The sequence below is a fragment of the Anabaenopsis sp. NIES-4685 genome, assembly GCF_059725405.1.
Genome location: NZ_AP043602.1, coordinates 57,672 through 115,342, shown reverse-complemented (window position 1 = coordinate 115,342; position 57,671 = coordinate 57,672). Strand labels below are relative to the sequence as shown.

Sequence of the window (57,671 nt, the reverse complement as noted above, 5' to 3'; positions counted from 1 at the left end):
AATCAGAATGGTTCCTTCTACAATGAGGAACAGTGCGATCGCAATGGTAAACATGACGTTGAAAAATCCGTCTACCAAAGGCGCTTGTTCAGATGCTTGTACTGGCAATAAATTGTGATTATGTCCGAGCCAAATACTGATGGCTGTGACTAATACTCCAGCAACTAGAGTCCATAGTGAAACAGGAACTTTTTGCATATATGCTACCTGCTCTTGCAGCTGTAATTAAAGGTGTGATTTTCTGGAAACTTAGATGTAGGAGATTGTGATTCTAGACAATAATTTCTTTGCCCAGTTGATCGCATCCTGCGCTTTTGATGTATCACCCTAGCCAAAGAAGATCATGTATTTTTTTATCTTGATCATATTCTTGGCTACTGATTTTTACATTTCCACAGGTCAGCGTTTTTTGTTTTCACTTATTAACTTTCTATCTTACTCTCATCAAAAGTGGGGGAATTTTCCAGATAATTTCATATCCTTCCCCCACAAAGTTAACACTATCTTGAAAGTCCTCTGATGCCAGATGTCTCTACTTACATAAAAACTTAGGTACTCTCAGATCATGCCCTTAGTCTTAATATTGTATAGACTAATTGAATAGCAAGTATGAAGTTGATCAATTACAATTTAAGATTTACAATTATGTTTACTGTGAACTCTTTTGTGCTTACAGTAAGTCTTGATTATTCCCCTCTATTTACCTTGCTTCGTGCTTGATTTCCAGAGTACCCTTGATTACCGACATAACTTGGCTGCAAATCCTGAAACTTTACTTGTCTAATACAGCATGGGTGTAGCAATTCTTGGGACATATGCGCGCACAAGCTTCACAACCAACACAGTTTTCGGGGTGGGCTACAACCATGACTTTGCGCTCAATTTCATCATCATCTTCATCTTCTACAAATTCGCCATCTTCGTTGAGAGCTTTCAAGCTCAATACATTGTGACCACATATCTTAAAGCATCTGCCACAACCTATACATTTTCCTTGGTCAATTTCCTGGGCAAATTTAGGTGTCCAGGTATTACCTCCAAATGTCAATCCTGTTACTGTTGCCATGAATAAACCTTTAGGAATCTCTCTCTACTTTAATCACCATCCTAACCTAATCTTAGGGTATTTTTTTAGTTTAAATGACTATTTATTCTTGAATTAAATTTTGATGACTTTTTACATATTCTTTGAGAGATTTATTTAAATTAACTGTTAAATGCGACTTATTGTCAATAAATGTTTGTGGCTATAATACTCAGTTATTGATTTTATATAAAATGTATTTTATAGTGGGTAGATGCTGCTATTTAGGGAAATATATAATATTGCACTATCAAACATTGTCTTGTCATATATAAATAATTACCGTTGATATATGCTGCAAATTCAATTCTTGATAAAAATAATGAGATTTTTTTCTTTTATAGGGAGAAAACATAGATGCTTGATAGTATTTAGAGTTACAAGCTATGTGTTAATGGGTGACATGAAGAAAAAATTACTTTGTTATATATCAAATAAAAATGGCGAAATGATTATGGTTATAGCTAGTCTTTACAGATAGAAAATATTTACCGGTTTATTAACTCATGGGAAAACTGTATATTTAGGAACAGCACATTTGTATACTTTAAATATTAAAATTATTAATAAAGTAACTCCCATTTGGCAATCAAATCTATGTTTATCCAAAAATTTTGGGTTAAGTGATAATTCAACGGATAGCAACTTCCAGATAGTTTTACGTGAACTATTAAGAAATATACACCGGCTCATTATGAACAAAATTGTCTGATTATTTATGAAATTTATAGTTAATAAAGAAGTAATCAAAGGGTATTTTAAAGAGTCTGAAATACCTGTGTAATGAAAATATGGATGTGGGGAATTATTACAGGAAATAGAGATATTTTTGGCTGGAAATATGGTTTCGTTTCCAGTGAGAAATACTGAATAAATATCCAGCAGAGACTTGAGCAAAACATCTCGACGATTAGAGTGGGAAGACAGCACTATAGCCGTATGCCTTATACAATTCCTAACAACAATTGCCTGGGATGTGACAACTGCCGCCCCCAATGTCCTACGGGTGCAATTAAAATAGAGAAGGATGAATATTGGATTGATCCTACTCTTTGTAATAACTGTGAAGGTTATTATCCTGATCCGCAATGTGTCATGGCTTGTCCAACTAATTCACCCATACCTTGGCAAGCAAAAAAAGGCAGATGTAAGGTGGAACCAAGAGATGCACCTAGCCCGGATTTATTTGCCAACGGTCAAAATAATCCATTTGCTTCGGCTATTGTGATTTGGGAGGCTTGTAATGTCTTGGCACAAAGGACATCCTTAAATTGGCTGGATGAAGACGGTTATGTGTCTTATGGACGAAAAGTGAAACAAGGACGGGGTGCGATCGCATTTCATCTCCAAGATCCATTTACCGGGAGCGATATAACTGAATTAGGAGCAATTGCAGCACTTGATATTAGATCGGCTTGCATTCACCTGATCTTTGCTGCCTATGCTACATCCTTAGAGCAACCTTGGCAAGAAGAATTTGCGATCGATGAACGCCAAATTGAGAAATATTTAGGCTTAGAGAAGCGAAAAGACTTGAACAAAAATGCCAAGCTAGCTTTAATCAAGAATATCGTACAGCAAGCTTGTTCATTGATGATTTCTATTGATTGGCCTCAACAAGGAAGCATCCCCGGCTTTTCAGTCAAACAGAGCCGTTTATGGCATTTAATCAATGTTCAACATCATTTTCAAGAAGATAAATTGGGGTGTAAATATTTAATTGGACTAACTTTTAAAGTAAAAGCCGGGATATGGGCGCAGTATTTCTTAAACAAACAAGCCTGTAAGGAGCGAACTGCATTTTATCAATATGGCAGTTTGCCTAAAACATTATTAACTACCGTGATGAGTATTTGGCAGCAGCACGAAGGCGCAGTAAGACTAATGCTGTGGTTGCTGTTTAAAACTAAAATGGGTAGAGAACAAAGGATCACCATTCCCACATTATTACGTATTGCTTACGGTGAAGAAAAAGTTACCATGGCCTCTAGACAACGGGAGGAACGCAAACGCTTATTAAGAACATTTGAAAGTGATTTAGAAATTCTCAACCATCATGGGATTAAAGCGATTTTTGATCCAGTAACTTACCCCTTAGAAATTCAACCTTTGTGGGCGAAGTTAATGGATGTTCCCGAAGATCCAGAGGAAGCCTTAGAATTTTGGATGAATGATGCTGCTGGAAACACCCGCCTCACTGATTCAGCACCCCGTGGTAAGTGGAATCTGCTGATGAATGCGCGGATTTTAGCTTTTGAACTACCCCCAGAATGGAAACAGAAAATTTCTGAATCACAAAAAAAGCCTCGGACAACTGTCAAAAGCAGACGCAAGACTAAAACCACCACAGATTTACTCGGTGCGGATATTTTACAGGCCGCGGAAAAATTTGCAACTTTCCCAAAGGGAGTTAGCAAAGTTAACAGGTAAAAGCCAAAGTTGGATTCGTGATCTAGAAAATGGTCGTTTGAAAGCTAAGGTAGAAGACCAAGTGATATTACGCAAGGTGCTAAATATTACTTAGAGGATGTTTGATAAGTTTTCCACAGGTAATTTTTATCTTAGGGAACAGGGAACAGGGAACAGGGAACAGGGAATGGGGAATGGGGAATGGGGAATGGGGAATGGGGAACCGAAACAATCAAATCCAGTCCCCTTTCCCTTATAAAGGGAAAGGGGAGGGTGGGGTCAAACAATATTTAATACACTAATCATGACTTGACAAACATCCTCTTAGAAATCAGTCCTTGAAAATAACCGAAAAACTACAAAAGTATTGATTTACATCAATTCTACCCACCCATAAAAAAGAATCCCACCCAGGGATCAGCCAGGATGGGTAAAAATCCTCAATGCAGTGAATATTTACTTGCTTTCAGTAAAATCAGCATCAATCACATCCTCACCGCCACTAGGGGGGGTGGAACCACCATCTTGAGGTGCAGCACCAGCAGCATCACCACCTGCTTGCTGATAGATGTTGCTACCTACCGCAAACAATGCTTGTTGTAGTTCTGGTGTCAGCTTCTTAATTTGCTCGTCATTTTCCTTAGCAACAGCTTCACGGAGGTCTTTAACTAAACCTTCGACTTTGGTTTTGTCAGCTTGGGGAACTTTATCACCTAGTTCTTGCAACTGCTTTTCAGCTTGGTACGCCAAAGAATCAGCTTGGTTCTTCCGTTCAATGGTCTCACGACGTTCCTTGTCAGCAGCAGCGTTTTGTTCTGCTTCTCTCACCATGCGGTCAACATCGGATTTATCTAAAGTAGAAGCGCCAGTAATGCTGATAGACTGTTCCTTACCAGTACCTTTGTCCTTAGCGGTTACATTGAGGATACCGTTAGCATCAATATCAAAGGTAACTTCAATTTGTGGTACGCCTCGTGGTGCGGGAGGAATACCATCAAGTCTGAAGGTTCCTAAGCTCTTGTTATCATTTGAAAACTCCCGTTCACCTTGAAGAACGTGAATTTCTACATTGGTTTGTCCATCTACTGCAGTAGAGAAGACTTCGGATTTCTTGGTGGGGATTGTGGTGTTCCGGGGAATAATTTTAGTCATGACACCGCCCAAGGTTTCTACACCCAAAGACAGTGGGGAGACATCTAATAGCAATATACCTGTAACATCGCCCGCTAGCACACCGGCTTGAATAGCAGCACCAACTGCTACCACCTCATCAGGGTTAACGCTTTGGTTGGGTTCCTTACCTAATACTTGCTTTACTATCTGCTGTACAGCTGGAATGCGGGTAGAACCACCAACTAGTACAACTTCATTAATATCGCTTCTGCTTAATTTAGCATCCCGAATTGCGTTTTCTACAGGGATGCGGCAACGGTCGATTAGGTCTGAGCAGAGTTCTTCAAATTTAGCACGGGTGAGGGTTGTATCCAGGTGCTTGGTCCAGTCTGGGTAGCAGTGATAAATGGTAAATTTATTTCCGCTTGAGAAACGCTAGAAAGCTCAATTTTGGCTTTTTCTGCGGCTTCGGTCAAACGTTGTAAAGCTTGTTTATCTTGACGTAGGTCAATTCCTTCTTCTCTTTTGAATTGTTCGGCTAAGAAGTCAACGATTTTCTTATCGAAATCATCGCCACCCAGGTGAGTATCGCCGGAGGTAGCCAAAACTTCAAATACTCCATCACCTACTTCTAGAATGGATACGTCGAAGGTACCACCACCAAGGTCAAATACCAAAATGGTTTCGTTGCTCTTTTTATCAAAACCATAAGCTAGAGAAGCTGCTGTAGGTTCGTTAATAATTCGGAGAACTTCAATACCTGCTATTTTACCAGCGTCTTTTGTGGCTTGTCGCTGGGAGTCGTTAAAGTATGCGGGAACAGTGATTACAGCTTGAGTGACGGTTTCACCTAGGTATTTGCTAGCGTCTTCAACGAGTTTGCGAAGTACTTTGGCGGAAATTTCTTCTGGGGCAAAGGGTTTACCAGCTATGGGACAATCTAGCTTAACATTACCGTTGCTGCTGAGGACTTTATAAGAAACTTCTGTAGACTCGTTACCAACTTCGTCATAGCGTCTTCCAATGAAGCGTTTGACTGAGTAAAAGGTATTATCAGGGTTCATTACCCCCTGACGCTTGGCGATTTGACCAACTAAGTTATCGCCATTTTTGGCAAATGCTACTACTGAGGGTGTTGTGCGAAAACCTTCTGCGTTAGCAATAACTGTGGGTTTACCACCTTCCATTACTGCGACGCATGAGTTTGTTGTACCTAAGTCAATTCCAACTACTTTTGCCATTGTAACTTTTGGCTCCGTATAACTACAAATGAATGGGAATATAAGGGACTAAGTTTTGAACCAACGGGTTAAAAAATAGTCATTTCATGATTAACAACCTTTAATTAGGCTTTCCTGGGGTGAAAAACCCAAGTTATCCTGATATATATACTGGCAAGTTCAGTTATGACCAGTCAGTGCAGGACGGTTTTCCGAACCTGGAACTAGACGGTTAATTTTAAAGGATGTATTTAGTGCGTTCATTGAGAGATTTGCTTTCACTCTGTCTAATGTATGAGAATTAATACTTTCAGCAATTAGGGTGAACCGTAATCTCAAAGTCGTGTTTGCCGTCTTTAGGTGTTATAAACTCTAGATGGATTGAAAATCAATGCTCAAATAACACCGCCATATACTCAAGAACACTGTTAAATTAAAGTTCTGCTCTGAGTCTCTATCTGGTAATACGTAAGTGTTAATATACTCACTTGGTGGATGATATTTACCAATCAGCGGTAAAATACTAGTCTAAATTAGTTGACAAAGCCAATCTCAGCACTACATCTGGAGTGAAAACCAAAGGTACTTAAAGAACCTTAAATGTCTCATTTTCAAAACTTAAAATTATATGGTTACACTATCTCCTAGTTTAAAAGCTAAACTCTCTGAACCCTTGAAAATCGGTTCTTTCGAGGTGAAGAGTCGAGTTCTACAGTCGCCTTTATCGGGGGTGACAGATATGGTATTTCGTCGTCTGGTGCGTCGCTACGCGCCAGATTCAATGTTGTATACAGAAATGGTCAATGCTACGGGTTTACACTATGTGAAAGAGTTACCCAAAATTATGGAGGTAGACCCGCGGGAACGACCCATCAGTATTCAGTTATTTGACTGTCGCCCTGATTTTTTAGCAGAAGCAGCTATTAAAGCAGTTGCGGAAGGTGCGGATACTGTGGATATTAATATGGGTTGCCCAGTCAATAAAATTACTAAAAATGGCGGTGGTTCATCTTTATTGCGTCAACCGGAAGTAGCGGAGGCTATTGTGCGGGAAGTGGTGAAGGCTATAGATGTACCAGTGACTGTTAAAACCCGCATTGGCTGGAATGACAAAGAAATTACCATTCTTGACTTTGCCAAGCGTATGGAAGATGCTGGGGCGCAAATGATTACAGTACATGGACGTACCCGCGCTCAAGGTTACAATGGTAATGCCCGTTGGGAATGGATAGCCCGTGTTAAGGAGGTGCTTTCTATTCCGGTCATTGGTAATGGGGATATTTTTTCTGTGGAAGCGGCGGTAAGATGTTTGGAGCAAACTGGCGCTGATGGTGTGATGTGTTCTCGTGGGACTTTGGGTTATCCTTTTTTGGTGGGAGAAATTGATCATTTCTTGAAAACCGGGGAAATACTACCACACCCAAGCCCAATTCAGCGCTTGGAATGTGCCAGAGATCATTTACAGGCGTTATGGGAATATAAAGGCGATCGCGGTGTACGTCAAGCCCGAAAGCACATGACTTGGTATGCTAAAGGTTTTGTCGGTGCGCCTGAGTTGCGGGGACAGTTAAGTGTAATTGAAACGGTGCAGCAAGGTTTGGATTTAATTGACCAGGGAATTGAGCAGTTACATCATAGTTTTGAACCGATGGAGGAATCAACTAATTTTCAAGTTGCTTAATCCAATAAGTAAAACTCTTGTGTTGCGGGCATCTTGCCCGCTCTTGGTGTACGATAATCAGTATCTAACAGCAGAGAATATAATCAGATTTTTGAATTTTAGAACCTTTCATACTCTTTAACATTAATTCATCGCGGTACTGCCAAACTTTAAAGATTTTTTCTCTACCATCGAAAAAAGTTTCTACATCTATTTCATAAAAATCATTTACCTTTTTCAGTTTTAAACCCATCAGATTTAAGAGTTGGCTAAGTATCTTTATCGGTGAAATAATGCCCTTTCCCTTGATGAAATCAATCCCTAGTAATCTTTTTATGTGTTTACTATGCTGTAAGACGATATGTTTGAGCAACAGTAAATCAGCATCATGTTCTGTAAATTTTCTTTCTGGTTCTAAAAATTCTGGCATTCCTAACCCCTTCATAGCTTCAACTTTACAGGTATAAGTCTTTAAATCTGGCAGAAAAACTTTACCATCACCCCAGAATAGTTGTTGATGCCATTCTTGCTGATCTCTAACATGAAAATACTCGCTGTCATGGGTAAGATAATAGTGGAGGAGTAATTGGTAATAATACCCTTTATCGTCCCGCAACTTTAACAAAGGAGTAACTGGAATGCCATATTTTTGTCTCAGGGTATATTTTTCAATTTGGTGACGTTCTAATTCTGAAAGAGAAGGTTTATTTAATAGTTGTTCATACTCTAGATAATTAATGTCTCGGGCTGTGGTTACAGCGGTAGCAGCTAATAATTGATGCCGCTGCTTAATTTCTCTAATTTCGCATTTGATATCTTTAGCTTTTTGACGCTTTTGTGCCCAATCTCTTTGCACTTTAACGATTTCTAAAACTAGTCTTTTGCGGGTTTCTATGTCCTGGGAATCTGTGGACAAAAATGCCAGGCGTAAATCTCTGACAATGTTATTATGTACAGCATTACTTCGTAACCAAACTTGATGTCCATCTGCTATTAAACCATCTTGCATTGATTGGCGATATAGACGAATGGAAGCATTGACCCTAGCGGATAACTTTGACCAAGTACGCAAATGCATTGGGTCATACACTAATGGCAAATCTATATTGATTTTATGTAACGGACTGAGTAAGGCTAAGTTTTCTTGTTGATTTTCTTGATACCAATCAGATAGTAGTCGATAATTTGTACTACCACTACCAATTAAGCCTATGCCTCGCTTGGCACACCAAACGATTCGTGGTACATTATCTCGTACTCTTGCTAATGCTTGTCGTGCTTCTGCGTCAGGAATTACCCCTTGAAAAATACCATAAACTCGGTCGAAGTGTTGAACATCAATACTGATTCCTGTACCAAGGCTGGGAGTAACGAAAATGGCATCATATTCAGGAATTTTTTGATTGATATTACCTACAAAGTCAACTGCTGCATGGCCAGGTGTGCTGGTTGTGCGACTACTGATTACTAGGGATTTAGGGAATTGCTGTCTTAATTTTTCTAATCTTTCTTTCAGGTAGCCTTCAATGGTTTCACAACTATAACGCCCAGAGCGACTATCAGTTGTAACGTAACATTTACGCCCTGCTATTAAATCCAATTCTAGTTGGTGAATTAGTGGTGTGGGGTTAGGAGAGTCATAAAAAGTTACATCCCAGCCGCCCTGGGGTTTCCATTTATTCACTAGTACCCAAGGGGTTAATTTAATTCCTGATAGTCCTTGCAAATATTCTAATGATACATCTGATAAGTCAGCATCTTGGGCAATGACTAACCCTTCTGTGGTCAAGACTGTAGAAATTAGCTGTTGGAATAATTTTAAAATCTTTACTCGTCTATGTTTACAAGTATTACTGTTGAGGAGATGCCACAAAGACTGTTCTACTTCATCTAAAATTAATATTGCTCCTCCCCATTCTTGGGGGTTGAGTTTCCAAATTGAATCAACACATAAACCGCAAGATTTGGTTTTTTTCAAGGACTGGCTGACCAGGGGTAAATTTTGATCTGATACCATAACAAAGTCGCTATGATTATAGCCCCATTCAATACCAATTTTTTCACATAAAAAGCGACCTAGTTGAATTCTGTGAGTAATTAATAATATGGGTCGATTTGAAGTTTTAGCTTGATTAACAATGGCTTGTAGTGCTGTGGTTTTTCCTGTTCCTTTGGCTGATTTTAGTCCCACTAATCCAGATGTGGGATAAGATACTTTTTCTAAGTAAGGACAGTTGAGTGTGACTGTAGCTGGAATGGTTAGATGAGTATGGGGTTTCTTTTGGGCTAAATAAATTTCTAAATCAGTGCTTTGGCGATATACTTTCTCGAAAGCACTTGCACCTTTAGCAACAATTAGATCATCAACACCTTTTTCTTTTCCTGGTAGTTCGATAACTTTGACAGGACATTTTTGCTCTTGGAGTAAACAACCCAGTTGGGAGATGGCGTTATTGATAGCAGCAAGTTTTCTCGGTTGAGTTTCAAAATCAAAACAAATATAAAAGCAGCGCTTTGTCATCGCAAATGCTGCTAAGTCGGGAATCAGCTGACGAGTCGTGACTTTACCAAAGATATCTTTGACAACCCGATAACCGCTGGTAATTCCCGGAATGGCGATCGCCGGGTATCCTTGTGTTAATAATGCTGCTGCTTTTTTCGCACCTTCGCAGATGATTACAGGTAAGTTTTGTGTCCTGACCCATTGCCAAAACCCTTGAGCTGCCCCATCAGCATCAACATTGACACTGCTAGGTATGGCTATATTATACCGTTGAGAGACTTCCTGCCAAATTTTTAATGTTACCCGCAGACAAAATACCCGTGTTGGTGTGCTGGGTGGATGTTCGTACTTGATGGATTTGCCATTGTGATTCATTCGGGGTTGGTTGGGTTTAAAACATCCCCATTCCATTGGTTCCCAATTATTCAGAGGATCTACACCAGAACACCACCAACCGCCAGCAGTAATGTGATTATAGCGATGTAACCAATTACTCTTAACTCTACCAGTGTTTGTGCGGGGAATATCCTCAGAAATTAGCAGATAATCATAAGGTGATGCGTCCTGGAGAGATTTAAAATTTAGTTTTACTATATGTAAATCTATACTACTGTTCTTGACTAATTCCTCAAGGTGTTGGGTGTCTAAATATTGCAGATGCATGGGAAGAACCTTGAACGGAATACGATGGATTTAAAACTTACCATGTATTTGCCGGTTTTTTATGGGAGAAATCACGTTGTTTATATGGTACTTTTTTACTTCGTTTTAAGGAATACATCGGTTAGTTATCAAGTTCCTGATTCTGTGAGACTATGTTGCTGAAGTAATAAGCTTGTATTGTAAGATTTGCTGGTGATTAATTTTAATTTTTCAGTAAATTTCCGTTTTTTTAAAACCCTCAGGGTAGGTTTAGCGATTGCCTTTGGCACTAGGCTATGGCTACGCCACGGAAGCTATTACGCAATCGCTTTAAGTTTTTTTGGCTCTACCGTACTTGTTATGCTAATTTAACAACTGGTTCGAGGGAACAGGGAACAGGGAACACACCGAACAGAGATTAAGAAGGAATATTCAGGCATTTTCTTCAATAACCAACATTATTTCCCTTATACGGTAAGCTTTTTCGGATTTTATCAAAACAATTTAGCATATTAGGTACTGAAGAACCGTTTTGTTATTCCATAGTAGTAACTTTGTATTCCCCGGCCTTTTCCTGCTGGTCTGGTATGGGTGTAGTTTCTGGAACTACTGATGGCACTGCGGCAGGAGTTGATTCATCTGTTGGCGTTACCTCTGGCTGTTCTGCTGCTGGAGGCTCAGATTTTGGGTTTTCTGGTTCTTCAAGGGGCGCTGGGACTATCTCTGGTTGTGTTTCTGATGCAGGTGGCTCAATAATCTCTGGTAGTGTCGGGGGTAAGCTGGGTGAGGGTTCGACAAGTTCCTGAGATTTTGGTGTTTCTTGTGGTTCTGCTTTTTCTGGTTCTACAGGTTCTTGTGATTCGGTTGTAGGTGTTTCTGGAAGTTGAGTTTGAGGAATGGGCTGTGGTGAGGGTATTTTGTCAATACCAGGAGTAGGTATAGGTTCAGTGACTGGTGTCTTAGCAGTGTAATTGGGGTCTACAATGCTCCGCGCCTCATCTGCTGACAATTCTCCTGTGACAATTCTCGAAAGTGTGTCTTTACCCTTGGGCTGGTAATTAATAAGTCTGGCTGTGGTATTAAAGGCATTTTTGAGGGGATTTCCTTGATTATCTAGAAATTCTAGTTTTACCCAGTTTTTACCAGGTTTGAAGCCTTTGAGGTAAATAGGTTGCCAGCGATCCAAAATGAAGCTTTCATTGTTAATTGTGCAACGGATGCGCCAATCCCTGATGGTATTGTTAGGTTTGTCCTCGGCCACAAGGTGCAGAGGAGCGTTAGTTAAGTAAAAGTCCAGTAAAATCGGTTCTGCTCCGTAAGTGCCTTGAGGACGGCTGTAGGTGAGGACGGGCAGAGTAGGATCTGGATTATTGTTGTCAGTTTTGGTGAAAATATGAAATGTGGTCTGGGCATAAGCACCTTCATTTTTAAAGCTTTCGTGCCAAGGCCGAGAAGCAAAGACGCGCAGGGTATGTGTACCTGGAGAGAGGTCTGCTAAAATTAGGGGTTGATTCGGGTCGTAAATGGGTATGTAAGGTTGATTATCCACAATTACATGTAGATGGGGACCTAGTTCTAATTGGGAATCTTTAAATATGGGTATGTCCTGGGTCTGAAAGCTGACTGTGAGTGTATTGTCTTGAATAACTTCGTCAGGTTGAGGAGTCAGTATTTTGACTTGGGGTCGATAATTTTCTAAGCTCGGGCGTAGTTCTTGGATAACCTGTGGTGGCGACACCTCGGAAAATTGTCGAGAAATCTGAGCCATTTTCTGGGGTGTATTTATTTGGCTCACAGGTACTTCTTGGCTACGGACTTTTTCAGTACAGCTAGTTATACTGAATACCAATACTAATGTAATCAGCCACTTAAAAATAGTAAATCTCAGGGAGGATATTTGATAGAAAACCTGTGTTGGCAATGATTTCATGCATTTTATCCTAGTGATGGTCGTCAGTAAGTGACTATGTTATTTTGGCTTAAATTGTGCATCGGATACCATAGCCCAAAAGATGAGATTTTTACGGCACCAACTCATGTTTTCCGGAAACCTTCTCAGATAACTGGAAAATGATTAGTATTTTCTATTTTTACTGTAGCAATTGAAACATAAAACAATATAATATCAACTTGTAGTAGCACATGAATTGAGTTAAACCATAAATTTTACTAATTGTTACTCTTTGTAAATAAAATGGAAAATCCCTTGACTTTTCGCGCAAAACTATGAAGATACAAAGCTGATAAGACAATTGTTTGAGGGAGTTTGAATTATTGTTAAAATGTGTTTAACAATGCACCAGTAATGACTCTATAATTCAACAGAAACAAACTTCCACATAGAGTCTTCATCACTGCTCCAGGAATGTCTGTAGTTTGCGACTAGGTTAACTTTGTGGTAATTATGATTCCTCATTCCTTATCAAGAGAGGAGGTCGAATGACGATTAGTCCTCCGGAGCGAGAGGAAAAAAAGGCAAGAGTCATAGTCGATAAAGATCCGGTTCCTACCTCATTTGAAAAATGGGCAAAGCCAGGACACTTCGACAGATCCTTAGCCAAAGGACCCAAAACCACCACATGGATTTGGAACCTTCACGCCCTCGCCCATGACTTTGATACACATACAAGCGATCTAGAAGACATTTCCCGCAAGATATTCGCAGCCCACTTCGGCCATCTAGCCGTAGTAGCGATTTGGTTAAGCGGGATGTTATTCCACGGCGCTAAATTCTCGAATTACGAAGCTTGGTTAAGCGATCCATTAAATGTGAGTCCTAGCGCTCAAGTCGTTTGGCCAATTGTGGGACAAGACATTTTAAATGGTGATGTGGGCGGCGGATTCCGCGGTATTCAAATCACCTCAGGCTTGTTCCAAGTATGGCGCGGCTGGGGTATTACCAGCTCATTCCAGCTTTATGTAACAGCTATTGGCGGTTTGGTACTAGCAGGCTTGTTCTTATTTGCTGGTTGGTTCCATTACCACAAGCGTGCTCCCAAACTGGAATGGTTCCAGAATGTAGAGTCAATGCTGAATCATCACTTGGCAGTATTGCTAGGTTGTGGTTCTTTGGGATGGACTGGACACTTAATACATGTGTCAGCACCAGTAAACAAACTCTTGGATGCAGGTGTCGCTGCTAAAGATATACCCTTGCCCCATGAGTTTATTCTGAACAAAGACCTGTTGATAGATTTGTATCCCAGCTTTGCTAATGGGTTAACACCATTCTTCACCTTGAACTGGGGTGAGTATGCTGACTTCCTGACGTTCAAGGGCGGTCTAAACCCTGTGACAGGCGGCTTGTGGATGACAGATATTGCCCATCACCATTTGGCGATCGCAGTTCTGTTTATTATTGCTGGTCATATGTACCGTACCAACTGGGGTATAGGACACAGCATCAAAGAAATCCTGGAAAACCATAAAGGTCCATTCACAGGTGAAGGCCATAAAGGTCTGTACGAAAATCTGACCACATCTTGGCACGCTCAGTTAGCAACTAACCTTGCTTTCTTGGGTTCACTGACCATCATCATTGCTCACCATATGTACGCAATGCCCCCGTATCCGTACTTGGCAACGGACTACGCTACGCAGTTGTGTATATTTACCCACCATATGTGGATAGGTGGCTTCCTGATCGTCGGTGGTGCCGCTCACGCTGCTATTTTCATGGTGCGTGATTACGATCCCGTTGTGAACCAAAACAACGTGTTAGATCGGGTGATTCGTCACCGGGATGCTATTATCTCTCACCTGAACTGGGTGTGTATTTTCCTAGGCTTCCACAGCTTTGGACTGTACATCCACAACGATACAATGCGTGCCTTGGGTCGTCCTCAAGACATGTTCTCCGACTCGGCAATTCAGTTACAGCCAGTATTTGCTCAGTGGGTGCAAAACCTGCACACATTGGCCCTGGTGGTACTGCTCCTAATGCCTTAGAACCAGTTAGCTATGCCTTTGGCGGCGGTATTCTGGCTGTAGGCGGTAAAGTGGCAATGATGCCCATTGCTTTGGGTACAGCGGACTTTTTAGTTCACCACATCCACGCCTTCACCATTCACGTCACTGTCCTGATTCTGCTCAAAGGTGTACTGTTTGCCCGTAGTTCTCGTCTGATTCCAGATAAGGCTAACTTGGGCTTCCGCTTCCCTTGCGACGGTCCAGGTCGTGGCGGTACCTGTCAAGTATCTGGTTGGGACCACGTGTTCCTCGGATTATTCTGGATGTATAACTCCCTATCGATTGTGATCTTCCACTTCAGCTGGAAAATGCAATCAGATGTCTGGGGTACAGTAGATGCAGCAGGTAATGTGTCTCACATTACTGGTGGTAACTTTGCCCAAAGTGCCATCACCATTAATGGCTGGCTACGTGATTTCTTGTGGGCACAAGCAACACAAGTAATCAACTCCTACGGCAGTGCTTTATCTGCCTATGGTCTACTATTCCTAGGCGCTCACTTTGTCTGGGCATCAGCTTAATGTTCCTGTTCAGTGGTCGCGGCTACTGGCAAGAACTAATTGAGTCCATTGTTTGGGCACATAATAAACTGAAAGTAGCACCAGCAATTCAGCCTCGCGCCCTGAGCATCATTCAGGGTCGGGCTGTGGGTGTAGCTCACTACCTCTTAGGAGGAATTGTGACAACCTGGGCATTCTTCCACGCACACATCCTTTCAGTAGGGTAGTAATTCACTTAATGAGTGCTGGGGGCTGAGTGCTGGGGGCTGAGGAGTTAATTCAAGCTCAAAACCTAGTACTCAAAACTCAGAACTCTAAAAGCTGACACCTGATGGCTAAAGGTCAGAGGATTTATCAAACCTATGGCAACGAAATTTCCAAAATTTAGCCAGGATCTCGCACAGGACCCGACTACGCGTCGGATATGGTATGCGATCGCCACTGGAAACGACTTTGAAAGCCACGATGGCATGACGGAAGAAAATCTTTACCAAAAGATTTTCGCCACTCACTTCGGTCACTTGGCAATCATCTTTCTATGGGCTTCCAGCCTCCTGTTCCACGTAGCCTGGCAAGGTAACTTTGAACAGTGGATTAAAGATCCCCTTCATGTCCGTCCCATCGCCCATGCGATTTGGGACCCCCACTTTGGTGAACCTGCCATTGAAGCATTTACCCAAGGTGGCGCTAGCAATCCAGTAAACATCGCTTACTCTGGTGTTTACCACTGGTGGTATACCATCGGTATGCGGACGAACAGCGAACTGTACACCGGTTCCGTGTTCCTCCTGTTGTTGGCAGCATTATTCTTATTTGCTGGTTGGTTGCACTTACAACCCAAGTTCCGTCCTAGCCTGTCTTGGTTCAAGAGTGCTGAACCCCGTTTGAACCACCACCTAGCTGGTTTATTCGGCGTTAGCTCCTTGGCTTGGGCTGGTCACTTGATTCACGTTGCTATCCCCGAATCTCGCGGAGAGCACGTAGGTTGGGATAACTTCTTAACCACCATGCCCCACCCAGCAGGTTTAACACCTTTCTTCACAGGTAACTGGGGTGTTTACGCTCAGAACCCTGACACTGCCAGCCATATTTTTGGTACATCTCAAGGTTCCGGTACAGCGATTCTGACTTTCTTGGGTGGCTTCCATCCTCAAACAGAATCCTTGTGGCTGACCGACATGGCTCACCACCACTTGGCGATCGCAGTTATCTTCATTGTTGCCGGTCATATGTACCGCACTAACTTTGGAATTGGTCACAGCATCAAAGAAATGCTCAATTCCAAATCCGGTTTAATCCCCGGTAGCAAGAGTGAAGGTCAATTCAACCTGCCTCACCAAGGTCTGTACGACACCATTAACAACTCACTGCACTTCCAGCTGTCCTTAGCTTTGGCAGCACTAGGAACCATCACTTCCTTGGTAGCGCAGCATATGTACTCCCTGCCTCCTTACGCTTTCATTGCTAAGGACTACACAACACAGGCAGCGCTGTACACCCACCACCAGTATATTGCTGGCTTCTTGATGGTTGGTGCTTTTGCCCACGCCGCCATCTTCTGGGTACGTGACTACGACCCCGAACAAAACAAGGGCAACGTACTCGACCGGATTTTACAGCACAAAGAAGCGATTATCTCTCACCTCAGCTGGGTATCGCTATTCTTAGGCTTCCACACCCTCGGTCTGTATGTACACAACGACGTAGTAGTTGCTTTCGGTACTCCTGAAAAGCAAATCTTGATTGAGCCTGTGTTCGCCCAGTTCATTCAAGCTGCTCACGGTAAAGTACTGTATGGTTTAGATACTCTGTTATCTAACCCCGACAGCATCGCCTACACAGCTTATCCTAACAACGGCAACGTTTGGTTAGGCGGCTGGTTGGATGCCATCAACTCCGGCACTAACTCCCTATTCCTAACAATTGGCCCTGGCGACTTCTTGGTACACCACGCTTTCGCTTTGGCTATTCACACCACCACCCTAGTACTTGTTAAAGGTGCTTTGGATGCTCGTGGTTCTAAGCTGATGCCCGATAAAAAGGACTTCGGCTATGCCTTCCCTTGCGACGGTCCAGGCCGTGGCGGTACTTGCGACATCTCCGCTTGGGACTCCTTCTACCTAGCTATGTTCTGGATGTTAAATACCATTGGTTGGGTAACCTTCTACTGGCACTGGAAACATCTAGGTATTTGGCAAGGTAACGTTGCTCAGTTCAACGAAAACTCCACTTACTTAATGGGCTGGTTCCGTGACTACCTCTGGGCTAACTCCGCTCAGTTGATTAACGGATACAACCCCTACGGCGTGAATAACCTGTCTGTTTGGGCTTGGATGTTCCTGTTTGGTCACCTAGTTTGGGCAACCGGTTTCATGTTCCTCATCTCTTGGAGAGGTTACTGGCAAGAGTTGATTGAAACCCTTGTTTGGGCCACGAGCGTACTCCTCTAGCTAACTTGGTTCGCTGGAAAGATAAGCCCGTTGCTCTCTCCATCGTTCAAGCTCGCTTGGTAGGTTTAGCTCACTTCACCGTTGGCTATGTTGTTACCTACGCAGCGTTCTTGATTGCCTCTACTGCTGGTAAGTTCGGTTAATTCCGCTACTAGTTTTGTAGGTGAGTAATAAAAATCCCCTGCCGCAAGGTGGGGGATTTTTTGTAGAGAAAATTAAGTAATTTAAATATTTATACTCAATATATTTAGGGTATTGTATAAGATATAATACTACAGTTACTGTAAAATTTTTTTGTATGAGTATCAGTAGACAACTTACACAAATTGATTTTTTTAAACGCAAAAGTGATGGCGAATGGGATACTGGTTTTTTTGTTGGTCGTCCCTTCCGTTTAAGTTATAGCAAGGCAGAAATCTTGGTCGCTGATGATTGGAAACAAAGAGCTAATGGTATTCCGCAGGGATGTTTCCTCTTAGCTTACTATGACAATGAACTAGATGATTCAGCAAATATTGAAGCAATTTTACTCCGCGTTATCCAACCCACAAAACTACCTACGGATCAGGAAGTTATTAGTAGTATGGTCGAATACTACAAAGACAATATACGTACAGGCACTAATCAACGGTCGCAGTTAGATACATTCACACGCTATGAATTTTCATTCAGTGGATTAGAATGCTCTGTACTTGGTTCTTTTTATGTTGATAATACAGATAAGAGTCGTTTCGGTGCAGATGTCGAAAATTTTTACAGCGCACATAATTATTCAGTAATCAAGCCATCCCTAGACATTTTAAAGGCTATTGTCAATTATCGAGAGAATGGTAATCCAGGAGGAATGGGGGATATTAAAATTGGGAAAGTTCGTTACAGTTCTAGCCGGCGCTTTCAACAGACTGAACCTGATGTACCCGTCTATGTTCAAGCTCCTGACTTTGCTGGAAAAAGAACCGCTTTATTTGGTATGACCAGAACAGGTAAATCCAACACGGTTAAAAAAATAATTCAAGCTTGCGTTGAAATGAGTGATAATGCACCATTTCAACTGGATCAAAACCCAGAGAATCCAGATGAAATTTTGAAGCCGTTTACAGAAGGTAATAACCCAAAATATCCAATTGGTCAAATCATTTTTGATATCAACGGTGAATATGCCAATTCTAATTTACAAGATCAGGGTACTGCAATTTTTGATTTATACAGAGAAAAAACTATCCGATATTCGACTGTTCCAAAAGAAGACTTTCGAGAGATGAAAGTTAATTTCTATGAAGACGTTCAGACAGGTTTTGAATTAATTCGAGCTTATCCAAGAATTGCTAACGACACTACTAGATTTGCTAATAACTTCAAGAGCGTTCAATTAGCTCCACCTGAAAATTACGAAACAGATAGATTTAGTTCTGAAGTTCAGCGTTATGAGCGGCGCATTGCAGTATATCGTTGCTGCCTATATCGTGCTGGCTTTCAAGCGCCTAGTAATCTAAGGATAAGATTTAGCACTAATAAGGAAGTTCGTGATGCGGTTAATCAAGTTTCAGGTGTCACAATAGAACCCAAAAAAGTAGACCAACGTAGAGGAATTTTAGATCTTTCAGTGAATGAAGCGGTTGATTGGTGGGATAACTTCTGGAAGGTGTATACACCTACACTCGGAAAAAAGCAGAATAAGAGTTCACAGTCAAGCTCAAATTCTAATGACGAAGATGAGCGAGTAGAACAAAAAGAGTGGGCTGATGATGATCTTAAGGCACTTTTAGTAATCCTGAGTCGGCGTAGAGAACCTGGACAATCATCCTTACTTTGTGCTGGTTACACGATTTTATCTAGTATAAAAGAACAGCATACAAGCACAGTTCAAGATCCATTTGAGCAGGATATTTTAAACAATTTGATGTCAGGTAAAATTGTTATTGTTGACCTCTCTTTGGGAGATCCTAACATTCAATCTCTATTCAGTGAAAGAATATGCAGAACAATTTTTAATAATGCGATTGTACGTTTCACAAGTACACTTCCTAATAACTTTATCCAATTTTATTTTGAAGAAGCACACAATTTATTCCCAAAAAAAGATGATAAAGATTTATCTCAGATTTATAACCGTTTAGCCAAAGAAGGAGCAAAGCTCAATCTTGGTCTAATTTATGCAACTCAAGAAGTTAGCTCAATTAGTAGCAATATTCTAAAAGCAACACAAAATTGGTTTATCTCGCACCTTAATAATGAAGATGAAATTAAAGAATTACGTAAGTATTATGATTTCAGCGACTTTACTGAAAGTTTAATTCGGTTTAGCCAGGATACAGACAAAGGCTTTGTACGTATGAAAACCTACAGTAATCCATTTGTTATTCCTGTCCAAATTGACAGATTTCCCACTTAAGAATAATTAACAACCTAATCTGTAAGAAGCTATGGGTTATACCAGTAGAAATAAACGCCGTCCCTTTGAAGCTGCAAGTAAAGCATCCCATCATCACCTCATTAATGATTCAGAAGTACAAGCATTAATGCAGCGTATTTATAAGCCTCCTCGTTCAGAAGATATTCGTTTAGACAGCTTCACTGTTGATTTTGCACCGCCATCTAAAAATCCTGTTGAGGCTATTATCGCTGTAGATGGCGGGTATACTGAAGCTATTCTAGATAAAGATTTTCCTTCCAGGACTGTTCATTTTTTACAGTTTGGTGCATTGTTTTTTAAACAGGAAGATTTAGATAAGATTAATTCAAGTGCATTTATTGCACCAGAAGACATGGCAAAGCTTAAGAATATTAGCAGACTTAAACTAGCATTGCCAACTAAAAACATACGTCTTAGAGATGAAAATACCCTTCAAGGTAGCGTTCTCAAAACTATTTTTGGATTCTTTACTAAAAATACATTAGACGAAGATAAAAGCCTAATTGATACTTTAGCTTGGTTTGTTTTTCGACGTTACAAAGGACGACAAAAAACTGAACAGGAAAAGTGTTGGACTTTAGCAACCAATCCTCTCAGCCCTAATGGTAAACCAGTTACTCTGTTAGAGCAGAATATGGATATAAATTATACTTTCCCTTGCCCGGAAACAGGAGGTAGAATTCATCTAACAGATATTTTTAGGCTGCATGAAGTGATTGATGAGGAGACGGGTGCATCTGGAATATTAGGTTATCTGGTCAATGTGATCGAGCATATGATTATTATTCATCTCATTCGTCAATTATTCTATACTCAACCAGACATACTTAGAAAAATTCTTTTTATCAAAGACGGTTCAACAGGCTTTTTTGGTCAAACGGCTGGTTTGCATAAACCAATGCTTGATTTGATCAACTGGCTTTTTACTAAACAGAATATTCTCTTGGCTGGGTTAGAAAAAAGTGGCGCTTTTGTGGATCATGCTCAAGAAATCCAAAAAAGTTTGAATCCTGGACAAGCATTGATTCTGACAGATAAATATATTTATCCGTATATCCTGCCAGGAGATGGAGATCCTACAAAACCATATGCTTCTAGTAGCAATTATGGACATAAAGTTATTTTTAAAACTCGTGGTGGGCAAATGCACGTTGTTTCATTACCAGTAAAGCAACTCAAAAAAATTCCTACTGAAAATGATTTACCAAATTTACAAATCATATTGGCGAATGTGGAGGCACTGCATTGTGATATGTACGATTCAGCACTCTTCCCTGTAGCTCTTGTGAATAAATTGGTCAGTCTATCTGCTCACCCAAGTCAGCGTATTCTTCAAAAGTTTGCTGCTGATAGAACTAGATAAGGCACAAGCGATCGACTACAATAAACTCTGATTACAAATGCTCAAAATTATTAATACTGGCAAGAACGCATCAGCATCTCACCAAAGGTGTGTCAGGGTAAACCATGTATCGAAAACACACGATCATGATATCAGTCATTCTGAATAACCTTGCTGATGCACTAACCTTTGAAGAAATAGTGCAAGATTCTCCACAACCAACTCTAAAAGATGTGAAAGCAGCTATTACTTATGCAGAAAAACTTACCAGGGAAGAAGAAGTTTTAGCACTGCGATGACATCAAAATATCTAAAATAATAAAATTAAGTTATTATTATTCTAGATATTTATTTGGTTATTCGCGGTTTAAAAGAGTTTATGAATGACAGCACACACAAAGCAAGTTATGGAGTTAATCGAGAAGACGCAGAAAGTATTCTTACGCGATTTTTAGATAATAAAGATTATAAAGTTTTAGCTGTCAAGGGAGAATGGGGTGTTGGAAAAACCTATTTAGTACAAAATTTTTTATTAAAACATCAACGAAAATATTACTGTTATGGATCTGTTTTTGGAATTTCTTCAATAGAACAGTTGAAGGCGAGAATATTAGCTAGTTACAAAAGTCAAATAAAATCTAATAACCACTGGACAGAAAAATATATAAATTGTCTTTTTGAATGGTTCAGTCGTATTTCTGTAAAATTAGAAAAAACTCCCAAACTAGACTTAGCATTGCCAGGAAAATTATCCATACCAATAGCAGGCCCATTAATGGCTGTGGCCGGTGACTTAGCACTTAACATACTTTTTAATATAAATGTTAAAAATTCAATTATATGCATTGATGATCTTGAAAGAAAATCTAATCTTCCACTAGAAGAAATACTTGGGTTTGTTGAGTATCTAGTTCAAGAATTAGAATGTAAAATTATTCTAATTTATAATGAGAGTTATCTCTTACAAAATCGAGATAATGAAAAAGTTTTAAAGGATTATCGAGAAAAAGTAATTGATAGAGAATTTCAACTTGAACCTACAGTAGAAGAAAATTTAGATTTAATCTTTAAAAATCATACTCATGTAAAACTAATTAAAGAAGTATTGCATAAGGCTAGGACGAATAATCTTAGGGTTATACGCAAAACTAAATGGCTTATTGATGAGCTTATCCCTTTAATGGATGAGGAGTGGGAGCCTAGTTTGCTTCATCAAGTTATCAAAAATAGCATTGTTATTAATTTAGCTAAAAATGATACTAATTTTTGTCAACTTTTCTCTATTAATAGTCTAGATTCAAACTGTATTGATACTATACTATCATTTTCCAACGCTCAAAAATATGATGACAAATATCATGGTGAAAATAATGAAAGTAGCGTCAAGAGATTAGCTTTTGCCCTAGAAATACAAGATATTGGTTATACACCTCTAGAATACATAGATGAATTGATAAGTAAGTTAGTTGACACTTCATTATCTAACGCTCTTAAGTTGGAATTTACCAAAAAAGGTCATATTCTCAATCAAAGAGAAATAAGAAATCAAATGATTAGAAACTTGCATGAATTTCAAAAACAATACTATCACGAGCAATATTATAACTCATTTGCAGATAACGAAAAACATATTCTTGATGGAATTGTTAGTTTCTTGCAACAGCATCATCTTGACTTGAGTCTTTCGCAATTTGAAGCAATTGAAAAATTTACATCAATTTTGGGATTTGATATTTCTACTTATGAAAAGCCTCTATTAGAAAAAATTTTAACAGAAATTTTAGAACCCAGTTTTTATAATAATTTCAAGGAATTGAGAGATAGACTGCATAAATACCCTGATTTGGAAGCATCTCTAGACGATCAAATAAGTGAATATCATCAAAGATTAGATATCACTACAGCTTTAAAAAAATTAATGAATCTTGATTTCGGTTCAATATCATCTGGGATAAGATTAGACATTGAAAAACACTTAAATAAAGAATTTTTAAATAAATGTACTATTGATGAATATTCTCAATGGCTTGAAAGAGGTCATCCTGATTTACCTGAGATGGTTCGATGGTTTCTCAAATCCCCATATCAACCTGCATCTCAAAACTTAGAACAAGCTATTCGCTTATTAGCTCAAAAGACTAAACTAAATAAAATCAGAGCTAAGTTTCTTTACAGCATAGATATAGATATTCCTTCTAATACTAATAATGCAAATTAATTTTAATTTACATAACAGGGGCGGGCAAGATGCCAACCCCAAAAGAGTTTACCCCACAAGACTTTGGTAAGATTTTGGTGATGAAGAATAATGTCAGATATCAGGGTTATTCTGGCATTAAAAACTTGGCGACAGTTTGCACATCCTTATCACCACGTCCAGAACAATTAAGGACAATGCGCGGACTACCACTCAGTTGAGGACAGAGGGTTTCTAAATAGGCGATCGCATGGGCGGTTTCCAAAGCGGGTATAATGCCCTCCAAGCGAGATAGACGCTGGAAAGCTGCCAAAGCCTCCCCATCGGTGACGCTGTAATATTCCGCTCGTCCCATATCCTTCAAATAACTATGTTCAGGTCCCACCCCCGGATAATCTAAACCTGCACTAATAGAGTGGGCCTCAATAATTTGTCCCTCTTCATCTTGCAACAGATAGCTCATTGCCCCGTGCAATACACCAATGTGTCCTTTTGTCAAGGTAGCAGCGTGTTTTTGTGTATTCACACCTTCGCCGGCGGCTTCTACGCCAATTAAGCGAATAGAAGGCTCATTGACAAACTCGTGAAATAATCCCATAGCGTTGGAACCACCACCTACACAAGCAATGAGAATCTCCGGTAAACCCCCCCACTTTTCCACAGCTTGGGCGCGGGTTTCTTGACCAATCACAGCGTGAAAATCCCGGACCATCATCGGGTAAGGATGGGGTCCAGCTACGGAACCCAAAATATAATGGGTTGTTTCCACATTGGTCACCCAATCGCGGATCGCCTCAGAAGTCGCATCCTTGAGGGTTCCCGTTCCCGCTTCCACCGGACGCACTTGGGCCCCATCAAGCGCATTCTAAACACATTCAACGCTTGGCGTTCCATATCATGAACGCCCATGTAAATCACACATTCCAGGCCAAACCGAGCGCAAACTGTAGCTGTAGCTACCCCATGCTGTCCTGCGCCGGTTTCCGCAATAATTCTTTGCTTACCCATGCGCTTGGCTAACAATACTTGACCCAGAGCATTATTAATTTTATGAGCGCCGGTGTGATTTAAATCTTCACGTTTTAAGTAAATTTGTGGACCTGTACCATCTGGGCGGGCATAATGAGCCGTGAGGCGTTCCGCAAAATACAACGGTGTAGCGCGTCCCACATAGTCTTTTAATAAATGTTGTAATTCCTCTTGAAAACTGGGGTGATGGCGGTATTGCTGATAAGCTAATTCTAATTCAGCTAAGGCCGGCATCAGTGTTTCCGGGACGTACTTACCGCCAAAGCGTCCAAAGCGTCCTTGGATATCGGGAACCTGAGCATTAAATTGGGAATTTGGAGAGAGGGGTGTGGTAGTCACGGAAAATTTTAGATCACAGGATGAATGTAATTATTTTAAAACGATTTCCCAATTCTCAGTCGTCTAGATCCTCGGAATCTTTTACCTACTGCTGGGAGGAAACTAGAAAAATGCAGTTGTGCGGTTAGCTTTCATTCCTTGGCGAAAGTTACCATAGTGATAGGGTAGCCAGAGTCAGAAAAGGTAACTGCGCTACTGTATATTAGCCAGATGAGATTTTTTTTCTGAATCACAAAATTTATGTCCTCTTCTAAATCTTCTGACAATCGCTTTGTCTACCGTGAATTTGGTGATGATCACTCTGCTGCTACACAAAGGGCGATTCCGGAATTACCACCCCAGCAACAAAACCTGAAGATACAGGCTTCCCGCAAGGGACGCAAGGGGAAAACTGTGACAGTGATTACTGGTTTTCAAACCAAACCCGAAGTTTTAGCTGGTTTAGTTAAGCAGTTGAAAACTCAATGCGGTACAGGTGGGACTGTCAAGGATAATGAAATTGAAATTCAGGGCGACCATAAACAGAAGATTTTGGAGATTATGACTACATTAGGTTACAAAGCCAAAATTAGCGGCGGCTGATGGGTGTGCTTTATTTTGTACATAGTGTTTAAATTACAAAGCAGGTGCTTCTAATCTGCTCAGGAGGTTATTATGGATTTAATTCGGATTTTGTGTGCTATTTTTCTTCCGCCTCTGGGAGTGTTTTTACAGGTGGGGTTTGGTCTACAATAATTTAATGAATTTATAGTCATTTATGTACATTTGTAGTATAATATAATTATGAATGTACGATCATTAAATGAATGAAACTATCTGATTATGCAAAAAAGGTAGGGATAAGTTATAGAACTGCGTGGCGTTGGTACAAATCCGGCGTAATCACAGGTTATCAACAACCTACAGGAACCATAATTATTAATCTACCTGAAACCAACCAAAACCCTAACAAAGTTGTAGCTATCTACTGCCGTGTTTCTGATAATGGTTCAAAAGACAACTTAGAAAGACAAGCTGAAAGGTTAACCCAATATGCTACAGCTAGGGGGTACACAATATATAAAGTTGTTAAAGAAATCGGCAGTGGGTTAAATGACAACCGCAAACAGTTGTCAAAGCTTCTAAAAGACGATAAGTATAATATTCTTCTGGCCCAACACCCTGATAGAGTAGGAAGGTTTGGTTTGAACTATTTAAGAGGATGTTTGGAAAGTATTAAACAGGTAATTTTTATCTTAGGGAACAGGGAACAGGGAACAGGGAACAGGGAATGGGGAATGGGGAATGGGGAATGGGGAACCGAAACAATCAAATCCAATCCCCTCCCCTTACAAGGCTATCCATTACCCACATCTTTCTTAACATTGCTGGAAGGCAAACACAATAAAGGTTGTAGAGATGTGCATAGTGGGGAGGATTGACAAAAAAGAATAAGTATGGACATTGAGAAAACCCAACAGGTGATTGAGTTTTTGAATACAGGGGCGAGGGGCTACCCCTCCGCCATAGGCGATCGCTAAATATCAAGATGAGATGGGGAATCGGAGTGAAGTAATTGCCAAGTAGCAGCAATATCGTGTAAGCGTCGTAGCCCACGCCAAATGGTTTTCACACCCGGTTCACCATCACCTTTGCGACCCAAAAAACCACCAAGAGTGGCAATCATTCGCACAGCATCATGCAAAGAAGGTGGCTGGTCTGGAGGAATAGGATTTTTGTTGATAGTGGCACATAAGGACTGCCATTCACTGTTTTCCAAAACAACATCACAAGGTAAATCAGGATGAACTCGTGCTTGATAAGTAAGCCATAACAATCGCCAAGCGACAATAGTATAAGTGGCTAGTGCCATGTGAATTCGGTCAGCAGTTTCCAGTTGTAATTTCTCGATGCCACAGCCACTTTTTAATGTGTAATGATAACGTTCTATCAACCAACGGTAAGTGTACCATTGAACACAACACGCAGCATCTTCTAGACTGTTAATTTCTAAGCTAGTAATTAATAACCAACTAATGGGATTTGTTCCTGGAGGTGGATTTTCCTCTTCTGCCAAAATTACTTGTAACCTGACAGGTTTTAGCTGTAAACGTCCAATATGGTGTAATGGTACTTGAATATCAAAACTCGTGAACCTAATTGTCAGTCTCGCCTGTCTGGAACTATGTTCTGGAGACCGTTTGACTTCTACAGTCACTGTTCCAGATGCTTCGATTTGACGAATGGCAAGATGTAGATATTTGCCACAATGGTCTACTTTACGATTATGAGTCCCACGAATTAGTAAGTGTGATTTTTCTCGACGTTGCTGGCTAAAAAGGTCAAATATATCCGCTTCTGAGTCACATATTGTTATTACTTCAATTTCTGAGGGAATCAAATTTTGTGTAGTCTGCAACCCATCCAACCAACGTTGACTTTCTTTTTCTTTTGTCTCTCGTTGACGACGTTTTTTAGCAATACCTAAATTCTCTTGTTCTCTTGCCCATACTTGCTGCTCAATAATTCCTAACGGTACTCCATTACTTGTGGCTGCAAGTGTTGAATGTACTTTTAATCCTGATGATTTTCTGTGGTCAAGATAACCTACTCCTTTTGTGGCTGGGTGCGATGTCAAATCTATGTTTGTTGTATCTTGTATTGCCAATACTATCTCATGTTTTTTGATTCTTTCTATGGTGCTGGATGTGTGGACAGCACGAATATCACTTGCTTGAAAATGTGGTGATTTCCAAAAATTATATGCCGCCTTTGTTGCTGCTATATTTCCACAAGCAAGTGGTACACTACTATCTGGTTGTGCTGCTAAATCTTCTACTATCCTGATTAACCGCTTGTTTCGACGTGCATCCCCTAAGTTTACCTGTGCCAATTCTTTCGCTGCCCACTTTTCCATGATGCCATTACCCACTCTCCTCTTTCAAAACTATAGCCATCAAGGCTTTCACTGTGATGTTAAGTCTTTTGTTTAATTGTTAAGAAAAATGTGGGTAATGCATAGCCTTACAAGGGGAGGGTTAGGGTGGGGTCAAACAATAGTTGATACACTAATCATACCTTTTAAAACATCCTCTAAAGATTCTTCTTAATAAACTAGGTAAAGAGTTGGAAATTGTTAATCAAGCTACTGAAGGTAGAGATGAACTAATGCAAGATATAGTATCGATAATATACTCGTTTAGTGCAAGGATGTATGGGTTAAGAAGAGCAAAGACAAAAACAGAACGTATCACTCAGGAGTTACAAAATGAAGCTGATTGAGCGTCATGTTATTAAACCAAGTCACCCAGCATACAAAGAAATAGATGAACTTTGCTTTAAATCGAAGAACCTATACAATGCTGTTAACTTCATAGTTAGACAGGAATACATTCATAACAACAAGCATATTAATTATGCGGGAGCCTATCACCTAATCAAAGAATCTGTTGATTATAAAGCTTTGCCAGCAAAGGTAAGTTGTCAAATCATTAAATTAGTTGATAGATGCTGGCTTTCATATTTTGCAGCTATTAGTTCTTTTACGACCAACCCTGATAAGTTCAAAGGTCGGCCTAGAGTACCTGGATATAAACATAAAACAAAAGGTCGTTGTGTGGTCATTTACCCGGCACAGGGTATTAGCAAAAAAGGGTTAAAAAAAGGGTTATTACAACCTTCAGGTACAAATATATCTATTTCAACTGCTATTCAAAGTAAAGTTAAAGAACTTAGATTAGTACCTAGAAGTGGATTCTATGTAGTAGAGGCTGTTTATGAAAAGAATGAAGTAGTCACAGTTAGGAATCAATATATTGCAGCTATCGATTTGGGGCTTAATAACCTGGCCACCATAGCTTCAAACAAAAAAGGCTTTCAGCCGTTGATTATTAATGGTCGCCCATTAAAGTCAACCAATCAATTCTTTAATAAACAAAAAGCCCAACTCCAATCGAAGCTTCAAACTAAAGACCCCAATAGATACACCTCCAACAAAATATCCAATCTTCTCACCAAAAGAGATAGTAAAGTTGATACCTATCTACACCAAGCTAGTAGAACCATTATTAATTACCTTCGACAAAATCAGATTGATACTTTGGTGATTGGTAACAACAAACAGTGGAAGCAAGATATTAATATTGGTAAGCGTAACAATCAAAATTTTGTTCAGATACCGCACTATAAATTTATCCAGCAGTTGGTTTATAAAGCTAACTTAGCTGGCGTTAAAGTTATTATCAACGAAGAAAGTTATACCTCTAAGGCTAGTTTTCTTGACCTTGATAATATCCCGGAGTACCAAAAAGGGGCAGAACGTGTATTTAGTGGTAGAAGAGTAGCTCGTGGGTTGTATAAAGCTTCTAATGGAAGGTTAATAAACGCTGATTTAAATGGGGCGTACAACATATTAAGAAAAGCAGTCCTGAACGCTTTTGCAGACGGGATAGAGGGGTTAGGAGTAACTCCAATCAGGTTTACCCCTGGTAAAGTGACTTTGTAGATTTGTCTATAATTTCACAAACTCTAGATTTTTGGATTAATATCTTGTTGACCTGTTTGGGTTATATTCCTGGAATCGTCCACGCAGTCTGGGTAATTGCTAGGAAATAAAGGTTTGGGGGGATGGGTTTGTGAGCCGATCCTCCCTATTGGGGTAAAAATTCAGGATGTGATTGTTTACAGAACGCGATCGCTTTTTGTTGTCACTCTCTTTTTTTTATGTGTTTCTTGGAAGTAGGTAATTCCATGTGCTGTTATGATATACACAATTAATAATTGGCACTGACAGATGGTAGTTAAAATCAACAATACCCAACCCAAGTTACTGAGAATAATACCAAGCACAGTATTAGGGATATCGATAATCTTAGCACAGCCCCAGGTAGTGGGTGCAGTGTGCAATACAAGCCAATGTGCTGTAACCAACTCTGGGAAGTGGAAACAGGGAAAGCAGTTACAAACGCGTAATTATTTTTTTGAAGGTATAGAGAAGCTGGAACAACGAGAATACCAAGGAGCGATCGCTGATTTTTCCGAGGTGATCAAGATTGATCCTGAGTTTTTTCAAGCCTACGTCATGCGAGGAATTGCTCGTGGTCTATTAGAAGACTATCAAGGGGCGATCGCTGATTTTAATCAAGCTATCAAGATTAATCCTAACGATGCTGATACCTACTATCTCCGAGGATTTGCCCGTAGTGGCTTAGAAGACTATCAAGGGGCAATAGCCGATTATACCCAAGCTATCAAGATTAATCCTAACAATGCTGATATCTACTATAATCGAGGGATTGCCCGTAGTAGTTTAGAAGACTATAAAGGGGCAATATCTGATTATACCCAAGCTATCAAGATTAATCCTAACGATGCGGATATTTACTATAATCGAGGGATTGCCCGTAGTAGATTAGAAGACTATAAAGGGGCAATATCTGATTATACCCAAGCTATCAAGATTAATCCTAACGATGAGGACACTTACTACCTCCGGGGATTTGCACGTGCTCAATTAGAAGACTATGGACAAGCGATCGCTGATTTGAATCAAGCTATCAAAATTAACCCTAGCTACGCTAAAGCCTACCTGGCGCGAGGAATTTCCCGTCTTGGTTTGGGAAATAAGCAAGGTGCAGTAGCTGACCTTCAGCAAGCTGCAAATCTGTTTGAGCAAGAGGGACAACAAGAACCCTATCAACTGACCTTAGAGTTGATTAGGGATATTCAGTCCCTTTGAAATCTCATGTAGGTTATACTCGGTTCTTCCTAAGAAGATTTGTAAATTCAGGAGCAGGGGAAGGGAAATACCACTCACAGAAGACGTGAACACCGATCTCGCTGATCAGGGGTGCTGCTTACAATATGGATTAACAATAGAAATTTTCAGTCGGTGCAGCCTGAAGGTATTTATCCTTGGCGGTTCTTTATTATTGCAAAAGCCTATGCAACCCACTAATCCTAACCAATTTACCGAAAAAGCTTGGGAAGCGATCGCCCATACCCCAGATATTGCTAAACAACATCAGCAACAGCAGCTCGAAAGCGAACACCTGATGAAAGCCTTGCTAGAACAAGATGGTTTAGCTAGCAGCATATTAACTAAAGCGGGTGTTGATTTGCAAAGAATCCGCGATCGCACTGACCAATTTCTCCAACGCCAACCAAAAGTATCTGGTAGCAGTACATCTGTATTTCTGGGTCGCAGTTTAGATACACTATTAGATAGAGCAGATAAATATCGTCAAGATTTCCAAGACGAATATATTTCTATTGAACATTTATTACTGGCTTACGCCAAAGATGACCGCTTTGGTAAAGCTTTATGCCAAGAATTTGGTTTAGACGAAGGTAAACTCAAAAAAATTATTAAGCAAATTCGTGGGAGTCAAAAAGTGACCGACCAAAATCCAGAAGGAAAATATCAATCACTGGAAAAATACGGACGTGATCTGACAGAAGCAGCACGTAAAGGTCAACTAGACCCAGTTATTGGCCGGGATGATGAAATTCGCCGCACCGTGCAGATTCTATCGCGACGTACTAAAAATAATCCCGTGCTGATTGGTGAACCAGGTGTTGGTAAAACCGCCATCGCTGAAGGACTCGCCCAAAGAATTATTGCTGGTGATGTCCCCCAGTCCCTGAAAGACCGGAAATTAATCGCCTTAGATATGGGTGCTTTAATCGCCGGGGCTAAATTCCGGGGGGAATTTGAAGAACGACTCAAAGCAGTATTAAAAGAAGTTACAGAATCCGGCGGTAATATAGTCTTATTTATTGATGAAATTCATACCGTCGTCGGTGCTGGTGCTACCCAAGGCGCTATGGATGCGGGGAACTTGTTAAAACCCATGTTGGCCAGGGGTGAATTGCGTTGTATTGGGGCGACCACCTTAGATGAATATCGTAAATATATTGAAAAAGACGCGGCTTTAGAACGACGCTTCCAGCAAGTATATGTAGATCAGCCCAGTGTAGAAGATACAATTTCTATATTGCGGGGGTTGAAAGAGCGCTATGAAGTCCACCACGGGGTAAAAATATCCGACAGTTCTTTAGTTGCAGCCGCTACATTGTCTAGTCGGTACATTAGCGATCGCTTCCTCCCAGATAAAGCCATTGACTTGGTAGACGAAGCTGCGGCGCGGTTAAAAATGGAAATTACCTCTAAACCAGAGGAACTAGACGAAATCGACCGTAAGATTTTGCAATTGGAAATGGAGAAGCTGTCTTTGCAAAAAGAAACAGATGCAGCTTCTCGAGAACGTTTAGAAAGAATTGAAAAAGAACTAGCGGATCTCAAAGAAGAACAAAGAACCCTGACTGCTCAATGGCAATCGGAAAAAGATATTATCAACAAAATTCAGTCAATTAAAGAAGAAATTGACCGAGTTAATTTAGAAGTACAGCAAGCAGAGAGAAATTATGACCTGAATCGTGCTGCAGAGTTGAAATATGGGAAGTTAACAGATTTACATCGCCAATTAGAAGCCGCAGAAGGGGAATTAGCCAACGCCCAAAAAACTGGTAAATCCCTATTGCGTGAAGAAGTCACAGAAGCTGACATTGCGGAAATTATTTCTAAGTGGACAGGAATCCCCATCAGCAAGTTAGTAGAATCAGAAAAGGAAAAACTTCTGCATTTAGAAGATGAACTACACCGCCGCGTCGTGGGACAAGCTGAAGCGGTTACAGCTGTATCCGATGCTATCCAAAGATCCCGCGCGGGACTAGCTGACCCCAATCGTCCCACAGCTAGCTTTATTTTCCTCGGTCCGACTGGTGTCGGTAAAACTGAGTTAGCCAAAGCCCTGGCGGCCTATATGTTCGACACACAAGAGGCTTTAGTGCGCATTGATATGTCTGAATATATGGAGAAACACACGGTTTCCCGGTTAATTGGTGCGCCTCCTGGATATGTGGGTTATGAAGAGGGGGGACAGTTAACCGAAGCTATTCGCCGTCGTCCCTATGCTGTGATTTTGTTCGACGAAATCGAAAAAGCACACCCGGACGTATTTAATATTTTCCTGCAAATCCTCGATGATGGTCGTGTCACCGATTCCCAAGGTCATACTGTGGACTTTAAGAATGCGATTATTATCATGACCAGTAATATCGGTTCACAGTATATTCTCGATGTGGCTGGGGAGGCTACACAGTATGATGAAATGCGCCGCCGAGTTATGGAAGCTATGCGCAATAGTTTCCGCCCAGAGTTCCTCAATCGTATTGATGAAATGATTATCTTCCACGGTTTGGAGAAAAAGGAACTGCGCCAGATTGTGCTAATACAACTAGAAAGATTAAGGGAAAGATTAAGCGATCGCAAGATATCCCTGAGACTCTCCGATGCAGCCCTTGACTTTTTGGCAGAAGTAGGGTATGATCCTGTATATGGTGCGCGCCCACTCAAGCGAGCCATTCAAAGAGAGTTAGAAACTCAAATTGCTAAGGCTATCTTACGGGGTGAATTCAACGACGGCGACACTATTTTTGTGGATGTACAAAATGAGCGTCTTTCCTTCAGTCGTTTACCTGTAGAAGTGTTTACCAGTTAAGAAAAATAAGCATCAGTAGGGGACAAGGCCTAAGTCCCCTATTTAACGCTAAATTCTATCTGGGTCAGGTATAGAGCCTTTTTCAGGCTCATGAAGTACACACCAATTCCCTATTCCCTATTCCCTGTTCCCTGTTCCCTGTTCCCTGTTCCCTCAAACTAAAAAAAATGTACCTCACGAGCATGGGAAATGCTATAGTAATAGCGGGAAAAGTGCCCGCATTACCAGAATTTCACCTTTGTAGTTATGCCTACTGACATAAAACTTGTCGCATATTACGCATATTTGCCGGTAACTCAAAATTCATGGCTTGTTGAATCAAAACAGAGGGGATGGGAATATTAGGGGTAGCTTGTACTCGGTATGCTAACAAAGTGCCATGACTCAAATCTTTTAGATCTAAAGTGGCGGTGAAGTCGGCAAAACTCCCTCTTTCCATGCGGAATTGAATTTGTTCCCCTAGCAGTTCTACGACATGAAGATAAATTTCTACTTCGGCTGTGAGAAATAAAAATTTCTTTTGTGCAGATTGATACAGTCGCTTCACTTCATCTTGTGACAAAACTTGACTTTTGATAATATCAGGAAAATATTCCACCCAACGACGGTAATCAGTTAATTGCTGCCATACATGCGATCGCAGTAGTGGTAAATACATCCAAGCTGTAACCGCACCACCCCAAGCTGTATGGGGTAAGGTTTGCAAGAAAATTTCACCCTGCATCAGTGACAATTGCTTGTCTTGAGTCCAAGGGATATTCAAACCTGTAATCATCGAGTTGGAGATATGAGATGCAGACATACTAATTTCAGTTACTCCTCAACTTCTCTACCTGTGAGTGATGAAACACACAAACCATTCCATAGTATCTAGTCGAACCAATTAAATTCTAGTTCGACTGTTTTGCTGCCTCAACCAATCTTTTAACCGAAATCATACTGAATATATCCGCAAAAAACGTACTTCTTATCACTTTTTATCAAAACTATAAGTAAAATACATGGGATGTCAAGTAGAGTTTGTGAAATTATAGACAAATCTACAAAGTCACTTTACCAGGGGTAAACCTGATTGGAGTTACTCCTAACCCCTCTATCCCGTCTGCAAAAGCGTTCAGGACTGCTTTTCTTAATATATTGTACGCCCCATTTAAATCAGCGTTTATTAACCTTCCATTAGAAGCTTTATACAACCCACGAGCTACTCTTCTACCACTAAATACACGTTCTGCCCCTTTTTGGTACTCCGGGATATTATCAAGGTCAAGAAAACTAGCCTTAGAGGTATAACTTTCTTCGTTGATAATAACTTTAACGCCAGCTAAGTTAGCTTTATAAACCAACTGCTGGATAAATTTATAGTGCGGTATCTGAACAAAATTTTGATTGTTACGCTTACCAATATTAATATCTTGCTTCCACTGTTTGTTGTTACCAATCACCAAAGTATCAATCTGATTTTGTCGAAGGTAATTAATAATGGTTCTACTAGCTTGGTGTAGATAGGTATCAACTTTACTATCTCTTTTGGTGAGAAGATTGGATATTTTGTTGGAGGTGTATCTATTGGGGTCTTTAGTTTGAAGCTTCGATTGGAGTTGGGCTTTTTGTTTATTAAAGAATTGATTGGTTGACTTTAATGGGCGACCATTAATAATCAACGGCTGAAAGCCTTTTTTGTTTGAAGCTATGGTGGCCAGGTTATTAAGCCCCAAATCGATAGCTGCAATATATTGATTCCTAACTGTGACTACTTCATTCTTTTCATAAACAGCCTCTACAACATGGAATCCACTTCTAGGTACTAATCTAAGTTCTTTAACTTTATTTTGAATAGCAGTTGAAATAGATATATTTGTACCTGAAGGTTGTAATAACCCTTTTTTTAACCCTTTTTTGCTAATACCCTGTGCCGGGTAAATGACCACACAACGACCTTTTGTTTTATGTTTATATCCAGGTAGTCTAGGCCGACCTTTGAACTTATCAGGGTTGGTCGTAAAAGAACTAATAGCTGCAAAATATGAAAGCCAGCATCTATCAACTAATTTAATGATTTGACAACTTACCTTTGCTGGCAAAGCTTTATAATCAACAGATTCTTTGATTAGGTGATAGGCTCCCGCATAATTAATATGCTTGTTGTTATGGATGTATTCCTGTCTAACTATGAAGTTAACAGCATTGTATAGGTTCTTCGATTTAAAGCAAAGTTCATCTATTTCTTTGTATGCTGGGTGACTTGGTTTAATAACATGACGCTCAATCAGATTCATTTTGTAACTCCTGAGTGATACGTTCTGTCTTTCTCTTTGCTCTTCTTAACCCATACATCCTTGCACTAAAGCATATTGGGTTAACCTTTCAGCTTGTCTTTCTAAGTTGTCTTTTGAACCATTATCAGAAACACGGCAGTAGATAGCTACAACTTTGTTAGGGTTTTGGTTAGTTTCAGGTAGATTAATAATTATGGTTCCTGTAGGTTGTTGATAACCTGTGATTACGCCGGATTTGTACCAACGCTACGCAGTTCTATAACTTATCCCTACCTTTTTTGCATAATCAGATAGTTTCATTCATTTAATGATCGTACATTCATAATAATATTATACTACAAATATACATAAATGACTATAAATTCATTAAATTATTGTAGACTATATTGTGATCAACTGGATTTGAGAGGGAAACTGGGTGAATCAATCTTCCTTAAATCGGACATTAACCCAAATTTTCGGGATTCTTCTGGGTATAGCACTAGCCATGTGGGTAGTTAGAGGTTTTGGTATGCTGACATTTATTCCCGGTGGTGTCATTGGACTGTTGTTACTAGGGGCGATTACCATAGGGATGATTAGCTATGTACAAAAAACCTGGTGGCGGTTGTAGTCTCAATATATGACAGAGTAAAAACTATGGCAAAGTATGTATGTACGGTGTGTGGCTACGAATATGACCCAGAAATCGGCGATCCTGATAGCGGTGTAGCTCCCGGAACGCCCTTTGAGGAATTGGCTGAGGACTGGGTTTGTCCTGTGTGTGGAGTCACAAAAGATTTTTTTGAACCGCTAGAACTGTAACAATAACCGCTGGTTCCTAGATGTATATATTATAGAAGTTTTTAGCCTTGAATATTCAAAGACCAACTTTAAATATTGTAGTGATTGGAGGTGGAGCGGCAGGATTTTTTGGTGCGATCGCTTGTGCTCAAATGAATCCTGATGCCCAAGTTACCTTAATCGAAGCTAGTCGTCAACCACTGGCGAAAGTGTTGATTTCTGGTGGAGGACGCTGTAATGTCACCCATGCTTGCTTTGAACCAGCCAGATTAGTACAAAATTACCCCAGAGGTGGTAAGGCTTTACGGGGTGCTTTTAGCCGCTTTCAAGCTGAAGATACAGTAGCTTGGTTTGAAAACCACGGTGTGCGGTTAAAAACAGAAGCTGATGGGCGGATGTTTCCCATCACAGATAATTCTGAAACAATTGTGGAATGTTTGATTAAAACTGCTGCGTCAGTTGGGGTACAATTACGCATCGGTACACCAGTAGTTGATGTCAAAAAACTTCCCCAAGCACCAGGGTTTGAAATTATCCTCAAGTCTGGACTGAGCCAAAAATGCGATCGCCTGCTTTTGGCAACAGGAAGTAACCCTATGGGTTATAAAATTGCTAGGGAGTTGGGTCATAACATTGAACCCCCTGTACCTTCTTTATTTACCTTTAATATTCCCGAACCCAAACTGAGGTTATTGGCTGGGGTGAGTGTGAACCCCGTACAATTACGTTTATCTGGGACAGGAAAACCACCACTAGAACAAACTGGGCCATTATTAATCACCCACTGGGGTATGAGTGGCCCTGCTGTGCTGAAACTTTCGGCTTGGGGTGCCCGATTTTTGCACGAAAACCGGTATCAAGCTAAATTATTGGTGAATTGGCTACCGGATTTCAATCAAGAACAAGTGCAGCAAAAAATCTTAGCAGTTAAGACACAATGGGGACAAAAAGCCATGGTCTTACATCGTGGGGTTGACCTACCGCACCGCCTCTGGCAATATCTTATTGACCGGGTCGGGATAACGACAGAAGACCGTTGGATTGAACTATCCAATAAAAAATTAAATCAGCTAATTCAAGAACTGACCCAGGGAGAGTATTTAATTACAGGTAAAGGAGTGTTTAAAGAGGAATTTGTTACCTGTGGTGGTGTTAATCTCAAGGAAGTTAATTTTAAGACTATGGAGAGTAAGTTAATTCCCGGTCTTTATTTTGCCGGAGAAATTCTAGATATTGATGGAATCACGGGCGGGTTTAACTTCCAAAGTGCTTGGACAACAGGATATTTAGCTGGTAAGTCCATGGGAAGTGAACTAACTGACGGTGGCTATCAAAACATAGTGGGAGCGTGAGAACCCCTACGCTTGAGCGAGGGGATGAAACGCCACTCAACAGGATTTATACCTAACTTATTTACTCCTGCTATCGGGTTTGTTTTCTGGGTCAACATTGACTTGAGGATGCCAAACTTCCCACAACAAAGCGCGATCGCTCCAAGCAGAGCGGATTAAATTCCAGCGCACCTCATTAGTAGTTCGACCAAACAGATTGAGCATGGTTTGCAGCATTTCTGGAATAGACAGGGTATTTGCTAAAAAACCGCTCCACTGGGGTAAGGATAACTGGAAAAATGAAGCAAAGAAAGCTTGTAGCGTCCCCTCGTCAAACCGCATTAAGTTTTCTAAACCGAACCGGTACAAGGCGTGTTTACGGATTTCCTCGGTTGACCATAGGGTTTGCCATCCTGTGGCTGCAATCTCCCCAGGAGACCCATTCGGATGATTCAAAGCCTGGGCGATCGCTGCTGCTACCCCGGGGGCTCGTCGAATCAAAGCCCCTACCATATAACCAGATGCGGGATGTACCATGCTAGCTGCGCCACCAAAGCCCATGACGGATTGATTGATCAACGGTAAGGGTAAATTCATCGGGAACAAACAGTATTCAATGTGATGGATGTGATTTACCTGCACACCTCGAAAGGCTAAACGTTGATACAACCGCTTTTTCAATACCTCAAAGGAAACTGCGGGACTGTTTGCTAGGGAGGTTTCTTCTACAAAAAATACACCGCCTCCTAAATCCATGGCGTAGAGAAATGTGGGGGGTTCTTCTTGTCTTTGCGCCGGTGATAGATGATCGCTGCGGTAGTCCATTAAAACAAACTGTTGGGCATCAATGGGTGGTGAGGAAAAAGTGCCGACGATGCCGTAAGCTGCTTGATAGGCAATGCGATTGCTTTGGGGTCTTTTTAACAGCGCGGGTTTGTGACCACTGACATCAATAACCACTCTGGCGGCTACCTTTGCTCCTTGGGTCGTAGTGACGCACGAATGAGTTGGTAAATGCTCAATGCTGGTAGCAGTACCCTGATGCCATAACATTTTACCCTGCTCGCACTGTTTTAAGAAGTGTGACTGCAGCTTGACATTATCAAATAAACCGTACTCACGCTGAAGGGATATTTTTTGATCAAGGGTGTAGGTGACACAGTTTTGCCAACGATGGCTGAGAAGATGGGTCATCTTCATTGGTTCTAACTCATTGCACCAGATACCGTATGTGTTTGACCACTCTACTGGGGGGGGTGTGGTTGCTAAACCTGCAACCCTCAGACCTTGATTACATAGGGCGGCGGCGATCGCCAATCCTCCCGGTCCAGAACCAATCACTAAAGCATCAAATACCAAGCTCATACCTATACCCTAAAATGCACTACTACACTGCATTTTAGGGGATTGCTTAGTTCCAGTTTGACTCTTGTGTCCCTCACCCCTATGGTGTGGAAGTCTAGATACTGTTATTTATTTATATAGCCTCATCATTACCCCAGAGGATGACCCGGAAATCACAAGCAGAGTGGGTCAAAACATTCTGGTTCTAATTTGTGGGTGAATTGAAGACTATGTAAAGATACAATCCTCGTACCCCGCTCCCTATCCCCACCCTGATACGAAGTAACCCGTGCAGATAGCATGATTTAACAGAAATTCTGTATATTAAATTACATTTAACCAGTATAAGAATATATTATTCTAATCCAATTAGTGCTATTATTTCTCAATAAGATGCTAATTGCTGTATTTAGGCTGTTTTTAATCATAAGTACTACTCAAATTGACGATGCATCTATTAATTGTGCTTGGGGATGAGAATTTTTCCCCAACATCATAGTCAAGAATAGATAAAAACTGAAAACTTATCCCTCATATATTATGACAATTACAATTTCACAACAAGCTTTTTGGGATTTATTTGTAGAAATACCAGAAGCACAAAGAAAGTGCGACGGACTATCTACTATCCTCGGTGAACAGTGGGAAATGTTTGATAGTATTTTGCAATTCCCTTCAGAACTAGGTACAGGATTTTATGGAGAAATAGAATTGCGGGAAGGTTTGTCCTTAGCAATTACAGAAACTCAATTATATGATGATATAATTTTGCATCTTCCAGATAGACAACATCCTTTAGAATACAGTTTTTATATTTCCAGTCATCGCCAAAATCACCATTGTTCTGTTCACGACGGAAAAAACACATTATGGGGTAGCGGGCTTGCGCCTAAAGAAAAATTTTCATCATTTAAATCACAAAACCAAATTGAGATTAATGTACATATTGAACCGGAAATATTTTGCCTATTCATAGCAAGAGAACAGGACATACTCCCACCAGAATTAACTCATTTAGTCAGAAAAACTGATGAAACATATTATTCTCGTTCTAGTATTACAACTCCAGCAATGCAAGTAGGAATAGAGCAAATTTTAAATTGCCCCTATCACGGACTAATGAAAAGAATGTATTTAGAGAGTAAAGTTTTAGAATTGATGGTATTGTTGGTAGAACAAGACGTAGCAGCACATCCAGCTAAACATAACAGCTTTACAATCAAACCAGAAGATGTAGAACGCATTCACTCTGCTAAAGACATTTTATTAAAAAATTTAGATAATCCCCCCTCTTTAATCGAATTATCCCGACAAGTGGGGTTAAATGACTGTACCCTTAAACGTGGCTTTCGGTTGGTATTTGGTACAACTGTCTTTGGCTATTTACATCATTACCGACTAGAACAAGCCAGAAAATTGTTAGTAGCAGGAGAAACAAGTATTTCTAAAGCTGCGCGTAGCGTTGGTTTTGCTAGTCGTAGCTACTTCGCTACTGCTTTTAGGAAAAAATTTGGTATCAACCCTAAAGAATTTTTATTAGCTAATTCACGTTCATCTCTGGAAATTAATGAATTGATAGGGTAATTACAGGAAAATTAAAAATTTTGATATAAATACAATTCTCACCTGATTAAATCACTTAAAAAGCAAAAATTCCGTCTAGCGTTCAAAAAATTCCGGCTAGCGTTCACAACATTTATCCACATCCGATTAATTTCCTGTAGACTTCTTGATAGTAATTATAAATTACCGAAATTCAGTTGATAAGGTATTGAGAGTAGTTAGCGGTTACTGTTAACTCTTCCCAATTCCTCATGCCTATTTATTACTGTTGTGAGTCGAGTAATGTCAAATCAGTTAAATAAACTAGCTTGGATGGTCATTTTAGCTTTGCTATTGGTTAACCCACCTGTTTTAGCTGAAGGCCACGAAAAACCAAAAGGTAAAATTTCTCAATTAAGTGATATACAACAAGCTTCTAGTAGAATTCAGCAATGGCTGGCTCAGTCTGTGATTCAGGTAGCAGGTGTTAATTTACAAACAACGGACAAAGGTGTAGAAGTAATTTTAGAAACCAATCAATCAGATCAACTGCAACTCACAAATCAAAGTGAGGGCAATAGTTTTATTATTAACATTTCTAATGCCCAGTTAAACCTACCTAGCGGTGACACATCATTTCGCCTCGAAAAACCCATGGCGGGAATTACTGAAGTCAAAGTTAGCAATTTAGATGCAAATACAATTCGCGTCACCATCACAGGTGAAACTGCTGCGCCGCAAGTCGAGTTATTTGATGCTGACCAGGGTTTAATTTTTAGTGTCATAACCACAGCATCTACTTCTGAAACCCAACCAGAAGAACCAATTGAATTATTAGTTATAGGTCAGCAAAATAGATACCGTGTACGTAATGCTGCAACTGGAACGAGAACTGATACTCTAATCCGAGATATTCCTCAGACTATTCAAGTAGTTCCTGAACAAGTGATCAAAGATCAAAGAGTTACTCGTTTAAGAGATGCGCTGCTGAATGTTGGTGGTGTGGTTCAAAATGGTGGGTTTGGTGGGGGCGTAGATCAACTGGTTACTCGCGGATTTTTTAACGGTGGTCTTTTTGGTGGAGGTATTTTAGTTGATGGTTTCAAGGATGGACGAAATGGTATTAGAGAAACTGCAAACGTTGAGCGTCTAGAAGTTCTCAAAGGACCGGCTTCAGTTTTATATGGTGGCGTCGAACCGGGAGGTGTAATTAATTTAGTTACGAAGCAACCTCTCAAAGATCCCTATTATAATGCTGAATTGTCAGTAGGTAATTTCTCCACATTTCGTCCTAGTCTTGATATCTCTGGTTCACTAAATTCCGATAGAACTTTGCTATATCGGCTCAACTCTGTTTACGAATCTTCAGCAGGATTCCGTGATTTTAATCAAGATATTCAAAGATTGTTTATTTCACCCACTTTAAAATGGGAAATTGGCAAAGCAACCAACTTAAGGTTGCAATTCGACTATCTCAACGATGAGCGTCCATTTGATCGGGGATTTTTAGCTTTTGGTAATGGTATTCTTGATATTCCTGTGGAGCGTATTTTAGGCGAACCAGATGATGTAAGGAAAGTTGAAGAAATAGGTTTTAGCTATCGCTTAGAACATAATTTTAACGATAATTGGAAAATCCGCAATGCTTTCCGATATCAGAGTGCAGATACCTTCGATTATCGTGCTGAACCTGTGAGATTAGATGAAACAACAGGGATTCTCACACGGAACTTTAGATCCAATGATGACTATCAAGAAAATTATACCTTACAAACTGATTTAGTTGGTAAGTTTGCCACAGGTTCAATTGATCATACTCTCTTATTTGGTGTTGACTTAGCTAGGTCCACATCAGGGGAACTCAGAGCCGATTACCGGGAGGAATTACACCAAGTATTGATGTATTTAATCCAGTTTATAATGCCATATCCAGACCCGGTTTAGAAGAATTAACCAACCTTGTGCGTAATAACCAGAATAGAAGTACTGGTTTAGGAATTTTCGTACAAGACCAAGTAGCTTTTGCAGATAATTTAAAATTGGTTGTGGGTGGAAGATTGGATTTTGTAGATCAAAACAGTAAAGATTTACGGGATGGTTCTGAATCCAATCAATACGATACAGCTATCACCCCCAGACTGGGTATTGTTTATCAACCTATTCAACCTATTTCTCTTTATACTAGTTACAGTCAATCATTTTCACCAAATTTTGCGACAAGCGTAGATGGAACAATTTTAGAACCTGAACGGGGAACTCAATATGAAGTTGGTGTAAAAGGTGAATTTTTGGATGGCAAATTAGCGGCTACTTTGGCAGCTTATGACATTATAAAATCAAATATGGCTACAACTGATCCAGCTAATCCAGACTTTAGCATTCCGATAGGAAAACAACGCAGCCAAGGAGTTGAACTCAATGTTGGGGGAGAAATTAGTCCTGGTTGGAATGTGATTGCATCTTATTCTTATGTTGATGCTAAGTACACAGAATTTAATGATGGTTCTGCTGGGAATCGTCCGGCGAATATCCCATTTAATACAGCCAGTTTATGGACAACTTATCAATTACAACGCGGTAATTTACAAGGTTTAGGTTTTGGTTTAGGTTTGTTTTATATAGGCGATCGCCAAGGTAACGACGAAAATACTTATGTCATCCCTGGTTATCTGAGAACAGACGCAGCAATCTACTATCAACGTGATAATTGGCGGTCTGGGGTTAATATGCAAAATCTGTTTAATGAAAAATATTTTCACGGAGCAAATTTTGGGAGAGTAGCTATAGAACCTGGCGCACCATTAACGGTTATTGGTAGTTTTTCTGTGACATTTTAAACAACATCAGGTGTAGGTTATAAATAACCATCATGAATGAAAGTTATATCAAATTCAAACGCTTAACTCGCTGGTGGGGATTGGCGATAGCAATGTTTTGTTCTTTATTGCTGACTGTAGCTTGTCATTATGGTGGTTCTATACCCGTGAATGAACAGATAACAAACGCAGCTTGTCGTGATCTTAAACACTCTGCGGGAATCACCTGTATTCCAGACAAGTTTGAGCGACTTGTGACTTTAGATGATACTTCCTTGGAAAATGCGATCGCATTAGGTATTCAACCTGTTGGTAGTGTGATTTCCGAGTTTTCCTCACATTGGACAGAGCAGATGACAGGAGTGAATAACATCGGTACAATGGGCGAACCTAATTTAGAAAGTATTTTGGGAATGAAACCGGACTTCATTATCGGGTTCAAGTATTTCGAATCAATATATTCTCTCTTGTCCAAGATGGCACCCACAGTTTTATTGAAATTTGAAAATAGTGGTCAATGGAAACAGGTATTTAATAACATTGGTGTGGCTTTAGGTAAGGAAGAAACTGCTAAAGAAGTAACAGAAAATTATTACCGTCGTTTGGCTAAATTTCAGGAAAACATGGACGAATATTTAGGTAAAATTCAAGTTTCTGTAGTACGAGTTTATCCGGATAAAATCAACCTTTATCTCAGGGATTCTTTTTGCGGCACAGTTTTACAAGACGCGGGATTATCTCGCCCAAAATCCCAAAGTTTCACCGCATCGGAAGCAAAAAAATTATTTGGTAATCCCATTCAAGTATCTATCAGTAAGGAATTAATTGAAAAAGCGGATGGTGATGTGATATTTATTTGGACATACGAAAATAACGCTAAAGGCAATCAAACAGCTAAAAAGAAATTAGAGGAATTACAAGCAAATCCTCTGTGGAAAAATTTAAAAGCTGTACGCAACAATAAGGTTTATGTAGTTCCCAGTTACTGGATTGGGAGTGGTATGTTAGCTGCAAACGCCATTATTGATGATTTATTTCAATATCTCGTCAATACACCCTAAATCACAGTAAATTTCAGGTGATTATGTATAAGGTCGGGCAGGATGCCCACCCCACAATAATTTTACTATTAATACTTTTATTTTAGGTACTAAAAACCTACTGTAAAATATTGCCAAGCGGGCTAATTTATTACAGTAGGTTTTTATTTAATTACTTTTGTTATGACTCTTCATACTTTATTTGTTTGTAAATCTTGTAGTGCTGTTATCGACCATGAAGAAGCTGATGAACGCGCTGAAGGAAATAAATTATTTTTGCAACTGCTAGAACTGCAAAAGGATAATTCTATTTATCATCATCTCAATATTGAATCTGTAGGTTGTTTATGGACTTGTGGCCGACCTTGTACTGTGACTTTTGTTTGTCCAGAAAAATATACATATCATTTTGTGGATTTAACAGAGGAAAGTACAACTGATTTGTTGCAATTCAGCCAGCTTTATCAAGCAAGTAAAGACGGATATGTTTTACCTGGGAAACTACCGGGAACACTTCGTTCTCATCTTTTAGTCCGCATCCCTCCCACACCAGAGACAAGGTAAATGATATCTTGTAATTGAAACAAATCCCCCGAAGAAATAAAGTTCTGAGAGGATGTTTGTCAAGTCATGATTACTGTATCGAATATTATTTGACCCCACCCTAACCCTCCCCTTACAAGGGGAGGGGACTGGATTTGATTGTTTTTTGTGTGTTGGGTGTGTTCGGTGTGTTCCCTGTTTCCTAAGATAAAAATTACCTGTTGAAAACTTATCAAACATCCTCTGAGAATGTTAAGACTAATGGATTTGAATTTGTTGGGTGGGTTAGGAACTGCGTAACCCACCTTGTTTGATTTTTGGTGTTTTATGGAAAGGACTAAACTCCTTACTACAAAACTTATTCCTGGAAAATTTGCTCAAATTTACCTTGTGTTTCCACTTTCCCTGCTTTCATGACAATAATCTGGTCAGCACGACGCAACACAGCAGGACGATGGGAAACTACAAGACAGGTTGGTGTCCAAGAATTTTCTTGCTGTTCAGGATTATTAACAAATATCCGCGACCATAACGCCAATTCTGTTTCTACATCCAAGGCGCTGGAAAGGTCATCAAATACTAATAATTCCGGTTTTCGGATAAACATCCGCGCTGCTGCTACTCGTTGCATTTGTCCCCCAGATAACCGCACACCTTTAGAACCAACTACAGTTTCTAAACTTTCGTTCATAGTCGCCAAATCTTGCTCAAACACCGCCATTTTTAAAGCTGTGGCAATATCTTGGTCATCTTTAGATAAACCCAACAAAATATTTTCTCGCACAGTGTAGCTAAATAATTGGGGAATTTGGGGAGTATAAGCACTGCGAGGGGGAACAAAGAAACTAGCTGGGCTTTCTACAATGTTCCCATTCCAGTAAATTTCTCCCTTTTGTTTAGGTAGTAATCCTAATAAAACCCGCAGTAATGTAGTTTTACCTGCACCAATTCCACCAGTAATTACAGTTAAACTACCCCGTGTAATTTCCAAGTTAATATTTTTAATTCCTTGGTCATTATCTGGATAATTATAAGTGAGATGAGATACTGTTAAAACTTGCAGTTTATCTTGCTCATTTCTCACAGGTGGTTCTAATGGCGGTAAGGGTTTTTGGCGATTATTCAGGTCATTTACATAAAGTTGATTGGGCGCTACTAATATATCCGCGGATACACCTGCTAATAAACTAGCCATCCGTTCAAAAGATACTTCTGTATGTTTAGATAACGCTAGAAAACCGCCAACAGAGCTAAAAAAGCCAGTCACAAAGGAAAGGTTATATACAAATAAAGCAAAGTCACCAACTGTTAACTGATTAACGCCACTCTGCATGAATTGAGAAGCCAGTAAAAGAATTATACCGGTTCCTAGATTCACCATATTTTGAAAGGTAGAATTAAGAATAGCATTCAACAAGCTATCTTTAATCATTGTTTGGCGGCGTTGCTCATTTAAAGTATGAAAATAATCCAAAACATTTTTTTCTGCGCCGGCTACTTTAATAGCTTGAACTGAACCAAATATTTCACCTAAAATCCCTGTAACTTTTTCGGTAGCTTGGCGGCTGGCTTTTCTATACTTTTTAATGCGAGTTTCTCCGCGTTGAATAATTGCGACCATTCCGACTAAGGGCAGAAACACAAACACGGTCATCTGCACATTAATACTCACTAAAATCATTAAACAAAGAATAGCAAATATTCCTTCTCCAGAAATTTCTGATATCCAGGCTACGTTGTTTTCTATTTGTTCGGCATCATCACGAAAATAGCTAATTATTTCTCCCTGAGATACAGTTTTTTCAGCTTCTTCATTAACAATTATGGGCTGTGCTGTGGGATTGTCAAATAAGCGTTCTAATAAGTTATGTCGCAGTAATGACCGCATTAAAAAACGGTGCTGGGTTTTGGTAATACGTCCGGCAAATATAACGGCAATATGCCCAAAATTGAGAGCGAGTAATAATGCAATTAAGGCTAAGGGTGATAAACCCAACTGTGCTTTATTAGTTAAAGTATTGAAAAATTCCCTGATGATTAAGCCTGGTAGCGCTGGCAAACCCGTAATTAAAATCCAGTAGATGCTGTCAATAATATATAGTTTGGGTTGGTAACAAATTAGTTGCCATAATAATTGCCAATGGTTGCATTTTTTTGTGGCTGCCATAATTATTTTTAAGTTAAAATATCGCTTAAGCCTGTCTGTAATAATTGGGAAAACCGTGATTCTGAATTATTAAGTAATACTTCTCGTTCACCATATTCTATGATTTTACCTTGTTCTAAAATGAGTATTTGGTTAGCCTTTTGTACAGTGGCTAAACGATGAGCAATAATAATGCCAGTACGCCCGGTTAATAATTTATCAACGGCTTTTTGTACGAGTCTCTCGGTTATGGGGTCGAGGCGAGAGGAGGCTTCATCTAAAATTACTAACCCAGGGTCTTTGAGAAACACGCGAGTAAATGCGAGTAACTGCGCCTGTCCCGCAGATAAGCCATTACTATCTGGACCCAAATTTGTATCTAAGCCCTGGGGTAATGAATATAACCATTGTGATAGTCCCAATATTTCTAAGGTTTCATGGATGCGTTCGTCGCTGATCTGTGGGTTAAAAAAGGTGAGGTTATTTCTGACTGTTGTTTGAAACAATTGCACATCTTGGGTGACTAATCCGATTTTTTGCGGTAAGTCTGTTATGGGAGTTTGGTTAATTGGTATATCTCCCAAGTGAATTAGGCCTGAGTGTGGGTCATATAATCTCAGTAATAACCGCACTAGTGAGGATTTACCGCTACCTGTACGCCCTAATAATCCTAATACATGAGCAGCAGGTAAGTTAAAGGATATGTCTTGCAATACTAAATTTCTAATATCAGATTCGTGGTCATTATAGCTAAATGAGACGTTGTTAAAAGTGACTGAAAGTGCGCGGTGAGGAAGTTGTTGTTCTCCACCTACACTAATTTTTGATTTTACTTGAAGTAAATTTTGAATCCGGTAAATACTGGCTTCTGCTTGTTGCAGGTTTTCAAATTGGTTGCGGATTTGTTCAATGGGTTCGCTGAGTAAGTTGGTGTAATAATATAGTATATATACTGTACCAATTGTGATAATGTTTTTACTCCAAAGGTAAGCACCGACGCTTAAGGCGATCGCTGTCCCTAATGTGAAAATCCCGTTAGTTGTACCCCAAAGAATGGTACTGGCAAAGCGGGCTTTATGAAATACTGGTAACCACAGTTGTAAAATTTTGTGGAAGCGGTCATGACATAATTTTTCGCTCCATTGGCGCGGATGTCTTCCATACCGGCGAGTTGTTCACCGACAAAACCAAAGAAATCAGCACTGATTTGGCGATAATTCGCCCAATGGGGAACAGCTATAGAACGCAGACGAATTAAAGTAAATAATGCTGTGAGGCTAAAAAATGCGATCGCCAAACCAGCTCGCCAATCTTCGGCAAAGAGGACTACAATTACACCGGACATGAGTAGTAAATTGCCTAAGATGTAAACAGTAAATTTAGAAAAGAATTGTGACAGGGTGTGAACATCACCATCTACCTTTTCTAGTAATTCACCGGGTGTAGAGTATTTATGAAAGGATAAATCCAATTGCAAACAATGCTCAACTAAATCAGCGCGTAAGGCGTTGGTAGCTCCCCAAGCGACGTTTTCGCCGTAATAGGTAGCTGCAATGCTAATTAGTTGGGTGATTAAAGCTACAGTTATAAATAGTAAAGCGGCTAAGAGCAAATTTTGTCCTGAACCTCCAGTTACGGCTGTATCAATGAAATATCGCAGAATTTGGGGGTTAACTAATTGTAGTCCTATGCTGGACAAAAGAGCGATCGCAAACTTAGCAACTCGCCATTTTTGTGGTTGGAGATAATCTACAAGTAAATTACAGTATTGTCGGAGTCCAATTTTCATAAAATTTTACCTATCAGCAAACCAGATTTTGGAGACTGATTTCAGAGTAATGTAGATTACATGAACAAAGGTTTTAAGCTTAACTATTGATTCCCATTGGTAAAATCATCACAGAATCAATAAATCGGTAAAAGTTCGCATTCATAATTTTTCAAGATGTTTCCCCTATTAAATATCTGAATATATCATCTAAAACTTGATTTGCTCCAATAATTCCCGATGCAGCAATCCATACATCATTTCGTACTGGATAAATCCGGTTTTCCTGTACTGCTGGTAAGTCCGACCACAAAGGATGATTGATAAATTGTTGCAGCTTTGATTCATTGTGTCCTCCTAGGATCAGAAAAATAGCATCACCAGCCATTTGGGGAATTAATTCTAATGAAACATTTTCTTGAGTTTTATCTTTGTCTTGATACACAGGACGAGAAAAACCTATTTCCTTAATAATTGAACCACTAAATGAGCGATTCATATAAATACGAGCAGAATTTGCCCAAAAATTCACTAGAGATACTTGAGTTTTAGTAAGATTATCACCCAGGGTTACCCGTAAATCTTTGATTCTTTGGTCATACTCTTGCAGCAAATTTTCTGCATGTTCTGTTTCACCAACTGCTTCCGCAAATTTTCTTAACCACTGTTTCCAATCAGTATCACCTTCTGCTAAAACTGTTGGTGCAATTTGGGATAAATTTTCATATAAATCAGCATCCCAATTTAACCCTAAAATTAAATCGGGTTTTAAATATAAAATCTTTTCTAAATTTGGTTGACCGTTAGTACCAATTTTCTCAATTCCGTCGGTTAAATGATCTAGATATTTGAGAAAATTGTTGTCGCCCAAGGTTGTCGCGGCTATCGGTTTGATTCCTAAAGCTAAAATGTTATCTAACCCACCTAGCACAATTACTCGTTGCGGGTGTAAAGGTACTTTGGTTTCACCCATAGCATGACTGACTACCCTCACCGGGGTGACATCCACCGAGTTAAGGTTTAAATTTTGTGTGCTATTCAGTCCACAACCTATGATAATGAAAGTTGTGGCAATACCTAAGATGAATTTTAATTTATAAACAGAAAATAATTTCATCAGTATAATTAATTTTGGATTGTTGAAATTGATATAAAGGGTGAGCAAAAAACCACCCTAAAAAAATAATTTATGCTGATTATTTACCAAACAATTTGATAGCCTACACTGAGAGTTATACCTTTTCCGGCATAATTGGCACTATCGAAAAATGGGGCAAAGTATTGTGAATAAACTGGGAAATATTGGTTATTGAATAAGTTTTGAATACCAAGTTTTAGTTCACCTTGAGCTAGTTTGATACTGCTGATATAGTCAACTGTGATAAAGCTGTTAATTTTGGCATCCTCTACCTCATCTTGAAAAGCGCGATCGCGATCGCCTGAGTACAATAATTGCAGTCGGTTGCGCCAACTGGGGAGGGTTTGGTTTTCTATGTAGGCTGTGAGTTTTAATGGTGGAACAGTAATACTGTTGAGTGCAAGGAAATTACCATCATTATTCTCATCATTTACACCTTCTATCCAAGTAGCTGTACCTCCCAAACTCCAACCTGGAGATGGTTGGACATCCATAGCTGCTTCTATCCCGTAAATTTTTTGAGGAGCGCGAATAGTTTCCAGGAACTCACTATTAGGATTAAAACTAAAAGCTGAACCTAACTCAGAATAGTTGTAGAAACCAGAAAGTGACACCTGGAGATTATCCCAATTACTACGAATACCAATTTCATAGTTATCTACTTTCTGTGGTTCTGTTAGTTGCAAAGAGTTTAAAACATTCACCACACCTCCAGGAGGTCGGCGGAAAACACGACCTAAATCTGGAACTGAGAACCCCTGAGCAAAGTTACTAAAAACACTAACTGACGGCGTAAGTTTGTAGACAATACCACCATTAAACACTGTGGAATCAAAACTGCGATCGCCTCCTTGAATTTGCCGACGGGGATTTTCTGCTGTGATATAATCGTCTAAATTCACACCAATATTCACATAGCGCAAGCCACCACTTAACAGCAAATTATCAGTAACATCCCATTGCAACTGACCAAATATACCCAGTTCTCTAAAATCATACTCTGGGACAAAAACACGCTCGTCAATCTTGCGAAAAACTCGACCCCCGGAAGCATCAAATTCATCAGGGTCGAAAATATTAAATCTTTGAGAACTGCGTTCTTTTTGATAATCAACCCCCCAAAGTAAACTCACTGTGCTTTGAGAATTAAAAGGTGTGTCCACCTGCAATCTTCCACCCAACTGTTCTATATCGCCTTCTGATTTGGTGATTGCTCTCAACCTACCATCACGGTTATCATCGGGAATTCCTCCACCAAAACCATAATTACGATAGTAAGCTTGAGCCTGAACCTTACTAGCTAAAATACTATCATTACTGTAATTTAAACTTAGTAAAGTATTGTTGATAAAGGCCCCATCACTAGCGCCAATTACAGTAGTCCCCTCCGGTATTCTCAGAGCGCGAGATTTTTGAATTCCGGGAATTTCATCAATAGCTTCATCAGAAATAAAGTTAGTATTTTGCCACTGGTCGAAATGATTAAAACTAAATTGCAGACGTTGATCGGGCGTTAATTCTACTCCTACCTTAGCCAAAGCATTGATTTTGGTGCTATCTTCATCACCTGCAAAATTAGCAATGCGATCGCCTTCAGCATCAAAAAACCCCCCAGTGGTCACCAGAGAAAACCCGACAGTATAGTCAAATTTGCCCTCTGTCCCAGATATTTGATGCGACAAATCATAGCCAAAACTATCTGCGGAATTAGTCAAAGAAGTATCTAAACCAATATTGGTTGTAGAAGTTAATCTTTGACCGCTTGGCCTCTTAGTAATAATATTGACTACACCACCAGTAGCTTGACCACCATAGATTGCATTCGGACCGCGAACAACTTCAATGCGTTCAATCGCACTGGGGTCAATGGTTGTCAGTTGAGCCGGAATTGATTGCAAATTAGCATTTTGGGGAACACCGTCAATTAAGACCGAAATATTACGACCGCGTAAACTTTGCCCAAATGTATTACTCCGATTAGTAGGGGAACCAAAGCCAGGAACTGTTTTTCCCAAAATATCAGCTAAATTTGTGCTCAACTGGGCTTGCTGTTCAATTTCTTCCCGTGTAATCACAGTTACAGAACGTGCGACATTCTGCACATCTTCTTCCGTGCGTGTTGCTGTCACCACCAATTCTATAGATTCTTGAGTTTCATCTGAACGCTGTTCTGGCTCTTGTTCTGCAGAAGTTCCAACTGGTGTGAGGGCAAAAATTAACCCTTCAACAGTGTCAAATAATTCGACATTTGGCAATCCTGTTGCACCCGTGACTGTTAACCGAATAGTGTTAACATCTAGACTAGTAACTGTTATCTGTGTAATACCCTCAACTGGTTTTAAGGATGTAAAGCCATCACCACTAGGTAAACGCAATTGACTATTAGGAATATCTATAATCAAGTCATTCTTATTATTGCTACTATTTGTGATTTGCAGTTCTTCGGCTTGATTTGTCTTTAAAATTACCTCTATACCTTTTTCCGTGGGATTTACTTCTACTCTATTGATAATAATTACAGATTGGCCTGTTGAAGTTTGTGATACTAATTCTTTCACCTTATTTGTAGGTAGTTCCACCTCACTTACAGACGGAATTGCCCATACAGGTTTAACGGTAAGTACTACACTGGTTAAACAAACTACTGTAAATAATTGCAGCCTTGTTGACATATACTCTCACACCAATTAAGAATCTATTTTAAGGAGAGTACAATAATTCCTTTGTAATTTAAAATACCTGTTCAGCTGCAAGACGGATTTTTTTGCCCGTAGACGGATTTTTTTGACAATTGGATTTTTAAACAGGGGCGCGAAGGTTTACGCAAAGGTTCGCAGAGGTTGAAGGAGGGGTGCAAGAAGGGCGCAGGAAGGGCGCAGGGTTAATGCTGGTTGCTGGTTTTTCCAGGCGATAGTATTTTGGGTTAACTCCAAATCGTTTACGAAATGCAGCTGCAAAGCTACCTTGGTTTGCATAACCAACAGTACGTGCTATTTCTTTGATACTCATTCTTTTTTCTATGAGCAGTTGACTTGATAATTCCATTCGCTGTTCATGTAAATAACCAAATACTGTTGTGCCAAATACTTGATGAAAACCAATTTTCAGTTTGTAATCGTTTAATCCTACTTGTCTTGCTAATTGAATTAATGTGGGAGGATGATTAATATCTCTGATGAGGATTATTTTAGCTGCATGAATTCTTTCAATGTCATCCTTTTTAAGTAGGACTTTTTTAGCTGGCTTTTCATTGTTCTGTGCCAATTGTTCCAATTTCAGTGCAATTAATTCTAAACATTTACTTTCTAAGTAAATACATTTAATTATTCCCTGGAAAGGACAGTTGATAATCTGCTCTAATGGCAGATACATCTCTGGAGTGATTATATTGCTGTCAAAAAAATCTTCTTTACTATTATTTTCGAGGAAGTCTGTTAAAATATTGGGTACCTTTTGGCGATGATCAATAATAAAATTTTTCAGCAAATCTGGACTTTTTAAGTGAATATCTACTTTTAGTCGCCGCTTGTTACCAAAAATTACAAAACTTTCTCTTCCATCCATTTGATCTTGATTACTCCAGTCTAAAAAACTTTGCCCACATTCGTTTTGGGAGTATGAGCCTGACAAATTAAATCCAAATTCTATTTTATCGTATTCACTCGGTTGAATATCTTCAGATTCAATATACAAATCATCATCAAATTGTTCATCAATAATTAGCAGACGTATTCCTCGTAATTGAATCTGACGATGGTATCCTTTACCCAAGTTTTCCGGGCAGTAATTGATAAAATCTCCAGTATGAGATTCATCTGGATATTGAGTGTTTTGGTTAATCTGTTGCCAAGTTATGTTATAGTCGGTTTGCGAAATTATGTTGGCCATACTTTTCTCTGAGAGGTAAAATGCTTAAGTCTACAAATATCAATTGATGATGAAGTTCCAACCTCAAATTTATTGGCGAATTTCTGATTTTTAATTGTTTAAGAACACCGTATCCTACTAATGGGGATACACATTGGCGTACCAGTTACTGGGTCTGTAATAATCTGGGAATCTAGCGCGAATACTTGTTGAACAGTAGTTTTACTCATCACTTCTTCGGGTGTACCATGAGTATAAACTCTACCGTGCTTCACCGCTACTAAATAATCTGCATAACGACAAGCTTGGTTTAAATCATGCAGTACCATAACCAAAGTTCTTTGCTGATTTTGGTTTAATTCCCATAGCAAATCTAAAACTTCAATTTGGTGTGCTAAGTCTAAGAAAGTTGTGGGTTCATCTAATAGTAAAATATCCGTATTCTGAGCTAGTGCCATAGCAATCCAAGCACGCTGTCGCTGTCCACCAGAGAGGGTATCTAACTCCCGTTCAGCCAGTTCTTTCATTCTCGTTGTTTCTAATGCTATTTCTACAAAATGTTCATCTTCTTTTGTCCATTGTTGCATCAAATTTTGATAGGGAAAGCGTCCGAAAGCTACTAAGTCTCTGACGGTTAAACCTTCGGGAGCTAGGGGAGATTGAACCAAAATCCCTAATTTTTTAGCAACATCTTTTGTTGATAACTTAAACAAATCTGCTGTATCTAAATAAACTGTGCCTTTCTGCGGTTTCAGTAACCTTGCTAACCCCCGCAGTAGTGTAGATTTACCGCAACCATTAGCACCCACTAATGCGGTAATTTTTCCTTTGGGTATAGTCAGATCTAAATTTTTTATAATGGTTACCCCATCATAACCTAGAGTTAAATTATTAGCTGATAGGGGATGAATTATCTGAGTTGGTAATATCATTTTTTCCGGCTCATTAATAAATAAATAAAGTAAGGAGCACCAATTACAGCAGTGACAACGCCACAGGGAAGTTCTACGGGTGCAAATATAATTCTCCCCAATAAATCAGCGATAACTACAATCATGGCTCCCCAGGCGGCAGATACAGGAATTAAACCTTCATGATTACTACCTACTAACTGTCGGGCGATGTGGGGAGCAATTAATCCCACAAAACTAATGGTTCCAGCAGTGGCTACCGCTGCGCCAGAAAGTGCAGCACTAATTAATATTAAAAAACTGCGTTGCCACTCTACTCTACTACCTAAACCTTTTGCTATTTCATCCCCTAAAGCTAAAGCATTTAATTGTGGTGCACTACATAAAGCTAAAGGAATAAATATTATCAACCAAGGTAATATAGCTAATACCTGTTCCCAACTGCGTCCATAAACACTACCAGCTAGCCAAACTAAAGCTTGACTCACATTGTAAATTTCTCCAAATGTCAGCAATAGGCTAGTCAAAGCACCAGTGACAGCAGAAATTCCCACGCCAATTAAAATTAGGCGAATGGGATGAGTACCCCTATCCCAAGCCAGTAGATAAATCACCACAGAAGCAGCTAAAGCACCGCTAAAGGCAGCTAAAGGCAAAATTCCGGCCGGTAAGTTGGGAAACAGCACAATTAAAGACACAGCCGCTAAACCAGCACCACTATTAATCCCAATAATACCTGGGTCTGCTAAAGCATTTCTGGTGATGCCTTGGATAATTGTCCCAGATATTCCTAAGGCTGTCCCCACAAGTCCAGCCGTTAAAGTTCTTGGTAGTCTTAGGGTGTTAATCACAAAACCATATTCAGGATTTCCCGTGTTTATCCCCAAAATTGTTTGAATTACAACTAGAGGTGGTGTGGGATATTCGCCAATGGAGGTGCTAATTACCATCGTTACCAAAGTGATGATTATCAGGATGAGTAAAACAATGGGAACACGTTTTTTCAGGCGCAAAGAAATAGGAAATATTTTGGAACGAAAAATTAAGCTATTATTGCTCATTTTTTAATTTGATTTTTCGCTAAATAAATGAAGAATGGCGCACCCACTAAAGCTGTCATAATTCCCACGGGTAGTTCTTGTGGTTGAATTACCAATCTGGCAAAAATATCTGAACTTAAAAGTAGGATTGAACCAAACAAAGCGCTATATGGTAGAATCCATCGGTAATCTACCCCAATTAACAAGCGCACTATATGGGGAACGATTAAACCAATAAATCCAATACCACCTGTAACTGCTACTGCACTACCTTGGAGCAGAAAAACACTAACGCCAGCAGCAATTTTTATCCATAAGGTTTGTTGACCTAATCCTTGGGCGATATCTTCTCCTAGGCTGAGAACTGTGATTTGTTTTCCTAGGAGGAACGCCAAGATTAAGCCCATACAAATGTAAGTCAACACTTGAGTAATGATATTGGCATCAGCACCTGCTAGGGAACCGGCTAACCAAAAGCGAATTTCTTCTAATGTGCGTTGGCTGACAATTAAGATGGTAGTAATCAGTGCGGCAAGTAAGTTGCTCATAGCTGCACCAGCCATGGTGAGATTGAGAGGAGTGATACCACTGCGCCCAAAAGAAGCTAAAAAATAAACACTGATAGCCGTAATTCCCGCACCAGCAAAGGCATACCAAACATAAGCAGTCGGTGCAGAACTACCAAAAATAAAGATAGCAATTACAACAGCGAAGGATGCGCCGGCATTAATTCCTAAGATGCCCGGGTCGGCTAATGGGTTACGTGTTATACCTTGCATTAGGGCACCAGATACGGCAATTGCAGCACCTACCATCACGGCTAGGAGCGATCGCGGTAGTCTGACTGTACGTATAATTAAATGGTTTTGAGAACCATCAAAGTCTGTCAATGCTCTATAAACTGTAGTCCAAGGTATATCTGCAGCACCGAGAGTGACGCTGAAAATTAGGCATATTAGGAGAATCACTACTGCTAAAACTAAACCCCCAAGGGGCAAAGTTAGGGAGTGTAAAAATCCTCTGTTTGGTGAGGAAGTTGATTTACTCATTACCTATCTGATATTTATTCTCAACTGAGTTTAAAGTAGTTGAGAATAGATTGCAAGTATATATAAAATTAAGTAACATAAGTTTTGCTCCCGAATAATCAGTTATAGGTGAAGTTTCCGTGTACACAAATGTCCTTCTCTATGCTTCAATGTTTTTAGATTTGAACACACCTAAAAATGAAATTCAGCGAAATTGTTGATAGAATGGGTGAGTTGGCTACAGATAACAGCCTCAGCATTGCTCCCGTTCAAAATCCAGAAATTACAGGTGTAGCTGCTGTGGATGAAGCTAAACTTGGTCATCTGAGTTATATAGAAGGGGCAAGATTCGCTGCTCTTGTCAGCCAGACCCACGCTAGCGCTTTAATCTTACCCCGGGATAAAACACTACAGTCCCAAGCAGAAGAGCGGGGTATCGCCTGGATAGCTACGCCAGAACCCCGCCTGTTGTTTGCCCAAGCGATCGCACTTTTTTATCAACCATACCGTCCCCAGCCAGAAGTTCACCCCACTGCGGTGATTCATCCCACAGCCAAAGTGGGTAATGATGTTTATATTGGTCCCCATGCGGTGATTGAGCAGGATGTGGAAATTGGTCATGGTGCGATTATTCATCCCAATGTGGTAATTTATCCCGATGCCAAAATCGGCGATCGCACCATCTTAC

Annotated in this window: 36 protein-coding genes and 7 pseudogenes (2 of these 43 cut by a window edge); 24 read left to right on the top strand and 19 right to left on the bottom strand. The window is 39.9% G+C overall.

Going from position 1 to position 57,671, the window contains the following annotated elements:
• Both coxB and fdxB read right to left on the bottom strand, forming a co-directional pair.
• Positions 1 to 198: the beginning of a cytochrome c oxidase subunit II gene (gene coxB / locus AC6IZ0_RS00475; protein WP_497724661.1), read on the bottom strand. Its footprint begins 759 nt before the window's first position; 198 of the gene's 957 nt are visible here — the first part of the coding sequence; it begins with the start codon at positions 196 to 198; the stop codon falls past the left edge of the window.
• A 574-nt stretch (positions 199 to 772) separates the two neighbouring features.
• Complete coding sequence (gene fdxB, locus AC6IZ0_RS00470) at positions 773 to 1,066, bottom strand: ferredoxin III, nif-specific (RefSeq protein WP_271730794.1); 294 nt, start codon at positions 1,064 to 1,066, stop codon at positions 773 to 775.
• A gap of 957 nt (positions 1,067 to 2,023) precedes the next feature.
• On the opposite strand from fdxB, the pseudogene AC6IZ0_RS00465 reads away from it, so the two are divergent.
• Positions 2,024 to 3,608: pseudogene (locus AC6IZ0_RS00465) on the top strand (helix-turn-helix domain-containing protein).
• 341 nt (positions 3,609 to 3,949) lie between these two features.
• Here the strand turns inward: AC6IZ0_RS00465 and dnaK are convergent.
• A pseudogene (gene dnaK, locus AC6IZ0_RS00460) lies at positions 3,950 to 5,847 on the bottom strand (molecular chaperone DnaK).
• Positions 5,848 to 6,454: 607 nt separating this feature from the next.
• On the opposite strand from dnaK, the gene dusB reads away from it, so the two are divergent.
• The gene (gene dusB, locus AC6IZ0_RS00455) at positions 6,455 to 7,507 is read left to right on the top strand and encodes a tRNA dihydrouridine synthase DusB (RefSeq protein ID WP_271730798.1); all 1,053 of its coding nucleotides are present in this window, start codon (positions 6,455 to 6,457) and stop codon (positions 7,505 to 7,507) included.
• A 64-nt stretch (positions 7,508 to 7,571) separates the two neighbouring features.
• Here the strand turns inward: dusB and AC6IZ0_RS00450 are convergent, their stop codons facing one another.
• Positions 7,572 to 10,652: a plasmid replication protein, CyRepA1 family gene (locus AC6IZ0_RS00450; protein WP_497724660.1), complete on the bottom strand. Its 3,081-nt coding sequence runs from the start codon at positions 10,650 to 10,652 to the stop codon at positions 7,572 to 7,574.
• 514 nt (positions 10,653 to 11,166) lie between these two features.
• Positions 11,167 to 12,561, bottom strand: coding sequence for a hypothetical protein (locus AC6IZ0_RS00445; protein WP_497724659.1), 1,395 nt, complete (start codon positions 12,559 to 12,561; stop codon positions 11,167 to 11,169).
• 509 nt (positions 12,562 to 13,070) lie between these two features.
• Here AC6IZ0_RS00445 and psaA point away from each other — a divergent pair.
• The 6 genes and pseudogenes from psaA (at position 13,071) to AC6IZ0_RS00415 (ending at position 23,523) form a co-directional block, all read left to right on the top strand.
• Positions 13,071 to 15,327, top strand: a pseudogene (gene psaA / locus AC6IZ0_RS00440) (photosystem I core protein PsaA).
• 135 nt (positions 15,328 to 15,462) lie between these two features.
• Positions 15,463 to 17,693: pseudogene (gene psaB / locus AC6IZ0_RS00435) on the top strand (photosystem I core protein PsaB).
• 155 nt (positions 17,694 to 17,848) lie between these two features.
• Positions 17,849 to 19,942, top strand: a complete 2,094-nt coding sequence (locus tag AC6IZ0_RS00430) for an ATP-binding protein (RefSeq protein ID WP_497724658.1) — start codon at positions 17,849 to 17,851, stop codon at positions 19,940 to 19,942.
• Positions 19,943 to 19,973: 31 nt separating this feature from the next.
• Positions 19,974 to 21,326: a NurA domain-containing protein gene (locus tag AC6IZ0_RS00425; protein WP_497724656.1), complete on the top strand. Its 1,353-nt coding sequence runs from the start codon at positions 19,974 to 19,976 to the stop codon at positions 21,324 to 21,326.
• Between the two features lie 125 nt (positions 21,327 to 21,451).
• Entirely contained in the window at positions 21,452 to 21,604 is a 153-nt protein-coding gene (locus tag AC6IZ0_RS00420; RefSeq protein WP_271761256.1) for a DUF433 domain-containing protein, read from the top strand.
• Positions 21,605 to 21,657: 53 nt separating this feature from the next.
• Positions 21,658 to 23,523: a P-loop NTPase fold protein gene (locus AC6IZ0_RS00415; protein WP_497724655.1), complete on the top strand. Its 1,866-nt coding sequence runs from the start codon at positions 21,658 to 21,660 to the stop codon at positions 23,521 to 23,523.
• Positions 23,524 to 23,629: 106 nt separating this feature from the next.
• Here AC6IZ0_RS00415 and trpB read toward each other — a convergent pair.
• Positions 23,630 to 24,870 (bottom strand): annotated as a pseudogene (trpB, locus tag AC6IZ0_RS00410) (tryptophan synthase subunit beta).
• A 240-nt stretch (positions 24,871 to 25,110) separates the two neighbouring features.
• Here trpB and AC6IZ0_RS00405 point away from each other — a divergent pair.
• The 3 genes and pseudogenes from AC6IZ0_RS00405 to AC6IZ0_RS00395 all read left to right on the top strand — a co-directional run bounded on the left by AC6IZ0_RS00405 (position 25,111) and on the right by AC6IZ0_RS00395 (position 26,291).
• A complete protein-coding gene (locus AC6IZ0_RS00405) occupies positions 25,111 to 25,452 on the top strand; it encodes a translation initiation factor (RefSeq protein ID WP_200988045.1) in 342 nt (113 codons plus the stop codon).
• A 72-nt stretch (positions 25,453 to 25,524) separates the two neighbouring features.
• Positions 25,525 to 25,599: pseudogene (locus AC6IZ0_RS00400) on the top strand (YqaE/Pmp3 family membrane protein); the annotation flags it as partial.
• Between the two features lie 77 nt (positions 25,600 to 25,676).
• Positions 25,677 to 26,291 carry an IS607 family transposase gene (locus AC6IZ0_RS00395; protein WP_497724654.1) on the top strand — a complete coding sequence of 205 codons (615 nt, stop codon included), beginning with the start codon at positions 25,677 to 25,679 and terminating at the stop codon, positions 26,289 to 26,291.
• 95 nt (positions 26,292 to 26,386) lie between these two features.
• Here the strand turns inward: AC6IZ0_RS00395 and AC6IZ0_RS00390 are convergent, their stop codons facing one another.
• A complete protein-coding gene (locus AC6IZ0_RS00390; protein WP_497723110.1) occupies positions 26,387 to 27,766 on the bottom strand; it encodes an IS4 family transposase in 1,380 nt (459 codons plus the stop codon).
• Between the two features lie 351 nt (positions 27,767 to 28,117).
• Here AC6IZ0_RS00390 and AC6IZ0_RS00385 point away from each other — a divergent pair, with 351 nt between their 5' ends.
• The 4 genes and pseudogenes from AC6IZ0_RS00385 to clpB all read left to right on the top strand — a co-directional run bounded on the left by AC6IZ0_RS00385 (position 28,118) and on the right by clpB (position 33,410).
• Positions 28,118 to 29,353: an RNA-guided endonuclease InsQ/TnpB family protein gene (locus tag AC6IZ0_RS00385; protein WP_497724652.1), complete on the top strand. Its 1,236-nt coding sequence runs from the start codon at positions 28,118 to 28,120 to the stop codon at positions 29,351 to 29,353.
• A gap of 26 nt (positions 29,354 to 29,379) precedes the next feature.
• Positions 29,380 to 29,463, top strand: a pseudogene (locus AC6IZ0_RS00380) (YqaE/Pmp3 family membrane protein); the annotation flags it as partial.
• A 178-nt stretch (positions 29,464 to 29,641) separates the two neighbouring features.
• Entirely contained in the window at positions 29,642 to 30,586 is a 945-nt protein-coding gene (locus tag AC6IZ0_RS00375; RefSeq protein ID WP_497724651.1) for a tetratricopeptide repeat protein, read from the top strand.
• 205 nt (positions 30,587 to 30,791) lie between these two features.
• Positions 30,792 to 33,410, top strand: coding sequence for an ATP-dependent chaperone ClpB (gene clpB / locus AC6IZ0_RS00370; protein WP_497724649.1), 2,619 nt, complete (start codon positions 30,792 to 30,794; stop codon positions 33,408 to 33,410).
• 250 nt (positions 33,411 to 33,660) lie between these two features.
• Here clpB and AC6IZ0_RS00365 read toward each other — a convergent pair whose 3' ends face one another.
• The gene (locus AC6IZ0_RS00365; RefSeq protein ID WP_497724648.1) at positions 33,661 to 34,212 is read right to left on the bottom strand and encodes an SRPBCC family protein; all 552 of its coding nucleotides are present in this window, start codon (positions 34,210 to 34,212) and stop codon (positions 33,661 to 33,663) included.
• Between the two features lie 238 nt (positions 34,213 to 34,450).
• A complete protein-coding gene (locus tag AC6IZ0_RS00360; RefSeq protein WP_497724647.1) occupies positions 34,451 to 35,686 on the bottom strand; it encodes an RNA-guided endonuclease InsQ/TnpB family protein in 1,236 nt (411 codons plus the stop codon).
• A gap of 418 nt (positions 35,687 to 36,104) precedes the next feature.
• On the opposite strand from AC6IZ0_RS00360, the gene AC6IZ0_RS00355 reads away from it, so the two are divergent.
• Genes AC6IZ0_RS00355 through AC6IZ0_RS00345 form a run of 3 tightly spaced genes read left to right on the top strand, consistent with a single transcriptional unit; the run spans position 36,105 to position 37,821 of the window.
• Entirely contained in the window at positions 36,105 to 36,299 is a 195-nt protein-coding gene (locus tag AC6IZ0_RS00355; RefSeq protein ID WP_271731187.1) for a hypothetical protein, read from the top strand.
• A 26-nt stretch (positions 36,300 to 36,325) separates the two neighbouring features.
• On the top strand, positions 36,326 to 36,490 hold the full coding sequence (gene rd, locus AC6IZ0_RS00350; protein ID WP_271731188.1) for a rubredoxin: 165 nt from the start codon (positions 36,326 to 36,328) through the stop codon (positions 36,488 to 36,490).
• A 47-nt stretch (positions 36,491 to 36,537) separates the two neighbouring features.
• Positions 36,538 to 37,821 (top strand): BaiN/RdsA family NAD(P)/FAD-dependent oxidoreductase, encoded by a 1,284-nt coding sequence (locus AC6IZ0_RS00345; protein ID WP_497724646.1) that lies wholly within the window; start codon positions 36,538 to 36,540, stop codon positions 37,819 to 37,821.
• Positions 37,822 to 37,878: 57 nt separating this feature from the next.
• Here AC6IZ0_RS00345 and crtL read toward each other — a convergent pair whose 3' ends face one another.
• Positions 37,879 to 39,165: a lycopene beta cyclase gene (crtL, locus tag AC6IZ0_RS00340; RefSeq protein ID WP_497724645.1), complete on the bottom strand. Its 1,287-nt coding sequence runs from the start codon at positions 39,163 to 39,165 to the stop codon at positions 37,879 to 37,881.
• A gap of 519 nt (positions 39,166 to 39,684) precedes the next feature.
• Here crtL and AC6IZ0_RS00335 point away from each other — a divergent pair.
• The 5 genes from AC6IZ0_RS00335 to AC6IZ0_RS00315 all read left to right on the top strand — a co-directional run bounded on the left by AC6IZ0_RS00335 (position 39,685) and on the right by AC6IZ0_RS00315 (position 45,106).
• Entirely contained in the window at positions 39,685 to 40,728 is a 1,044-nt protein-coding gene (locus AC6IZ0_RS00335; protein ID WP_497724643.1) for a helix-turn-helix transcriptional regulator, read from the top strand.
• Between the two features lie 261 nt (positions 40,729 to 40,989).
• Positions 40,990 to 42,630: a TonB-dependent receptor plug domain-containing protein gene (locus tag AC6IZ0_RS00330; RefSeq protein WP_497724642.1), complete on the top strand. Its 1,641-nt coding sequence runs from the start codon at positions 40,990 to 40,992 to the stop codon at positions 42,628 to 42,630.
• Complete coding sequence (locus AC6IZ0_RS00325) at positions 42,537 to 43,523, top strand: TonB-dependent siderophore receptor (protein ID WP_497726116.1); 987 nt, start codon at positions 42,537 to 42,539, stop codon at positions 43,521 to 43,523. Before AC6IZ0_RS00330 ends, AC6IZ0_RS00325 begins: the two co-directional genes overlap by 94 nt.
• A gap of 32 nt (positions 43,524 to 43,555) precedes the next feature.
• Positions 43,556 to 44,563, top strand: a complete 1,008-nt coding sequence (locus AC6IZ0_RS00320; RefSeq protein ID WP_497724641.1) for an iron-siderophore ABC transporter substrate-binding protein — start codon at positions 43,556 to 43,558, stop codon at positions 44,561 to 44,563.
• A 162-nt stretch (positions 44,564 to 44,725) separates the two neighbouring features.
• Entirely contained in the window at positions 44,726 to 45,106 is a 381-nt protein-coding gene (locus AC6IZ0_RS00315) for a DUF1636 family protein (protein WP_497724640.1), read from the top strand.
• 337 nt (positions 45,107 to 45,443) lie between these two features.
• On the opposite strand, the gene AC6IZ0_RS00310 is transcribed toward AC6IZ0_RS00315, so the two are convergent.
• The 9 genes from AC6IZ0_RS00310 to AC6IZ0_RS00270 form a co-directional block, all read right to left on the bottom strand.
• Entirely contained in the window at positions 45,444 to 47,252 is a 1,809-nt protein-coding gene (locus AC6IZ0_RS00310) for an ATP-binding cassette domain-containing protein (RefSeq protein WP_497724638.1), read from the bottom strand.
• Positions 47,253 to 47,260: 8 nt separating this feature from the next.
• Positions 47,261 to 47,944 (bottom strand): ATP-binding cassette domain-containing protein, encoded by a 684-nt coding sequence (locus tag AC6IZ0_RS00305; RefSeq protein ID WP_497724637.1) that lies wholly within the window; start codon positions 47,942 to 47,944, stop codon positions 47,261 to 47,263.
• A 305-nt stretch (positions 47,945 to 48,249) separates the two neighbouring features.
• Positions 48,250 to 49,020 carry an ABC transporter transmembrane domain-containing protein gene (locus AC6IZ0_RS00300; RefSeq protein ID WP_497724636.1) on the bottom strand — a complete coding sequence of 257 codons (771 nt, stop codon included), beginning with the start codon at positions 49,018 to 49,020 and terminating at the stop codon, positions 48,250 to 48,252.
• 151 nt (positions 49,021 to 49,171) lie between these two features.
• Positions 49,172 to 50,116, bottom strand: coding sequence for an ABC transporter substrate-binding protein (locus AC6IZ0_RS00295; RefSeq protein WP_497724635.1), 945 nt, complete (start codon positions 50,114 to 50,116; stop codon positions 49,172 to 49,174).
• An 83-nt stretch (positions 50,117 to 50,199) separates the two neighbouring features.
• Positions 50,200 to 52,809, bottom strand: coding sequence for a TonB-dependent receptor domain-containing protein (locus AC6IZ0_RS00290; RefSeq protein WP_497724634.1), 2,610 nt, complete (start codon positions 52,807 to 52,809; stop codon positions 50,200 to 50,202).
• A gap of 127 nt (positions 52,810 to 52,936) precedes the next feature.
• Positions 52,937 to 54,025: a helix-turn-helix transcriptional regulator gene (locus tag AC6IZ0_RS00285; RefSeq protein WP_497724633.1), complete on the bottom strand. Its 1,089-nt coding sequence runs from the start codon at positions 54,023 to 54,025 to the stop codon at positions 52,937 to 52,939.
• Between the two features lie 98 nt (positions 54,026 to 54,123).
• Positions 54,124 to 54,936: an ABC transporter ATP-binding protein gene (locus tag AC6IZ0_RS00280; protein WP_497724631.1), complete on the bottom strand. Its 813-nt coding sequence runs from the start codon at positions 54,934 to 54,936 to the stop codon at positions 54,124 to 54,126.
• Positions 54,933 to 55,976 (bottom strand): FecCD family ABC transporter permease, encoded by a 1,044-nt coding sequence (locus tag AC6IZ0_RS00275; RefSeq protein ID WP_497724630.1) that lies wholly within the window; start codon positions 55,974 to 55,976, stop codon positions 54,933 to 54,935. Before AC6IZ0_RS00275 ends, AC6IZ0_RS00280 begins: the two co-directional genes overlap by 4 nt.
• Complete coding sequence (locus tag AC6IZ0_RS00270) at positions 55,973 to 57,004, bottom strand: FecCD family ABC transporter permease (protein ID WP_497724629.1); 1,032 nt, start codon at positions 57,002 to 57,004, stop codon at positions 55,973 to 55,975. Before AC6IZ0_RS00270 ends, AC6IZ0_RS00275 begins: the two co-directional genes overlap by 4 nt.
• A gap of 177 nt (positions 57,005 to 57,181) precedes the next feature.
• On the opposite strand from AC6IZ0_RS00270, the gene lpxD reads away from it, so the two are divergent.
• Positions 57,182 to 57,671, top strand: partial view of a UDP-3-O-(3-hydroxymyristoyl)glucosamine N-acyltransferase gene (gene lpxD, locus AC6IZ0_RS00265; protein ID WP_497724628.1) — the 5' end (the start) only. The gene runs 557 nt beyond the window's last position; 490 of the gene's 1,047 nt are visible here — the first part of the coding sequence; it begins with the start codon at positions 57,182 to 57,184; its stop codon lies beyond the right edge, outside the window.

Coding starts and splice junctions, on each gene's coding strand:
- fdxB (WP_271730794.1), bottom strand. CDS start 1,066: ATGGCAACAGTAACAGGATTGACATTTGGAGGTAATACCTGGACACCT.
- dusB (WP_271730798.1), top strand. CDS start 6,455: ATGGTTACACTATCTCCTAGTTTAAAAGCTAAACTCTCTGAACCCTTG.
- AC6IZ0_RS00450 (WP_497724660.1), bottom strand. CDS start 10,652: ATGCATCTGCAATATTTAGACACCCAACACCTTGAGGAATTAGTCAAG.
- AC6IZ0_RS00445 (WP_497724659.1), bottom strand. CDS start 12,561: ATGAAATCATTGCCAACACAGGTTTTCTATCAAATATCCTCCCTGAGA.
- AC6IZ0_RS00430 (WP_497724658.1), top strand. CDS start 17,849: ATGAGTATCAGTAGACAACTTACACAAATTGATTTTTTTAAACGCAAA.
- AC6IZ0_RS00425 (WP_497724656.1), top strand. CDS start 19,974: ATGGGTTATACCAGTAGAAATAAACGCCGTCCCTTTGAAGCTGCAAGT.
- AC6IZ0_RS00420 (WP_271761256.1), top strand. CDS start 21,452: ATGATATCAGTCATTCTGAATAACCTTGCTGATGCACTAACCTTTGAA.
- AC6IZ0_RS00405 (WP_200988045.1), top strand. CDS start 25,111: ATGTCCTCTTCTAAATCTTCTGACAATCGCTTTGTCTACCGTGAATTT.
- AC6IZ0_RS00395 (WP_497724654.1), top strand. CDS start 25,677: ATGAAACTATCTGATTATGCAAAAAAGGTAGGGATAAGTTATAGAACT.
- AC6IZ0_RS00390 (WP_497723110.1), bottom strand. CDS start 27,766: ATGGAAAAGTGGGCAGCGAAAGAATTGGCACAGGTAAACTTAGGGGAT.
- AC6IZ0_RS00385 (WP_497724652.1), top strand. CDS start 28,118: ATGAAGCTGATTGAGCGTCATGTTATTAAACCAAGTCACCCAGCATAC.
- AC6IZ0_RS00375 (WP_497724651.1), top strand. CDS start 29,642: ATGGTAGTTAAAATCAACAATACCCAACCCAAGTTACTGAGAATAATA.
- clpB (WP_497724649.1), top strand. CDS start 30,792: ATGCAACCCACTAATCCTAACCAATTTACCGAAAAAGCTTGGGAAGCG.
- AC6IZ0_RS00365 (WP_497724648.1), bottom strand. CDS start 34,212: ATGTCTGCATCTCATATCTCCAACTCGATGATTACAGGTTTGAATATC.
- AC6IZ0_RS00360 (WP_497724647.1), bottom strand. CDS start 35,686: ATGAATCTGATTGAGCGTCATGTTATTAAACCAAGTCACCCAGCATAC.
- rd (WP_271731188.1), top strand. CDS start 36,326: ATGGCAAAGTATGTATGTACGGTGTGTGGCTACGAATATGACCCAGAA.
- crtL (WP_497724645.1), bottom strand. CDS start 39,165: ATGAGCTTGGTATTTGATGCTTTAGTGATTGGTTCTGGACCGGGAGGA.
- AC6IZ0_RS00335 (WP_497724643.1), top strand. CDS start 39,685: ATGACAATTACAATTTCACAACAAGCTTTTTGGGATTTATTTGTAGAA.
- AC6IZ0_RS00330 (WP_497724642.1), top strand. CDS start 40,990: ATGTCAAATCAGTTAAATAAACTAGCTTGGATGGTCATTTTAGCTTTG.
- AC6IZ0_RS00320 (WP_497724641.1), top strand. CDS start 43,556: ATGAATGAAAGTTATATCAAATTCAAACGCTTAACTCGCTGGTGGGGA.
- AC6IZ0_RS00315 (WP_497724640.1), top strand. CDS start 44,726: ATGACTCTTCATACTTTATTTGTTTGTAAATCTTGTAGTGCTGTTATC.
- AC6IZ0_RS00310 (WP_497724638.1), bottom strand. CDS start 47,252: ATGGCAGCCACAAAAAAATGCAACCATTGGCAATTATTATGGCAACTA.
- AC6IZ0_RS00300 (WP_497724636.1), bottom strand. CDS start 49,020: ATGAAAATTGGACTCCGACAATACTGTAATTTACTTGTAGATTATCTC.
- AC6IZ0_RS00295 (WP_497724635.1), bottom strand. CDS start 50,116: ATGAAATTATTTTCTGTTTATAAATTAAAATTCATCTTAGGTATTGCC.
- AC6IZ0_RS00290 (WP_497724634.1), bottom strand. CDS start 52,809: ATGTCAACAAGGCTGCAATTATTTACAGTAGTTTGTTTAACCAGTGTA.
- AC6IZ0_RS00285 (WP_497724633.1), bottom strand. CDS start 54,025: ATGGCCAACATAATTTCGCAAACCGACTATAACATAACTTGGCAACAG.
- AC6IZ0_RS00280 (WP_497724631.1), bottom strand. CDS start 54,936: ATGATATTACCAACTCAGATAATTCATCCCCTATCAGCTAATAATTTA.
- AC6IZ0_RS00275 (WP_497724630.1), bottom strand. CDS start 55,976: ATGAGCAATAATAGCTTAATTTTTCGTTCCAAAATATTTCCTATTTCT.
- AC6IZ0_RS00270 (WP_497724629.1), bottom strand. CDS start 57,004: ATGAGTAAATCAACTTCCTCACCAAACAGAGGATTTTTACACTCCCTA.